53 protein-coding genes, 2 tRNA genes and 1 riboswitch (2 of these 56 running past the window's edge) are annotated in these 57,671 nt (G+C 37.0%); of the genes, 18 read left to right on the top strand and 37 right to left on the bottom strand.

Translation table 11 applies throughout. The features are described 5' to 3' along the window. Positions 1-818, bottom strand: partial view of an adenylosuccinate lyase gene (purB, locus tag M997_RS07110; protein ID WP_064719410.1) — the 5' portion only. It extends 550 nt beyond the left edge of the window; 818 of the gene's 1,368 nt are visible here — the first part of the coding sequence; it begins with the start codon at positions 816-818; the stop codon falls past the left edge of the window. A 401-nt stretch (positions 819-1,219) separates the two neighbouring features. On the opposite strand from purB, the gene metC reads away from it, so the two are divergent. From metC to sseA, 4 genes are all read left to right on the top strand, one after another. Next, on the top strand, positions 1,220-2,395 hold the full coding sequence (gene metC, locus M997_RS07105; protein ID WP_064719409.1) for a cystathionine beta-lyase: 1,176 nt from the start codon (positions 1,220-1,222) through the stop codon (positions 2,393-2,395). Positions 2,396-2,428: 33 nt separating this feature from the next. Next, positions 2,429-3,796 carry a C4-dicarboxylate transporter DcuC gene (gene dcuC / locus M997_RS07100; RefSeq protein ID WP_064719408.1) on the top strand — a complete coding sequence of 456 codons (1,368 nt, stop codon included), beginning with the start codon at positions 2,429-2,431 and terminating at the stop codon, positions 3,794-3,796. Between the two features lie 315 nt (positions 3,797-4,111). Next, a complete protein-coding gene (locus M997_RS07095) occupies positions 4,112-4,300 on the top strand; it encodes a hypothetical protein (protein ID WP_192876377.1) in 189 nt (62 codons plus the stop codon). A 13-nt stretch (positions 4,301-4,313) separates the two neighbouring features. Beyond that, positions 4,314-5,156: a 3-mercaptopyruvate sulfurtransferase gene (gene sseA, locus M997_RS07090; RefSeq protein ID WP_064719406.1), complete on the top strand. Its 843-nt coding sequence runs from the start codon at positions 4,314-4,316 to the stop codon at positions 5,154-5,156. 86 nt (positions 5,157-5,242) lie between these two features. On the opposite strand, the gene M997_RS07085 is transcribed toward sseA, so the two are convergent. The 3 genes from M997_RS07085 to rhlE all read right to left on the bottom strand — a co-directional run bounded on the left by M997_RS07085 (position 5,243) and on the right by rhlE (position 8,066). After that, positions 5,243-5,491, bottom strand: coding sequence for a GlsB/YeaQ/YmgE family stress response membrane protein (locus tag M997_RS07085; RefSeq protein ID WP_064719405.1), 249 nt, complete (start codon positions 5,489-5,491; stop codon positions 5,243-5,245). Between the two features lie 208 nt (positions 5,492-5,699). Continuing rightward, the gene (dusC, locus tag M997_RS07080) at positions 5,700-6,632 is read right to left on the bottom strand and encodes a tRNA dihydrouridine(16) synthase DusC (RefSeq protein ID WP_064719404.1); all 933 of its coding nucleotides are present in this window, start codon (positions 6,630-6,632) and stop codon (positions 5,700-5,702) included. A 9-nt stretch (positions 6,633-6,641) separates the two neighbouring features. Then, positions 6,642-8,066 (bottom strand): ATP-dependent RNA helicase RhlE, encoded by a 1,425-nt coding sequence (rhlE, locus tag M997_RS07075; RefSeq protein ID WP_064719403.1) that lies wholly within the window; start codon positions 8,064-8,066, stop codon positions 6,642-6,644. A 315-nt stretch (positions 8,067-8,381) separates the two neighbouring features. Here rhlE and M997_RS07070 point away from each other — a divergent pair, with 315 nt between their 5' ends. The 6 genes from M997_RS07070 to M997_RS07045 are packed head-to-tail and all read left to right on the top strand — an operon-like array spanning position 8,382 to position 14,600. Then, the gene (locus M997_RS07070) at positions 8,382-9,071 is read left to right on the top strand and encodes a CerR family C-terminal domain-containing protein (protein ID WP_064719402.1); all 690 of its coding nucleotides are present in this window, start codon (positions 8,382-8,384) and stop codon (positions 9,069-9,071) included. A 21-nt stretch (positions 9,072-9,092) separates the two neighbouring features. Beyond that, positions 9,093-10,079 carry a secretion protein HlyD gene (gene hlyD / locus M997_RS07065; protein ID WP_064719401.1) on the top strand — a complete coding sequence of 329 codons (987 nt, stop codon included), beginning with the start codon at positions 9,093-9,095 and terminating at the stop codon, positions 10,077-10,079. Between the two features lie 14 nt (positions 10,080-10,093). After that, complete coding sequence (locus tag M997_RS07060) at positions 10,094-11,863, top strand: ATP-binding cassette domain-containing protein (RefSeq protein ID WP_064719400.1); 1,770 nt, start codon at positions 10,094-10,096, stop codon at positions 11,861-11,863. Beyond that, on the top strand, positions 11,856-13,007 hold the full coding sequence (locus M997_RS07055) for an ABC transporter permease (protein ID WP_064719399.1): 1,152 nt from the start codon (positions 11,856-11,858) through the stop codon (positions 13,005-13,007). Before M997_RS07060 ends, M997_RS07055 begins: the two co-directional genes overlap by 8 nt. 12 nt (positions 13,008-13,019) lie before the next feature. Further along, positions 13,020-14,129, top strand: a complete 1,110-nt coding sequence (locus M997_RS07050) for an ABC transporter permease (RefSeq protein ID WP_064719398.1) — start codon at positions 13,020-13,022, stop codon at positions 14,127-14,129. 30 nt (positions 14,130-14,159) lie between these two features. After that, entirely contained in the window at positions 14,160-14,600 is a 441-nt protein-coding gene (locus M997_RS07045) for a VOC family protein (RefSeq protein WP_064719397.1), read from the top strand. Positions 14,601-14,764: 164 nt separating this feature from the next. Here M997_RS07045 and M997_RS07040 read toward each other — a convergent pair whose 3' ends face one another. Genes M997_RS07040 through M997_RS07030 form a run of 3 tightly spaced genes read right to left on the bottom strand, consistent with a single transcriptional unit; the run spans position 14,765 to position 17,413 of the window. Next, positions 14,765-15,742, bottom strand: a complete 978-nt coding sequence (locus M997_RS07040; protein ID WP_239994705.1) for a sugar phosphate isomerase/epimerase family protein — start codon at positions 15,740-15,742, stop codon at positions 14,765-14,767. A 44-nt stretch (positions 15,743-15,786) separates the two neighbouring features. Then, a complete protein-coding gene (locus M997_RS07035; RefSeq protein ID WP_064719395.1) occupies positions 15,787-17,025 on the bottom strand; it encodes an MFS transporter in 1,239 nt (412 codons plus the stop codon). Between the two features lie 13 nt (positions 17,026-17,038). Next, complete coding sequence (locus M997_RS07030; protein WP_064719394.1) at positions 17,039-17,413, bottom strand: RidA family protein; 375 nt, start codon at positions 17,411-17,413, stop codon at positions 17,039-17,041. 192 nt (positions 17,414-17,605) lie between these two features. On the opposite strand from M997_RS07030, the gene M997_RS07025 reads away from it, so the two are divergent. Beyond that, positions 17,606-18,259, top strand: coding sequence for a helix-turn-helix transcriptional regulator (locus M997_RS07025; protein ID WP_064719393.1), 654 nt, complete (start codon positions 17,606-17,608; stop codon positions 18,257-18,259). Between the two features lie 96 nt (positions 18,260-18,355). Here M997_RS07025 and M997_RS07020 read toward each other — a convergent pair whose 3' ends face one another. The 5 genes from M997_RS07020 to moaA all read right to left on the bottom strand — a co-directional run bounded on the left by M997_RS07020 (position 18,356) and on the right by moaA (position 21,463). Then, positions 18,356-19,066, bottom strand: a complete 711-nt coding sequence (locus M997_RS07020; RefSeq protein ID WP_064719392.1) for a Bax inhibitor-1/YccA family protein — start codon at positions 19,064-19,066, stop codon at positions 18,356-18,358. 190 nt (positions 19,067-19,256) lie between these two features. Continuing rightward, positions 19,257-19,718 carry a molybdopterin synthase catalytic subunit MoaE gene (gene moaE, locus M997_RS07015; RefSeq protein ID WP_064719391.1) on the bottom strand — a complete coding sequence of 154 codons (462 nt, stop codon included), beginning with the start codon at positions 19,716-19,718 and terminating at the stop codon, positions 19,257-19,259. A 1-nt stretch (position 19,719) separates the two neighbouring features. Then, positions 19,720-19,965 carry a molybdopterin synthase sulfur carrier subunit gene (moaD, locus tag M997_RS07010; protein ID WP_064719390.1) on the bottom strand — a complete coding sequence of 82 codons (246 nt, stop codon included), beginning with the start codon at positions 19,963-19,965 and terminating at the stop codon, positions 19,720-19,722. Beyond that, positions 19,962-20,441 (bottom strand): cyclic pyranopterin monophosphate synthase MoaC, encoded by a 480-nt coding sequence (gene moaC, locus M997_RS07005; RefSeq protein ID WP_064719389.1) that lies wholly within the window; start codon positions 20,439-20,441, stop codon positions 19,962-19,964. Before moaC ends, moaD begins: the two co-directional genes overlap by 4 nt. Before the next feature lie 41 nt (positions 20,442-20,482). Then, a complete protein-coding gene (gene moaA, locus M997_RS07000; RefSeq protein WP_064719388.1) occupies positions 20,483-21,463 on the bottom strand; it encodes a GTP 3',8-cyclase MoaA in 981 nt (326 codons plus the stop codon). Next, positions 21,453-21,597: riboswitch (molybdenum cofactor riboswitch) on the bottom strand. Its footprint overlaps the gene before it by 11 nt. Before the next feature lie 279 nt (positions 21,598-21,876). Between moaA and M997_RS06995 the strand changes: the two genes are divergently transcribed. Beyond that, positions 21,877-22,815, top strand: coding sequence for a gluconeogenesis factor YvcK family protein (locus M997_RS06995; protein WP_064719387.1), 939 nt, complete (start codon positions 21,877-21,879; stop codon positions 22,813-22,815). A gap of 252 nt (positions 22,816-23,067) precedes the next feature. Here the strand turns inward: M997_RS06995 and M997_RS06990 are convergent, their stop codons facing one another. The 6 genes from M997_RS06990 to bioB form a co-directional block, all read right to left on the bottom strand. After that, positions 23,068-24,018, bottom strand: a complete 951-nt coding sequence (locus M997_RS06990) for a DUF1266 domain-containing protein (protein WP_064719386.1) — start codon at positions 24,016-24,018, stop codon at positions 23,068-23,070. Positions 24,019-24,270: 252 nt separating this feature from the next. Further along, entirely contained in the window at positions 24,271-26,280 is a 2,010-nt protein-coding gene (uvrB, locus tag M997_RS06985; protein ID WP_064719385.1) for an excinuclease ABC subunit UvrB, read from the bottom strand. A 472-nt stretch (positions 26,281-26,752) separates the two neighbouring features. Then, on the bottom strand, positions 26,753-27,436 hold the full coding sequence (bioD, locus tag M997_RS06980; protein ID WP_064719384.1) for a dethiobiotin synthase: 684 nt from the start codon (positions 27,434-27,436) through the stop codon (positions 26,753-26,755). Continuing rightward, complete coding sequence (gene bioC / locus M997_RS06975) at positions 27,429-28,193, bottom strand: malonyl-ACP O-methyltransferase BioC (RefSeq protein ID WP_064719383.1); 765 nt, start codon at positions 28,191-28,193, stop codon at positions 27,429-27,431. The genes bioD and bioC overlap by 8 nt, the downstream gene beginning before the upstream one ends. Further along, on the bottom strand, positions 28,168-29,331 hold the full coding sequence (gene bioF / locus M997_RS06970; protein ID WP_064719382.1) for an 8-amino-7-oxononanoate synthase: 1,164 nt from the start codon (positions 29,329-29,331) through the stop codon (positions 28,168-28,170). The genes bioC and bioF overlap by 26 nt, the downstream gene beginning before the upstream one ends. Next, entirely contained in the window at positions 29,331-30,368 is a 1,038-nt protein-coding gene (bioB, locus tag M997_RS06965; RefSeq protein ID WP_064719381.1) for a biotin synthase BioB, read from the bottom strand. The genes bioF and bioB overlap by 1 nt, the downstream gene beginning before the upstream one ends. Positions 30,369-30,471: 103 nt before the next feature. On the opposite strand from bioB, the gene bioA reads away from it, so the two are divergent. After that, complete coding sequence (gene bioA / locus M997_RS06960; protein ID WP_064719380.1) at positions 30,472-31,743, top strand: adenosylmethionine--8-amino-7-oxononanoate transaminase; 1,272 nt, start codon at positions 30,472-30,474, stop codon at positions 31,741-31,743. 51 nt (positions 31,744-31,794) lie between these two features. On the opposite strand, the gene pgl is transcribed toward bioA, so the two are convergent. After that, positions 31,795-32,784 carry a 6-phosphogluconolactonase gene (gene pgl / locus M997_RS06955; RefSeq protein ID WP_064719379.1) on the bottom strand — a complete coding sequence of 330 codons (990 nt, stop codon included), beginning with the start codon at positions 32,782-32,784 and terminating at the stop codon, positions 31,795-31,797. Positions 32,785-32,932: 148 nt separating this feature from the next. Here pgl and M997_RS06950 point away from each other — a divergent pair, with 148 nt between their 5' ends. Then, the gene (locus tag M997_RS06950) at positions 32,933-33,754 is read left to right on the top strand and encodes a pyridoxal phosphatase (protein WP_064719378.1); all 822 of its coding nucleotides are present in this window, start codon (positions 32,933-32,935) and stop codon (positions 33,752-33,754) included. Positions 33,755-33,836: 82 nt separating this feature from the next. On the opposite strand, the gene modC is transcribed toward M997_RS06950, so the two are convergent. The 4 genes from modC to M997_RS17180 form a co-directional block, all read right to left on the bottom strand. Then, positions 33,837-34,901, bottom strand: coding sequence for a molybdenum ABC transporter ATP-binding protein ModC (gene modC / locus M997_RS06945; RefSeq protein ID WP_064719377.1), 1,065 nt, complete (start codon positions 34,899-34,901; stop codon positions 33,837-33,839). Then, a complete protein-coding gene (gene modB, locus M997_RS06940) occupies positions 34,895-35,587 on the bottom strand; it encodes a molybdate ABC transporter permease subunit (protein ID WP_064719376.1) in 693 nt (230 codons plus the stop codon). Before modB ends, modC begins: the two co-directional genes overlap by 7 nt. 17 nt (positions 35,588-35,604) lie before the next feature. Continuing rightward, positions 35,605-36,375 (bottom strand): molybdate ABC transporter substrate-binding protein, encoded by a 771-nt coding sequence (modA, locus tag M997_RS06935; protein WP_064719375.1) that lies wholly within the window; start codon positions 36,373-36,375, stop codon positions 35,605-35,607. 175 nt (positions 36,376-36,550) lie between these two features. Then, positions 36,551-36,694: an AcrZ family multidrug efflux pump-associated protein gene (locus tag M997_RS17180; RefSeq protein WP_074379341.1), complete on the bottom strand. Its 144-nt coding sequence runs from the start codon at positions 36,692-36,694 to the stop codon at positions 36,551-36,553. A 158-nt stretch (positions 36,695-36,852) separates the two neighbouring features. On the opposite strand from M997_RS17180, the gene modE reads away from it, so the two are divergent. After that, positions 36,853-37,644: a molybdenum-dependent transcriptional regulator gene (gene modE / locus M997_RS06930; RefSeq protein WP_064719374.1), complete on the top strand. Its 792-nt coding sequence runs from the start codon at positions 36,853-36,855 to the stop codon at positions 37,642-37,644. A 181-nt stretch (positions 37,645-37,825) separates the two neighbouring features. Here the strand turns inward: modE and M997_RS17175 are convergent, their stop codons facing one another. The 5 genes from M997_RS17175 to M997_RS06910 all read right to left on the bottom strand — a co-directional run bounded on the left by M997_RS17175 (position 37,826) and on the right by M997_RS06910 (position 46,433). Next, positions 37,826-37,996 carry a contact-dependent growth inhibition system immunity protein gene (locus tag M997_RS17175; protein ID WP_074379340.1) on the bottom strand — a complete coding sequence of 57 codons (171 nt, stop codon included), beginning with the start codon at positions 37,994-37,996 and terminating at the stop codon, positions 37,826-37,828. Beyond that, the gene (gene cdiI / locus M997_RS06925; protein ID WP_064719373.1) at positions 37,993-38,364 is read right to left on the bottom strand and encodes a ribonuclease toxin immunity protein CdiI; all 372 of its coding nucleotides are present in this window, start codon (positions 38,362-38,364) and stop codon (positions 37,993-37,995) included. The genes M997_RS17175 and cdiI overlap by 4 nt, the downstream gene beginning before the upstream one ends. A gap of 10 nt (positions 38,365-38,374) precedes the next feature. Beyond that, positions 38,375-40,072 (bottom strand): DUF637 domain-containing protein, encoded by a 1,698-nt coding sequence (locus M997_RS17705; protein ID WP_064719372.1) that lies wholly within the window; start codon positions 40,070-40,072, stop codon positions 38,375-38,377. Positions 40,073-40,692: 620 nt separating this feature from the next. Next, positions 40,693-41,004 (bottom strand): hypothetical protein, encoded by a 312-nt coding sequence (locus tag M997_RS06915; protein ID WP_064719371.1) that lies wholly within the window; start codon positions 41,002-41,004, stop codon positions 40,693-40,695. Further along, positions 41,004-46,433: a DUF637 domain-containing protein gene (locus tag M997_RS06910; RefSeq protein WP_064719370.1), complete on the bottom strand. Its 5,430-nt coding sequence runs from the start codon at positions 46,431-46,433 to the stop codon at positions 41,004-41,006. Before M997_RS06910 ends, M997_RS06915 begins: the two co-directional genes overlap by 1 nt. A 273-nt stretch (positions 46,434-46,706) precedes the next feature. Between M997_RS06910 and modF the strand changes: the two genes are divergently transcribed. Further along, on the top strand, positions 46,707-48,173 hold the full coding sequence (gene modF / locus M997_RS06905; protein ID WP_064719369.1) for a molybdate ABC transporter ATP-binding protein ModF: 1,467 nt from the start codon (positions 46,707-46,709) through the stop codon (positions 48,171-48,173). Between the two features lie 401 nt (positions 48,174-48,574). Next, complete coding sequence (gpmA, locus tag M997_RS06900) at positions 48,575-49,327, top strand: 2,3-diphosphoglycerate-dependent phosphoglycerate mutase (RefSeq protein WP_064719368.1); 753 nt, start codon at positions 48,575-48,577, stop codon at positions 49,325-49,327. A gap of 383 nt (positions 49,328-49,710) precedes the next feature. Here the strand turns inward: gpmA and aroG are convergent, their stop codons facing one another. Both aroG and pnuC read right to left on the bottom strand, forming a co-directional pair. Next, positions 49,711-50,763: a 3-deoxy-7-phosphoheptulonate synthase AroG gene (gene aroG, locus M997_RS06895; protein WP_064719367.1), complete on the bottom strand. Its 1,053-nt coding sequence runs from the start codon at positions 50,761-50,763 to the stop codon at positions 49,711-49,713. 245 nt (positions 50,764-51,008) lie between these two features. Further along, positions 51,009-51,734 carry a nicotinamide riboside transporter PnuC gene (pnuC, locus tag M997_RS06890; protein WP_082918399.1) on the bottom strand — a complete coding sequence of 242 codons (726 nt, stop codon included), beginning with the start codon at positions 51,732-51,734 and terminating at the stop codon, positions 51,009-51,011. Between the two features lie 253 nt (positions 51,735-51,987). Between pnuC and M997_RS06885 the strand changes: the two genes are divergently transcribed. Further along, on the top strand, positions 51,988-52,884 hold the full coding sequence (locus M997_RS06885) for an aminoglycoside 6-adenylyltransferase (RefSeq protein WP_064719366.1): 897 nt from the start codon (positions 51,988-51,990) through the stop codon (positions 52,882-52,884). A gap of 188 nt (positions 52,885-53,072) precedes the next feature. Here the strand turns inward: M997_RS06885 and M997_RS06880 are convergent. The 7 genes from M997_RS06880 to tolR form a co-directional block, all read right to left on the bottom strand. Then, positions 53,073-53,148, bottom strand: a tRNA-Lys gene (locus M997_RS06880). A 30-nt stretch (positions 53,149-53,178) separates the two neighbouring features. Next, positions 53,179-53,254 (bottom strand) — tRNA-Lys (locus M997_RS06875). 152 nt (positions 53,255-53,406) lie between these two features. Then, positions 53,407-54,183: a cell division protein CpoB gene (gene cpoB, locus M997_RS06870; RefSeq protein WP_064719365.1), complete on the bottom strand. Its 777-nt coding sequence runs from the start codon at positions 54,181-54,183 to the stop codon at positions 53,407-53,409. A 9-nt stretch (positions 54,184-54,192) separates the two neighbouring features. After that, positions 54,193-54,687, bottom strand: a complete 495-nt coding sequence (pal, locus tag M997_RS06865; protein WP_064719364.1) for a peptidoglycan-associated lipoprotein Pal — start codon at positions 54,685-54,687, stop codon at positions 54,193-54,195. Between the two features lie 54 nt (positions 54,688-54,741). After that, positions 54,742-56,037: a Tol-Pal system beta propeller repeat protein TolB gene (gene tolB / locus M997_RS06860; protein ID WP_064719363.1), complete on the bottom strand. Its 1,296-nt coding sequence runs from the start codon at positions 56,035-56,037 to the stop codon at positions 54,742-54,744. A 142-nt stretch (positions 56,038-56,179) separates the two neighbouring features. Next, the gene (tolA, locus tag M997_RS06855) at positions 56,180-57,241 is read right to left on the bottom strand and encodes a cell envelope integrity protein TolA (protein WP_064719362.1); all 1,062 of its coding nucleotides are present in this window, start codon (positions 57,239-57,241) and stop codon (positions 56,180-56,182) included. Positions 57,242-57,269: 28 nt separating this feature from the next. Continuing rightward, a protein-coding gene (tolR, locus tag M997_RS06850) for a colicin uptake protein TolR (protein ID WP_064719361.1) crosses the window boundary here: on the bottom strand, positions 57,270-57,671 show its 3' portion. 24 nt of this gene lie beyond the right edge of the window; 402 of the gene's 426 nt are visible here — the last part of the coding sequence; the start codon falls outside the window, past its right edge — the gene reads right to left on this strand; it ends in the stop codon at positions 57,270-57,272.

Genomic DNA, 57,671 nt, shown 5'->3' with positions numbered 1-57,671 from the left:
TTGCTAAAGGGTTCAGAAAGCTCATCAATTTCATTATGTGCTAATAGTAATATTTCATTAGCAATTTTACCTAGAGTGCCGCTAATTAAGCCCAATAACATGCCATATTCACTAAATCTATCACGCGCTGGCTGCCATGAAATTTCAGGCACACCTAAGCCTAAACGTTTTAAAACTCGCGCTTCTAATTCATCTGCCTTATCACTTAAAGAGGCTTTTGTTCCCACTGCACCAACAACACTTCCCACAAATAAACGAGGCTCAACTTCTTTAAGGCGTTGATAATGGCGAGTAAGTTCGGTTAACCAAATTGCTGTTTTATGCCCAAAAGTTATCGGCAGTGCCTGTAACGCTAAAGTGCGCCCTACCATGGGTGTATTGCGATGTTTTTCGCTTAGTGATAATAGTGAACGACCTAATATCTTGATATCACGTAAAAAAGTTTGATGTGCATCTTTAAGTTGCAGCACTAGCCCGGTATCAATGACATCTTGTGTCGTTGGCCCAAAGTGAACATATTCCCCATAATGTTCAGGACAAGCGTGTTCTAATCCGCGAATGGTTGGCACTAATGGATGGCGAGTAAGACGAACCTGTTCTAGTACATAATCCATATCGAGCTTTTCAAGTTTTGCTGTATCAGCAATAACTTCTGCGGCATCTTTCGGGATCAACCCCAAATTTGCTTGCTCTATCGCTAACGCCGCTTCGTAATCGAGCCAATTTTGCATTCTTGTTTTATCAGAGAAAATAGATCGCATTTCTTCTGTAGACCATAAATTCTTTAATAAAACCGAATCAAATACGCTAGTACCCATAATATTTTCCCCTGTGAAAATAATAATTAAAAAATCACTTTTTAAATAAAATGACTTATTGGTTTGTTATTTTATTTATGCAATATAATTTAATAAAAAACACTTTGATAATTTTAATCTAATTTTAAATATTTCTAATCAATTAAAAAATAACATTAATTCAATAACTTACAAATAATCATTTATTTATTAATTATAACTTTTAAATCTTAAGCATTATTTAAGATTTAATTAGAATAATTAATGCTAAAAAGTTAGAGCAAGATCATCATTTTTAGAAAATAGATATTTTAAAAATAAATAAGTTTGTTATAAATAATAGAAACACGAAACGCAGATAGTAATTAATTCTTTTATTTAATTACCAGGGACCTCTATTTCTATATTCGGAGATATTAATAATGAAACAGAATAAACAAACAACGCTTATACACAGTGGACGCCAAGAAATTAAAACATCAGGCCCAATTAATCCTCCTGTAATGCGGGCAAGTACTATCGTTTTTGATTCAATTAAAAGCTGGCGTGATGTTCGTGATCGCAGAGCAACAGAACGCGTTTTGAGTTATGGCGCTCGTGGTACAGAAACCGCCTTTGCACTTGAAGCATTAGTCACAGAGCTAGAAGGTGGCCATCGCGCTCAGCTATTCCCTACTGGGCTTGCCGCTATCGCCGTCACTATTATGGGATATGCACGTAATGGCGGTCATGTTTTATTTGCCGACTCCGTTTATGAGCCTGTGCGTAAAATCGCCTCAGCATTTTTAGAACCAAATAATATTGCTTACAGTTTTTTTAAAACTGATGGTTCAGATTTTGAGCAAAAAATACAAGAAAATACTCAGCTAATTTTTGTCGAATCACCGGGTTCATTACTTTATGAAATGCTGGATTTACCTGAAATTTGCCGTATTGCTCATGAGAGAGATATCCCTGTTGGTGTTGATAATACTTGGGGATCCGCTTGGCTTTATAACCCATTAGAACTAGGTGCAGATGTCTCTGTTATTGCAGCGACGAAATATTTATGCGGCCACTCAGATGTCATGATGGGCATTATGGTTGCTAATGAAAAAGCATGGCAAAAAATTGGCGCGTTGCCAGAAGCTTTAGGTCAGGCCAGTAGCCCAGATGACGCAGCATTAGTATTACGCGGAATGCGAACTTTGGGTCAACGAATTGCGGCTCATGGTAAATCGGCTTTTACTATCGCCCAATGGCTCGAAACGCGCCCTGAAGTTGAAAAAGTTTGGTTCCCAGAATTACCTAGTCACCCTCGCCATGACTTATGGAAACGCGACTGTAAAGGGAGCAATGGACTATTAACCATTGAATTTAAAAAACAATTTACCACTAAACAATCTGAACAGTTTATTGATGCACTCAATTTGTTTGGTATTGGCGCTTCATGGGGCGGATTTGAAAGTCTTGCATTACCAGCAAACGTTATAGGTGCAAGAACCGCATCTGACTGGCGTGAAGGCCACGGTCCTTTTGTACGTTTACATATTGGACTTGAAGCAACCGATGACCTTATTGCAGATATTACACAAGCATTTTCAACATTAAACCAATAACAAGAATACTGCATCACTACCGGGGAATTTACTATGACAGGTTTAATTATTGCCGCGCTGGTAACAGCGCTGGTGGTTTATTTATTGGCGCGAGGTTATAAACCTCAACCCGTGTTATTACTGGGGGGCTTGCTGCTATTGCTCCTCACCGCATCTCTTGATCTTAATCCGTTATTACCAGAAAACAAATCAACTCAATTTAAGTATTTTGATATTTTTCAAATATTTACGGATATCATGAGTTCTAGATTAGCGGGATTAGGTTTAACGTTAATGGCAATTGCGGGTTTCTCTCGTTATATGGAACATGTAGGTGCTAGCCGTGCTTTATTCGCTATTTTTGAAAAACCATTAAAAGCAATTAAATCGCCTTATTTGTTATTAGTTATTTCATTTTTAGTTACCCAAATTTTGGTTATTTTTATCCCTAGCCATGCTGGTTTAGGTATGCTGTTAATGGTCACGATGTACCCTATTTTAATTCGTTCTGGCATTAGCCCTCTTTCAGCATTAGCAGTTATTGGGTGCTGCCAATTTATCGACCACGGACCAGGTTCTGGTAACGTTATTATGGCAGCAAAGACAGCCGATATTGAACCTGCGGTTTATTTTGTTCAACATCAATTACCTATTACAATTCCTATTATTATTGCTGTTGCTATTACCCATTTCTTTATTCAACGCTGGTGGGATAAACGTGAAGGTTTTGTTTTTGACCCAACAACTATTGATGCTGTAAAAGAAGAAGGTAATAAAATTCCACTGTCTTACGCTCTATTACCTGTTATTCCATTAATTTTAATTATCGGCTTTAGCCCACTATTACATCCTTATATTAAATTAGAAGTTACCACTGCTATGATTATTAGTACGGTGATTGCACTTTTATTTGAATATGCTCGCTTACGTGACGCTAAAGCAGTCATGAATAGTTTTATGCTATTTTTTGAAGGAATGGGTAAGCAGTTTGTTTTAGTGGTATCGCTAATTGTATCCGGTGAATTCTTTGCAAATGGATTATTAAAAAGTGGTGCAGTAGATACGCTAATTTCATCTGCACAAGATGCTGGTTTTGGTATTGCAGCTATGATAATTGTTATGAGCGCTATCCTTGCATTAGCCGCCTTTTTAATGGGCTCGGGTAATGCTGCGTTCTTCTCATTTGCCGCATTAACACCCAAAATTGCCGCATTCTTAAAAGTTGATGTCATTACTTTAATTCTACCAATGCAAATTATGACCAGCTTTGGTCGTACAGTTTCACCCATTACCGCAGCAATTGTTGCTATTGCTGGTATTGCTAATGTGTCACCTTTCCAAATTGTTAAACGTACAGCAATTCCTATGGCTGTAGCCGCTATTGTGAACTTAGTAATGACATTTTGGTTCCTTTATTCATAAAGGTACTTACTATGCTTTAAATGATATTTTAAGTTGCGTTACCCCTTGCCCTTAAACTCTATTACTTCAGAGTTTAAGGGGTTTTTTCTTATCATTGACTGTAATCTTTGATCAACATTATTAACTACAACTTATCAGTACCATTAAGGCTGTTTATGCAAATAAACAGCCTATTTATTATTTATCACACTTATAATTTATAACTACTTTTTGTCTAAAGCTTAAGCAATTTTATTTGCTATTTATGCCGACTTAGTGCTTGTTTCAATCACATATCTCGATATACTTTTGCGCAACATTCATCTGCAAATGAACATTATGAAAAAAATAATTATCGTCGTTATCGCACTACTTGCATTTGGCTCAATAGGTGGCGTTTTTCTTGCGGGTTTAAATATCTATACTCGCTCTACTACACCAATAGAATCTAAACAAACGCAGCCTGAAACATCACCAACACAACAATTCCCGGCAATACCCGACAGCTCACCTTCTGCAAAATAAATGAGGTTGAATCATGGAATATGATTATTTTGTTACTCCCCAATGGTTATTTGAACATCAAAATGATAATGACCTTGTGATCCTTGATGTTAGTGCGCCAATGCCAACACAAGTGATTAATTATCAGCAACATTATCTTGAACGTCATATTCCTCGCGCTCATTTTTTTAATCTTGACGAAATAGCAGATAAAACCACTGCATTACCGCATATGTTGCCTTCTGATGAGTTATTTTCAGAAACCTTGACTTTATTAGGTATCTCTAACTCCACTACAGTGATTCTTTATGATCAAGGTAATTTATTTTCAGCACCTCGTGGCTGGTGGACATTCACCACATTGGGTTGTAAAAACGTGCGCATTTTAGCGGGGGGCTTACAAGCGTGGGTTGATGCTGGATTTCCTCTCGAAAAAGGTGATGTGATTAGCATACCAGCACCAACTCCTTTTGTCGTTGAACGCGATGCTCAACGTAAAGCGGATCAGCAACAAGTATTAGAAAATGTAACTAATCAGCAAAAACAAGTCATTGATGCTCGTTCTGCTGATCGATTTTATGGTCGTGCGCCAGAACCTCGTCCAGGTTTGCGCAGTGGACATATTCCAGAAAGTAAAAATGTACCTTGGGATTTGCTAGTTGAACAAGGACAATTAAAAAGCCGGAGCGAGTTAAAAAAACACTTTGAACAAGCGGGTGTCGATTTATCACAACCTATTATTGTGAGCTGCGGTTCAGGTATGACAGCGTCTATTTTATTTTTAGCATTAACTGTTTTAGGTTGCCAATCTGTCGCACTTTATGATGGTTCCTGGGCACAATGGGGTGCCGATAACGCATTACCTTGCGAGTGTTAAAAGTTAACAATCAACATTTAAATTAAAAAAGTAAACCCGCCAATGCGGGTTTACTTTTTTAATTTACTGCTATTTAATCAGCGAAATTAGCTGGCAAAAATCTTAGCCAAATATAAAACAACTATCGCACCAATAACTGCAACGATAAAACTACCGAAGTTAAAACCATCAACTTTGCCTTTACCAAAGAAGCTACTAATTGCACCACCAACAACCGCACCGACAATCCCCAGAATACAAGTCCATATTAGACCAATATCATAAGAGCCTGGCATCAGAAATTTGGCAAGAATACCCGCAATTAAACCAAAGATAATCCACGCTAATACACCCATAATTCCCCCTAAAAATATATGATATAAAGACATATCAGAAATTCGTCACTTAATTAGTGTAAGTCGATATAATGATTTTTTCCAATAATTGACAATAATCAATAAAATATTTTTGGTTAAAATGAGAATAAAAAAATAGCGCAATACATTTTGCGCTATTTCTGGGCATCAGATTATTTCTAGACTTTATCTTTTACAGCAGCTTAAACTACAGCGCTTCTATCACTACCGCGATTTCAGGTGATGTTTTTAATGTACGTACTTGAGTAAATAGCGTATCAGCTTCTTGATATTCTTTACGCAAATAACCTAACCACTGTTTAATTCGTGCCGCATGGTAAATCGTTGTATCGCCGCGCTTTTCTAAACGAATATATCGCTTTAATAACTGCTCAACATCTTTCCAAGGCATTCGTTGCTCAGTGCCTTTTATAACACGGCTTAAATTAGGGGTATTCATTGCACCACGCCCAATCATTACCGCATCACAATCTGTTGTAGATAAACAATTTAACGCACTTTCACGATCCCAAATTTCACCATTAGCAATAACAGGGATAGACAGCCGTTGGCGAATATGACCAATAGCCTGCCAATCTATTTTATCAGCACGATAACCATCTTCTTTGGTTCTACCGTGAATGGTAATTTCTGTTGCGCCGCCTTGCACAACCGCATCAGCAATTTCATAGCTAGATTCTACTGAATCCCAGCCTAGCCTAACTTTTACTGAAACAGGTAATTGCGTAGGCACAGCACCTCGGATAGCTTTGGTTGCCTGATAAATTAGCTCTGGCTGCTTTAATAATGAAGCACCGCCACCACTACCATTTACTGTTTTTGATGGACAACCACAATTAAGATCGACCCCCCAAGAACCTAAAGAAGTGGCTCTAAATGCATTTTCAGCAAGCCATTGTGGGTGTTGTCCTAATAGTTGAACACGCACTAAAGTGCCACTACTAGTGCGACTTTGATTATGTAATTCAGGACATAAGCGATAAAACGCTTTTGTTGGCAGTAATGAATTCACGACCCGAATAAATTCAGTAATACAAAGGTCGTAGTCATTAATAGAGGTAAGTAAATCTCTAACAAGGGGGTCTAAAACCCCCTCCATTGGCGCTAATAATACTCGCACTTTTTAGCCTCAGAACTCTTTTCTAGCTTTTGACCAAGGACTTTGATTATCGCTATCTGATTCACTTTTACCCGTACGACGAGGCCCTAGTTTACCTGTACGAGAGCCATCTTTATTGCGATAACTTTCTTTACTTTTATTACGCCCAGCCTCTTTGCCTTCGCTATCGCCCTCTTTACGAGAATTATTGCGATTGTCTTTGCCTCGAATATCAGCACGGCCATGACCACCACCACTTCTACGTGGTGCATTATTTTTTGGTTTTTTATGCAAAGGTGCAGCTTTGATTGACGGATCAGGATCATAACCTTCTAGCGCTAAACGTGGAATTTCACGTTTTAGTAAACGCTCGATATCAGCTAATAATCCATGTTCATCAACACAAACTAAAGAAATTGCTTTACCTGTTGCAGCAGCACGACCTGTTCTACCAATACGGTGAACATAATCCTCAGCTACTTGTGGTAACTCAAAATTCACGACATACGGTAGCTGATCGATATCTAATCCACGCGCTGCAATATCTGTTGCAACTAATGCTTTTAACTTACCCGTTTTAAAATCAGCCAATGCACGTGTTCTCGCACCTTGGCTTTTATTTCCGTGGATAGCCGCAGATTTAATACCATCTAAATTCAGTTGTTCTGCAAGTTTATTCGCACCATGTTTAGTACGAGTAAAAATCAGTACTTGTGACCAATCTTCTTTACCAATAAGGTAAGATAACAGTTCAGCTTTACGTTTTTTATCAACTAAATGAACATGTTGCTCAACTGATTCTGCCGCTGAGTTTCTTGGCGCCACAGAAATACTAATTGGATTATTTAATAATGTATTGGCAAGGCCAGTGATCTCTTTAGAAAATGTCGCTGAAAACAGTAAATTTTGACGCTTTTTAGGTAATTTATTGATAATTCGGCGAATGTCGTGGATAAAGCCCATATCTAACATACGGTCAGCTTCATCTAATACCAGCATTTCAACACGAGAAAGATCAACGGCATTTTGATGTTCAAGATCGAGTAAACGTCCTGGTGTTGCAATTAGCACATCAACACCACCGCGTAGCTTCATCATTTGCGGGTTAATGCTAACGCCACCAAAAACAACTAAAGAACGAATAGGCAAATAGCGGCTATACGCTTTCACATTCTCTGCAATTTGTGCAGCCAGTTCACGTGTTGGCGTTAAAATCAAGGCTTTAACAGGTTGGCGGCCTTTGGTTTTATCTGCTGATTTAAACAGCTTTTCTAAAATTGGGAGAGTAAAAGCTGCCGTTTTACCTGTACCAGTCTGCGCACTTGCTAATACGTCCTTACCCGCCAAAATCGGCTCTATCGCCTGTTGTTGAATAGGGGTTGGGGTTTTATACCCTTGTTCATCAATAGCGCGGAGCAGCGCCTCACTTAAACCAAGCGATGTAAAATCGGTCAAAACAGTAGTCTCCTACAACCAGAACGTATAACACGGTGATTGAAATTAAAAATGACGGGCTTTCACAATAAGTGAAAGAGAATGAACCTTGTCAGGTTAACCTAATAACTCCTATTCTAACAGTTTTTGATATGTTCCGAATATAAAAATAATTTTTAAGAATAAATCGTTATTTTTTTATTACATGTCATTTTTATTTAAGTATTTATAACAATTTTTTCCTTTTACTCAATATCATCGAATATAATGCAATTATTATCGCTATTTTAATATCATGAGTTTGTTACATTTTACTTAAGTAAGGTACCTTCTATTATGTCAGACACTCATCAGAAGACGACTCGGGGTGAACTCGCAAAGCAACAATTACTGGAAGCTGCATGCGAAATCTTTGGTAAAAATGGGTCCGATGGCGCAACCACACGGCAAATTGCACAATCAGCACAACAAAATATTGCCGCAATTGCTTATTATTTTGGTTCAAAAGAAGGCTTATATCTTGCTGTTGCACAACATATTGCCGATTTAATTCGTATCGATTTTGAACCTACTGTTATTGTGCTTGATGAGTTTCTCGCTCGTCCTGATCCTACCGCACATCTTCCTTTGTTACAAAATCTGATTATCGATAGTTTCTTACAATACGCACAACTTGTACTTGATAAAGAAAACATTCACCTAAGCCGTATTATGGCAAGAGAGCAATTAGTCCCCACAGAAGCATACTCACTCATCCACCAGCAAGCGTTATCTCCACTTCTTACTCGCGTAAATAAATTATTAGCGCTATATATAGGTTTAGATGCTACGCTTCCAGCGACAATGTTACACACTCACGCTATTTTAGGAGAAGTGTTATCATTTCGTTTAGTAAGAGAAACTATCTTACGACAAACAGGATGGGATAGAATTGGTAAAAACGAATATCAGGTTATTTCCAACACCTTAAAAACACATATCACTATACTGTTAAATGGATTAAGAGAGATTTACACCAACAAATAATTACATACAAATAGAGTTATTATGAACATAAAAAAAGTCAGTTTCTTTATTATCTTAATGATTATTATCGGTATTTTCGCAGGTATCTATTATTATGAAGAAAACAAAGATCCTGAGTTGGTACTCTATGGAAATGTCGATATCCGTACTGTTAACCTCAGTTTCCGTGTTGCTGGCAAACTTGAGGCTTTATATGTTGATGAAGGGGCTCATGTTGAAAAAGGGCAACTATTAGGCCAATTAGATGATGCGCCTTATATCAACGCACTCAATAAAGCTTATGGCGAACGCGACAGTGCTGTTGCCTCTTTAGCATTAATGCAGGCAGGTTACCGCACAGAAGAAATTGCTCAAGCACAATCTGATGTATCATTAAAACAAGCTGCTTGGCAATATGCCGATAATTTTTATAAACGCCAACAAGATTTAGCTAATCGCAAAGTCATTTCAGCCAACGATTTAGACAGTGCGAGAAATAATCGTAATCAAGCGGCAGCAGCATTAAAAGCGGCACAAGATAAGCTAAATCAATATCAAAATGGTTATCGCAAAGAAGATATTGCCTCAGCCCAAGGTTTAGTTATGCAAGCTAAAGCCGCTGTGGCACAAGCCGAGCTAAATTTACAAGATACTAAATTACTTTCACCGTCTGCAGGTACTGTGCTCACACGCGCTGTAGAACCTGGTACTATTTTACCTTCGGGTAGCCCTGTATTTACCGTTTCATTAACTAACCCTGTTTGGGTAAGAGCCTATATTAGTGAAGCGCATTTAGGTGAAGCCATTCCAAATAGAGAAATTTATCTTTATACCGATAGCCGTAAAGATAAACCTTATCATGGCACCATTGGTTTTGTGTCTCCAACCGCTGAATTCACCCCTAAAAGTGTTGAAACACCAGAGCTTAGAACCGATCTTGTCTATCGGATCAGGGTTGTTGTTACTGATGCTGATGATGCTCTACGCCAAGGAATGCCTGTTACCTTAAAATTTGCACCCACTCATTAATTGTGGAGAGCAAAATGGAACACGCTGATTACACTATCGAACTACAAGGTGTTGAGAAGCATTTTGCTGGATTAGAAAATCCAGCCGTCTCCTCATTAAAAGCCACTATCACTGGTGGCTCCGTCACGGGTTTAGTTGGCCCTGATGGTGCAGGTAAAACCACATTAATTCGTATGCTTGCAGGATTATTAAAACCTGACGCTGGTGATATTCGTATTTTAGGAATGGATCCGCAAAAACAGAGCAACGATGTCAGAGCTATTCTTGGTTATATGCCACAAAAGTTTGGTTTATATGAAGATTTAACGGTATTAGAAAATTTAAATCTTTATGCTGATTTAAAAAATGTGATTGGTGAAGAACGTAAAAAAGTTTATCAACAACTATTAAGCTTTACTGATTTAACCCGTTTTACTTCTCGCCTGGCGGGCAATCTTTCTGGTGGTATGAAACAAAAACTAGGGCTTGCTTGTGCTTTATTAGGCAACCCTAAAGTTTTGCTGCTTGATGAACCAGGGGTCGGTGTTGACCCTATTGCGCGCCGAGAACTCTGGCAAATGGTTCATGCTTTAGCAAGTGATGGCATGTTGATACTCTGGAGTACTTCTTACCTTGATGAAGCAGAACAATGCAAAAATATTCTCTTACTCAATAAAGGAAAGTTGCTTTATAGCGGTATTCCTCAAGAGTTAACGGCCAAAATGGCAGGCCGCTCTTTTTTACTTAGTGTTGAAGGTCATCAACGTAGAAAAGTTCTGCAACAAGCAATTATTCAGCCACAAGTTACAGATGGTGTTATTCAAGGGCAGTCTGCTCGCTTAATTATAAAAAAAGAGTGTGACCAACAAGCATTATTAAATGCCATAAAGATGCCCAACGCTAAACTCATACCAGCAGCCCCTCGCTTTGAAGATGCTTTTATCGATTTATTAGGGGGTGGCCCTTCTCATAAGTCTGAGTTAGCAGAAATCATGCCACAAATTCCACCAAACCCTGATGAAACGGTTATTGAAGCACAACAACTCACCAAAATGTTTGGCCAGTTTGCTGCAACGGATCATGTTGATTTTCAAGTAAAGCGTGGTGAAATTTTCGGCTTATTAGGCCCTAATGGTGCCGGTAAATCGACTACCTTTAAAATGATGTGTGGTTTGTTAGTACCTACCAGCGGTAAGGCGTTGGTTTTAGGTATGGATTTAAAAGTAAGTTCAGGCAAAGCCCGTCAGCATTTAGGCTATATGGCACAAAAATTTTCGCTTTATAGTAATTTAAAAGTAGGCCAGAACTTAAAATTCTTTTCTGGTGTTTATGGTCTACATGGTAAGCCGCAGCGCGATAAAATCCATGACATGATAACCGCATTTAGTCTACAGCCAATGGTAAATCAAATTACTGAAGAGCTGCCTTTAGGTTATAAACAGCGCCTCGCCCTTGCCTGTTCACTCATGCATGAACCTGATATTTTATTTCTTGATGAACCTACCTCTGGCGTTGATCCATTAACGCGTCGTGAATTTTGGCTACACATTAACGGTATGGTAGATAAAGGCGTTACGGTGATGGTCACTACTCACTTTATGGATGAGGCTGAATATTGTGATCGTATCGGTTTAGTTTATCGCGGGAAAATCATCGCAGCTGGCGAACCTGACGCTTTAAAACAAATGGTTGCGACCAAAGAAAACCCAACGCCTTCAATGGAAGATGCCTTTATCGGGTTAGTCCTTAATTATGATAAACAACTTGAAAACCAACATGATAAAGGGAGCGAAAAACATGCATAATTCGTCTCAATCTTCATCGGTGCGCTTTTCTTGGCGTCGTTTATATGCACTTTGCTTAAAAGAGACTAAACAAATAACTCGTGATCCTAGTAGTGCCTTAATTGCTATCGTTATTCCGCTGACATTGCTCTTTATTTTTGGTTACGGTATTAATTTAGATTCAAGCAAATTAAACCTTGGCATTTTAACTAATCAGCAAAGCCAACCCGCGCAAGAACTGGTTTATACCTTTACTAATTCCCCGTATATAAATGCGACTATTAGTGATAATCGTCAGTTATTAATTGATAAAATGCAAGCAGGGCAAATTCGAGGCATTGTGGTTATTCCTGTTAATTTTGCTGAACTACTGGCCAGACAAGATACCGAAGCACCAATTCAAGTTATTACTGATGGCAGTGAACCAAATACCGCTAATTTTGTGCAGGCTTATACTAAAGGCGTATGGCAAGTTTGGCTACAACAGCAAGCGTTAAGTAAAGGTATTGATACAACTTTATTAATTGAAGTTGAACCTCGTTATTGGTTTAACCCTGCGGCTATTAGTCAGCACTATATTATTCCTGGTGCTGTAACCATTATTATTACTGTGGTAGGTGCAATTTTAACTTCATTAGTCATTGCGCGTGAATGGGAACGTGGCACGATGGAAGCATTGCTTTCAACACAAATTACCCGTACCGAACTATTGCTCTCTAAGCTTATTCCTTACCAAGTACTTGGTAGCTTTGTTATGGTGCTTTGTATGGTCGTAACTGTTTTTGTGCTTGGTGTGCCTTATCGCGGATCATTGTGGATATTAGCTGGTATTACTTCACTTTTCTTAGCTACCGCATTAGGGATGGGGTTACTTATTTCAACCTTAACCCGTAATCAATTTAATGCTGCAATGATTTCACTTAATGCTGCGTTTTTACCCGCCATAATGTTATCAGGCTTTGTTTTTGAAATTGATAGCATGCCATTTTTTATACAAGTAGTGACTTATTTTATTCCAGCTCGTTATTTTGTTAGCAGCTTACAAACACTATTTCTTGCTGGTGATATTCCACTGATTTTAATGTTAGATATGTGGTTACTGATTATTTCAGCAATCTTTTTTATTGGCTTAACGGCGTGGGCAACACGACGTCGTTTAGATTAAAGGAGCATACTTATGTTTTATCGGCTGCTCACTTTAATAATGAAAGAGCTGCAATCATTACTACAAGAGCCTCAAACTCGCGCGATTTTAATCATGCCAGTTATCTTTCAGATGGTATTATTTCCTTTTGCCGCAACGCTTGATGTGACTAATGCATCAGTGGCTATTTTCAATGAAGATAACGGAAAACAATCCATTGAGTTAACGCAAAGAATAGCTAAAGCTAGTGCATTTTCTCAAACATTGTTGCTTAAAAATGAATATGAAATTAAAGAAACCATAGATAATCGTAAAGCGCTTTTGTTAGTGCGTTTTCCACAAAACTTTAGTGCTGACTTAACCAGTGGTGTTCCGACTAAATTGCAATTAATCCTAGATGGCCGTAATTCAAATAGCGCGCAAATTGCTGCTAATTACATTCAGCAAATTGTGCAAAATTACCAAGTCGAACTTTCAGGTAACAGTCCTTCATTACTGAATAAAAGCGAATTAGTTGTACGTAATTGGTATAACCCAAACCTTAATTACAAATGGTTTATTGTGCCTTCATTAGTCGCCTTGATCATTACTATTGGTGTAATGATTGTCACTTCGCTTTCTGTGGCGCGTGAACGCGAACAAGGTACGTTAGATCAGTTGTTAGTCTCGCCTTTATCGACCTGGCAAATATTTATTGGTAAAGCCGTACCTGCAATGGTAGTTGCCGCTGTTCAAGGTACCATTGTGCTTATTATTGGTATTTTTGGTTATCAAATTCCTTTTTCAGGCTCGCTATTATTATTCTACTTTACCATGTTGATTTATGGTTTATCGTTGGTGGGTTTTGGATTATTAATATCAGCAATCAGTTCTACGCAACAGCAGGCATTTATTGGTGTATTCGTATTTATGATGCCAGCAGTATTATTATCGGGCTATATTTCACCAGTAGAAAATATGCCGGTATGGCTACAGAAAGCCACGTGGATAAATCCTATTCGACACTTCACTGATATCACAAAACAGATCTATCTTAAAAATGCCGACATTACTGTTATATGGCACAGTTTATGGCCGTTAATGGTAATAGCGATAATCACTGGCGCTATTGCGTATTATCTTTTCCGAAGAAAGATCGCTTAAACCATTACAATTAATTTAAAGGAATATTTAATGACTCTTCTTATCTCTGATATTGATGTGTTATTTATTGCAGGATTTGGTCCTATCACCCGTGATAATGCACAAAGCCAAGAATTTTATAAAGAAACGCTTAAACTTCCTTTAAAACCCATAGAAGAAAACAGCGATTATTTATTAACACCTGAAGGTGAATTAAAGGGTGTTAAGCATTTTGCATTATGGCCATTAGCACAAGCTGCTATTTCTTGTTTCAATCATAGTAATTGGCCTGAAACACTTCCCATTCCACAAAGTTGGATTGAGTTCGAAGTTAATAATATTGAAACTGCCACTGAAACCTTAAAACAAAAAGGTTATCAATTATTAGTCGACAATCGTATAGAGCCTTGGGGCCAAACAGTAACGCGTTTATTAAGCCCGGAAGGAATGCTAGTAGGATTAACCATTACACCTTGGCTAAGAAATAATTAGGTAAATTATTTAACTAAAAAATAACCCACATATAATAACGTGGGTTATTTAATACCAGTTAAGTCATTTTGAAAATATAAATAGTGATTAGATATATAATAAATTCCCTATTATTTAATATCTTTTTATTTATTATTTTCTATTAAAATCTTTCTCTTTAATGTTTATCTATTTAATACTAACTTTGCTTCTTCTTTTAATTCTTGTATTAAATTTCTTATAAAATCGATTTGATTCATTGCATCATTAATTTCTTTTTCTAAACGAGCATCTAAACCTTCTACAGGCATTGGCGTTTCACTTGCACCTCGATAAGGGATCCACGGATTATCACCTTCATCATCAAAACGAAAAGCGGGTGCATAGTAATCAACCTCCTCCTCTAAACCAAAAGATTCAATTTGAGGTTTATCATCACCTAAACAGATTAATTGTTTTAATAATGTCTTAATTGGTACTTCACCTTTTCCAGAAAGACTCGCTCTATGGCCAAATCCTTTACCCTCTGGAACTTTCACCGCATCTTTCATATGTACTTGAGTAATATTATTTTTCATATTATCAAATGCTTCAAGTGGTAATTCATTTGCATTGAACATATTACCGAAATCAAATAATAATGAAAAATTAGCAAAATTAGCCTCTTCAACAAGGCGATTTAATTCATAACTTTTTAAATCTTCATGTTGTTCAATAACAAACTTCAGCCCTGTATTCTCATACTGCTTTTTAATATATTGAATATCAGCACTAACTTTCGCTAAAACATCCTGCAAATGTCCTTCGTATCTAGGATAAAAACGAATTGAACTTGCTTTTGTTTTTAGTGCAATATCGACCGCTTTATCTATTGCTTTTGCTTCTGAAGAACTGGTTTCAATTTTAAGATCTAATCCATATTCTTTAACTTTTTCACCAAAAGCTATTAATTCACTATCATTCATCATACACAGAGATTGAGTTTCACCATCTTCCACATGTATTTTGGCACCTGTAAGTGATTTTTGCTTTGCAAGCTCTAATAAATCATTAGGTAACACGCGTTCTTTTCTCATATTTAAATGAAAAGCATATGCGTGTAAATATAAAGGTATAGAGTCCGCTCTTTCAATTATTTTTTTTGCTTCAATCGGTGTCATAATATTTACCTTAAATACTTTTAATTGAATTAATTCATTATTTTTTATTATGCGTTTGTTTCATTTCTTTGTTTAATACGCTTAGATAATATTTTTGCGGTTGTGTAGGCTAATAAACTAAATATAATCATCATACTAAAAACAAAATTATAGCCTTTAATTCCTGGGTAATTATCTAAGAAAGAACCATAAACTGCATAAGCAAACATCGCTGGCATATAACCTAAAATACATGCAAATGCCATTGCAGAACCTGCATATTCACGTTTAGTACCAATCTCTTCCATTGGTGCAAAGAAAATAGCTCTTTGTGAGAAAATAATTGCACCGAATCCTAATGTTGCCGCCATACCTAAATAAACATTCATAGTTTCATGAGGTAAAAACATAAAGATTGCCATTGCAATTGCAGCTAATAATGAAGTGAACTGCAAAAACTTGGTTGGCGATCTAAATACTTTATCTGATAAAAAGCCACCAATTGGCCCGCCGACCATTTTTAATGCGTACTGGTTAATAATTCCGTATGCGCCAACTAAAGCAATTGGAAGTGCATAAATATCTTTAAGGAATGGAATAAAATAAGTTAAGCCACAATATGCTGAATAAATAAAGAATATTGTCATAGAGGCTAACCATAAGTTAGGGCATTTAATTACACTTTTAATTCCTTCAAATACTTTTTTATTTGCATCAACTGTATTATCTGCGACTGTTTTATCATCATCGACAATAAAATAAGTAATAACACCTATCACAATGGTTGTTATGGTATAGAATATAAGTCCAGCCTGCATCCCTTCCTTGCCTTCGCCAAATAAGACGAAAACATAGAGAGCGCCAGAAGCAATAATAACATCAACAATGCCACGCCCTGCTTCTAAAAAGCCAAATAAACGCCCCTGTTCTTCTTTATTTCCTAATAATCTAACGGCTTTTAATAGTACTGGCCAATATATGACATCAGCAAACAGAGCCATAACAGCAAAACTAATTAAATAACCAGTAAAAGAAGGAAGCGTGGATAAATATGCCCCACATAATCCAACGCCTATCAGGCCTACAGGTAGTAGGATCTTTTTAGAAAATCTATCTGCAATATAAAGTGATGAAAAAAGGCCAATAGTTTGGACTATAGTGTAAACGGTAAACCCTAAACCAATTTGAGCATTCGTCAATCCCCAATCTTGTTGCATCGGAACATAAAAAACGTCTTTCATACTAGACAGTTTAAATATAGTTCCGCCACCTAAAATTAGAAAACTGAGTTTTATCCACTTATTCATAAAGTTACCTTATTTATCTTGCAACAACGGCTTCAACTTCGATTAATACATCTTTTGGCAATCGAGAAACTTCTACACATGAACGAGCTGGATAAATACCTGCATTGAAGTAAGACTTATACGTTTCATTAAAAGGTACAAAATTAGCCATATCACTTATAAAACATGTCGTTTTCACAATATCATCCATTGAATAACCAGCAGCGATAACAATAGCTTGTAAGTTTTTCATCACTTGATGAGCTTGTTCAATAATGTTTTCACCAATAATTGAACCATCTTGATGATGAAATGGGCAACAGCCAGAAACATAGAGTGTTGAACCCACTTTTCTTGCTTGTGAATAAGGGCCTATCGCTTTTGGTGCATTTTCTGTTGAGATGATCATTTTTAACTTACCTTTGTTGATGCGTTTATTTGAGCGTATTTAACCACAGACAAAACTTACCAACCGTGATTGGCGTCAATTTTTTGATTAAGTAAACAAATATTTTACTCAGTAATTTTTTTAGGTTGTTAGTGTTGAATAATTTGACCACTTTGACTAAAATTAACGAAAAGTTTGAGCGGGTAACTTAATATGGATATAAATATAAATCATACATTTACAGAAGATGATCGTAAGCTTCTTCGTTCTTATATTCCGATGATTGATTGTCTGGGCGAGTTTTTTGGGCCTTATTGTGAAGTTGTCTTACACAGCTTCGAAGATTTACACAGCTCTGTAATCCATATTGCAAATGGACATATCACAGGCAGAACTATTGGTGCACCTGTTACAAACATCGCTCTTGAGAAGCTGGCTGGCTTTAGAAAGAAACATTCGTCTTGGGAAGTTTATTTTAATATGAAAAATATTCGCCCATTTCGTTCATCTTCAACGCTAATTATGAATTTAGATGATCAGCCAATAGGTATGGTTTGTATGAATTTGGCATTAGATATGCCTTTAAATGCGATGGTTGAATTAATTAATGCAAATAATAATTCAAAAAATGAAAATTTCTCACAGGATGTGAACAAATTAATACTAGATCATTTAGAACCAATTAAGAATACTGTTTACTCAAATAAAAACATACCGAGTAAAAATAAAAATTTCGAAATAATCAAAGAGTTGCATGATTGTGGTATGTTTGAATTTTCAGCAGCACATAAAATTGTATCCACAGAATTAGGTATAAGTTCAGCAACAATCTATAAACATATTCGAAAAATAAATTCACAAGAATAATTAATAGCAATAATAAAAAATCCCACAACCTATTTAGCTGTGGGATTTTTTGTATCGATAAAAGCTAAATCGCTTTTTTAGTGGATATCATCGAAATTAACGACGATCTCCTAAAATACGCAGTAACATTAAGAATAGGTTGATGAAATCTAAATAAAGCGTTAATGCACCCATAATTGAGTAACGACGCATATTTTCTTTATCTTCTTGGTTAATTTCACTACCCATATCTTTCAGCTTTTGAGTATCGTAAGCCGTTAAGCCTGCGAAAATCAACACACCAGCATAAGAGATGATCATATGCATCATCGGGCTTTTCAGCCAGAAGTTAACCAGTGATGCAAGCAGGATACCAATAAGCCCCATAAACAGGAAGCTACCCATACCGGTTAAGCTACGCTTAGTGGTATAACCATAAACACTTAGTGCACCAAACATTGCTGCACAAATAAAGAAAGTGCTCGCAACAGAAGACGCAGTGTAAACAATTAATACGCTAGAAATAGTGATACCCGTTAACGCAGAATAGAGCATAAATAGTGTTGTTGCTACAGCGCCACTCATTTTATGAACCATTCCCGATAATACAAACACTAATCCTAACTGAGCAATAATCAGACCAAAAAAGACGATATTGCTAGAAAAAATCATTGAAAGTAATGTTTCGCTTGATGCTACATAAAGAGCAACAAACGCTGTCAGTAACAGCCCTACCGTCATCCAACCATAAACCTGAGCCATAAAGGTTTGTAAGCCAGAACCGGTGCGCTGCACTATTGAATCATTTGAACGTGAAAATCGATCCATGATGATTACCCTTTAATCATAGTGATACGTTAGGTTTAGTAATAACGTTTTCAGTAAAGAGCTAATGGTTAGCTCATTAGGATTTAATTTTATCACACTGATTTTACATTTCCACGAAATAAACTGTATGAAATGTCACCAGAAAATAAATTTAGGTAAATTAATGTAGTGTTTAATTAACTACATCAATTTATTCCCAGCGCTCGGCAGAGTCGTGATCACTTTGACGAGCATCTACCCAACGTTCATTATCTTCAGATAAACCTTCTTTTTTCCAAAATGGTGCACGCGTTTTTAAAAAATCCATAATAAATTCAGCGGATTCAAAAGCACTATTGCGATGAGAGCTGGTTACTCCTACAAACACAATTTCTTCACCAATATTTAATCGACCAACTCGATGAATAACACTAATACGCTGTAAAGGCCAACGAGAACGAGCTTCGGTGACAATATCGTGCAGCGCTTTTTCTGTCATGCCAGGGTAGTGCTCTAAAGTTAGTGCACTTACGGCATCGCCTAAATTATGGTTGCGTACTTTACCGGTAAAAGTGACAACAGCACCGTCACTTTCACATTCAGATAACCATTGATATTGCTCACCAACACTAAAATTTTCAGTTTGAACAGAAATATGCGTTACGGCGCTCATTTTATCCTCCTGTTACCGGTGGAAAAAAGGCAATTTCATCACCATCACAAAGAACATGTTCACCTTGTACAAAAGATTGATTAACGGCTGAAAGTAATTTGCCATCTTCCAGTGCTAATGACCACCGTTTACCTTTAGCAATCAATGCATTACGCAAATCATTTACTGTTTTGTATTCACAGGGTAGTTCTAATGAATCAACACCCACTAGTTCACGAACTTGAGCAAAAAAGAGAACTTTAATCATGCTTCCACCTTAAAGTGACCTGATTTGCCACCTGTCTTTTCTAATAAACGAACAGGCCCTATCACCATATCTTTTTGTACCGCTTTGCACATATCGTAAATCGTTAATGCGGCAACAGAAGCCGCGGTTAATGCTTCCATTTCAACACCTGTTTTGCCAGTTAAACGGCAAACCGATTCAATGCGCACACAGTTAGATTCAGTGAGTGCTTCTAAACGGACTTCTACTTTGGTTAATAACAGCGGATGGCATAATGGAATTAATTCCCATGTTCTTTTTGCTGCTTGAATGCCTGCAATACGTGCCGTTGCGAAAACATCACCTTTATGGTGCTTACCTTGCGTTATCATGGCTAATGTTTCTGCCGACATTTCTACAAAGGCTTCAGCACGTGCTTCGCGTACAGTTTCAGCCTTAGCGCTAACATCCACCATATGGGCTTCACCGGCGGCATTAATATGAGTTAGTTGAGACATGCACAACTCCTGAAATTAACGGAATAACAGAGCGAGAAAAATTATCCACCAATAACGGACAAGTTCGGTGTAATACCGCTATCGCCCTGATGTAGAAAATGCGTTTCTCGTTTATGAAGAAGACCACCCTGAATGCGTTGCTGTAAGGCTTCTTGCTGATAATCGTCAGCCAGTAAATCACGCAGCGGAATGCCATTTTCGCCAAATAAGCATAGATGGAGATTACCAATAGCAGAAACGCGTAAGCGATTACAAGTCAGGCAAAAGTCTTTTTCATAAGGCATGATAAGACCAATTTCACCTTGATAATCAGGATGAGTAAATACTTGAGCAGGCCCGTCACTACGAGCGCGAGGAATTTGTATCCAACCTTCATTTAATAAGCGTTGTCGGATAACTTCACCAGATAGATGAAAGCGGTTAAAAATATCGCTGCCATCTCCAGTTTCCATTAATTCAATAAAACGCAACTGAATGGGTCGGTCTTTTATCCAATGAAGGAAATCTGGCAGATTTTTATCATTTACGTTACGCATTAACACAACGTTTACTTTTACTTTTTCGAAACCAGCACTAAATGCGGCATCAATGCCCTCCATAACTAAAGAGAATTTATCTTGCCCTGTAATAGCATGGAATTGGCGGGGATCTAAACTGTCAACACTAACATTAATCGCACTTAAACCAGCATCGCGCCATTGAGCAACATCACGTGCTAAGCGGTAGCCATTAGTCGTAACAGCGATTTTTTTGATGGAAGGTTCTTCGTTAATAGTCGCGATAATATCGGTAAAATCGCGACGCATTGTTGGTTCGCCACCAGTTAAACGAATTTTTTCTGTACCAAGGGCAGCGAAGGATTGTGTCAGTCTGCGAATTTCATCTAACGAAAGGAATGACTTATGACCATTAGGCTTATAACCATTGGGTAAGCAATAAGTACAACGGAAATTACATACGTCGGTGATAGAGAGACGTAGATAAAAAAACTTACGGGAAAACGCATCAACGAGTTGTTGCATAATAACACCTTTCCAAATTCGGGAGATGCTGGCATTTCTACCTTGCACCCTGGTGGCTTGAGCCACGGCCAGAACATCATATCGTTCACAACAGTTTTCGACTTAGATGTTAAGGCTAGGAGTTAATCTTTACCTGTTTTTGACAGGTTTCTTATACCTATATAATTAGTGTGGATTCTACCTTCTAATTTGGTAAAAAGCGAACTTTGTTTTCGCTATATAATTTACAATACAACGACTTACGACACTTCAGTCTCTTTAATAACATAAGTAAAACCACTTTCTTTGGTTAAATAATAGGCTACTAATAGTAAATTAAAACTAAGAATGTGATGAAATCACGCCGTGATCATAGGCTTAAAAAATAATTGTGATAAATTAGCCGCAAATTTTTAAAATTAAACAGGACAAATATGCGAAATCGCACACTAAGTGATTTAGATCGTGTTGTTGCCCTTGGTGGTGGTCATGGCCTTGGACGCGTGCTTTCTGCACTTTCCTATTTAGGCTCTCGCCTTACAGGTATTGTAACCACAACAGATAATGGTGGCTCTACAGGCCGTATTCGCCAAGAAGAAGGCGGTATTGCTTGGGGAGATATGCGTAATTGCATTAATCAATTAATTACAGAGCCTTCTGTGGCTTCTGCAATGTTTGAATATCGTTTTTCAGGTACCGGTGAGCTAGCAGGTCATAATTTAGGCAATCTCATGCTTAAAGCACTAGATAACTTAAGTGTTAGACCGCTTGAAGCAATCAATCTTATTCGTGGTTTATTAAGAGTTAATGCCCATTTAATTCCGATGTCTGAACAAGCTGTCGATTTAATGGCTATTGATGATGAAGATCGCGAAATTTACGGTGAAGTTAATGTCGATAATTTACCTACAATCCCTAAAAAATTAGACCTTTATCCTAAAGTACCCACAACACGAGAAGCGATAGAAGCGATAGAACAAGCTGATTTAATTTTAATTGGTCCTGGTAGCTTTTTTACCAGTTTAATGCCGTTATTATTGTTGCCAGAACTTGCTCAAGCATTACGACGTAGTAGTGCAACGACTATATATATTGCTAACTTAGGTAAGGAACTTAGCCCTGCGGCGGCAAGTATGACGATGTCAGATAAAATCGCCATGATGGAAACCTATATTGGTTCTCAAACCATAGATGCCGTGATCCTTAGTCCTGAAACACAATACGAATCAATGAAAGGCCGATTAATTGTGCAAGCACAATTAGAAGCAAAAGATGTCCCATATCGTCATGATCGTCATCTTTTAAGTAAAGCGATAGAGTTAACATTGCAACAATTAGGACAACGTAACGCATTAAGTCACACCACAAAATAATGTGATAAAAAATAGTTTACTAAAAATAATCTTGTAAAAACAAAATGATAAAAAATCATTATGCTAATTTTTGATATAGCAACGCAAGTAAATTATTTTTATATTATCTTTCGTGACGAGTTAAATATAAATGAGTTAAATAAAAACCGCACCAGAGAATATTATCTTAAAGGTGCGGTTTTTTGCGTTTAATAGCCTCACATAATCATTAATTACATCTACAAATAAACGATTAAATACAATGTAATTTACCTAACTATTAAGCTTTTTCAGTGTGATACGCTGGCTAATTACTTCCTCTATTTCATCAAGCGTCATCGGTTTATCTTCTTTCATAAGCCCTAACCCGGCAACAGTACGAGTAAAAGACATAAGATCAAGCGGAGGTAAATCCATTAACCAATTTTCTTCTGTTGCCAAGGTACCTTCTGCATTAATGATATTTTGAATAGTATCTGAAAATGTTTGATGAGAAGAAACCCAATCTTGATCGCCACTTGCCCATAACCAACGTGTAGCAATAAAGTTTTTCCACATATCTTCCCAACCATCATAAACACGACGTAACATAGACGCGCTCATTAATGACCATGTTTGTGCTTCTTGTTGAGTAATATAGCCTTGTTTACAACCTTCTAAACAGAGCTTACTAAAACGGCAAAAATCCCAAATTAAATATTTGCCATTAAGAATATTCATTCTGTTGGTGCTCATCATATCAATTTGCCAAAGGCGTTCATTCTTATCATTTTCAGTTAACTCAGATAATAAAATATCATTTTTCATTGACTGAATATCGCCATCTTTAGCATCGACAATTTGATCACGGAGTTGATAAAAATCGTAGGTGTGGCCTTGAGTTAATAACCAATAAAGTTGATAAATTAAATCCCAGCGGTCGTTAATTCCCCAACCGGAAGATAATCCACCATCACTTTCACTTTTTTGATAATCATTATATGCCCATTCATTCATTACGGCATAAGGCATCCCAACATATAATCCCCATTCATTAGGCAATAGAACTGGGGGCTGATTATTTTCTTCTACAACAAGATTAGATCCCTGCACTTTTGGTGGCTTCGACGAATCGCTACCTTTTATAGCAAACTTACGTAACCACTTAAAAAGCAGAACGAGGAAAAAAACACCAATAATTACACCCACAGAGCTTGGAAACCCTGCCACAACATAACCACTCATTCACTATCCTTAATGTCTTTTTTATCTTTTTGAATAATTGAGACTCTCTGTTTAAGGTATTTAAACAGCACAAGCTTATTAAGGGAATAACAATTGGATAAATTGTCGAAGATAAAAGAGAAAAGGCATAATGACAGACAGATATATTAATAATACTTGTCGTATTATGCCTTTAAGCTTATGCCCTTAAGCCTATGTTTTTAAATCTATACCAATAGATTTACAGCTTAACTTATATCTTAAAATATAATGTTAAGAATTAGCGATAAATTGCGCTCTTAATGCTTGAAGCTTATCACGAAGCCCTGCGGCTTTTTCAAACTCAAGATCTTTAGCATGTTGATACATTAGTGCTTCTAAACGTTGGATCTCTTTTTCTAACTCTTGCGTTGAAAGCAGTGGGTAACTATCTTCTGCATTAGCCGATTTATGGCCTTTTTTATTACGTCCTTGCGATGGCTGACCAATTTTTAGAATATCACCAACTTTCTTATTTAACCCTTTTGGTACAATGCCATTTTCTAAGTTAAACTGCTGTTGCTTCTCACGACGGCGTTCTGTTTCGTCTATCGCTTTTGCCATTGAATCGGTGATCCTATCACCATATAAAATAGCCCGACCTTCAAGGTTACGAGCAGCACGACCGATGGTTTGAATAAGAGAGCGTTCTGAGCGTAAGAAACCTTCTTTATCAGCATCTAAAATTGCAACCAAAGAGACTTCTGGCATATCCAGCCCTTCCCTTAATAAGTTGATACCCACCAGCACATCAAACTCACCAAGACGTAAATCACGAATAATTTCAACACGTTCAACTGTATCGATATCAGAGTGTAAATAGCGAACACGTTCACCGTGCTCTTCAAGATATTCGGTTAAGTCTTCAGCCATTCTTTTAGTCAGCGTTGTAACTAATACACGCTCATTTTTGGCAGCACGAATGCGTATTTCAGAAAGTAGATCATCAACCTGAGTTGCAACTGGTCGCACTTCAACAATGGGATCAAGTAAGCCTGTCGGTCGAACAACTTGCTCAACAATATCTGTACCTGATTTTTCTAGCTCATATTTACCCGGAGTTGCAGACACATAAATAGTTTGAGGTGCTAATGCTTCAAACTCTTCAAAACGTAATGGACGATTATCAAGAGCAGAAGGCAACCTAAAACCATATTCGACTAATGTTTCTTTACGCGAGCGATCACCTTTATACATTCCACCTATTTGTGGGATGGTAACGTGTGATTCATCAATGACTAATAATCCATTAGCAGGTAAGTAATCAAATAGCGTTGGAGGTGGTTCACCAGGACCTCGGCCAGAAAGGTAACGTGAGTAGTTTTCGATACCAGAGCAATATCCCAATTCATTCATCATTTCTAAATCAAATTGAGTCCGCTGAGAAACACGTTGTTCTTCGACCAATTTATCGTTTTCTAATAATACTTTTCGTCGTTCAGCCAGCTCAACTTTGATTTTTTCCATCGCATCAAGAATGCGTTCACGAGGTGTTACATAGTGAGTTTTAGGATAAACCGTAAAACGAGGAACGTTATAGTGAATTTGACCTGTTAGTGGATCAAACAGTGATAACCGTTCAACTTCTTCATCAAATAACTCAACGCGTAATGCATAGTCATCAGACTCAGCAGGAAAGATATCGATAACTTCACCTCGGACACGGAAGGTGCCTCGCTGAAAAGCTTGATCGTTACGGGTATATTGCAAGTCAGCTAAGCGACGCAAAATAGCACGTTGGTCGATAATCATGCCGTTAGTAAGATGTAGCATCATTTTCAAATAGCTATCAGGATCACCCAAACCATAAATAGCTGAAACCGATGACACAACAATAACGTCTTTACGCTCTAATAGTGCTTTCGTTGCCGATAAACGCATTTGTTCGATATGTTCGTTAACAGAAGCGTCTTTTTCGATAAAGGTATCGGAACTCGGTACATAGGCTTCTGGCTGGTAATAGTCATAGTAAGAGACAAAATATTCTACCGCATTATCAGGAAAGAACTCTTTCATTTCACTATAAAGTTGAGCTGCCAATGTTTTATTGGGTGCCAGTACCATCGTTGGGCGATTAAGGTTTGCAATCACATTGGCAATAGTGAATGTTTTACCCGACCCTGTTACCCCTAAAAGAGTTTGGTGTGCCAGACCATCTTCTAGCCCTTCACATAATGAAGCGATAGCCGCGGGTTGGTCGCCTGCGGGCTTAAATTCTGAATGCAGTTTGAACGCTTTGCTCATATTCTCATCTCCTAACAACCTCCCTCTTATAATACTGGATAAAAATCCAGCTTCAATCTCTATCTATTAAAATTTGTCTGAATAATTAAGCTTAGGTTATCCCCAGTTTTAAAACTGGTTTTTTTAAAAAAATCAAGCCCCAATGTTTGAATTATTCTTAGCAAACAAATCAGGTGAACCACTCTATTGCTTTTATTTAACTAACTGATAAAAAACAATAAAAAATAAAAGTTGAGAATAACATCAATCTTTGTCAATGCCTTGTCTTCTCTCGATTCAGCGTATTTTTATAATGGTAATACACAAGGTTATCCACAGGAATAGTGGATAACTACACAAAGTTGTTATTCCTCGGTAAGTTACGTCTTTTTTTCACTGATTAAAAATCGATAAAAATCAGCGAAATTTATTTTTTTTATTTTTATATTACAATTAAATATCTTCGCTAACTTTATCTGTTTGTTAAACAAAATTAGTCTATTTTTAACGCGGAAAAGTTTAAATACGGTGTAAAATCATGCTTTTTAACACTATTTAGGTAGGGTATTTTGCCTAGCAACGGTGCATGTAAATGTTGTTGTAAGGTATCAAGATATTCGGTTTGATATTCACCCGCAGGTTCAACTTCATTTGCTACCCAGCCTGCTAATGTTAAACCAGACTGAATAATTGCTTGTTGAGTTAATAACGCATGGTTAATACATCCTAATTTAATACCTACGGTTAAAATAACAGGCAGTTTTTCTGCTATCACCCAGTCAGAAAAAAATGTTTTACCCGATAATGGCGTAAACCAACCACCAGCCCCTTCAACTAATATCCAATCGGCTTGATGTTTTAAGCGAGATAAACCTTCACTTATTACTTGGAAATCAATAGGCTGTTTCATTTTTTGGCTAACAATATGCGGTGATGTTGCCGCTTCAAAACAGTAGGGATTAACCTGTTGATAAGCCAACTCAATAGTGCTGTGTTGTTGTAATGTTAGCGCATCAGAATTGCGTAATTCACCAGAATGCCATTCACTCCCTGAAGCAACAGGTTTATATCCTGCTGTTTTATAACCTTGTTTTGCTGCACATTGCAATAAAGCGCTACTCACCACGGTTTTACCTACTTCTGTATCTGTTCCTGTTAAAAACCATGTTTTAGCCATGAGATAATTTTCCTATAACCAATTGATATGTTAATAAATATTTACCTGACTCTGTTTTCCACCTTTTTTCTAACTCACGATATTTTTGCCGAGTCATTAAGCCTTTTTGTCGTCCACCCTGTAGATAATTCGCCCCCACACCTTTTAGTGAGGCAAACAATTCATTTAATGAATCATATTGTTCAGTAACATTTTCCGTAAATAGCTGTATTTTAAAGCCAGTACATGCTTTTTCTATTTCATTAAAAGATAAGAAAGGGTTGATATGAGAGTGCTCATCAATAGATTGCCAAGCGTCTCTGACTTCTTGCAACGTTGATGTTCCAAGGGTCGAAAAATAAAGTGAGCCGGAAGAATGTAAAGTCCGCATTAACCTTTTGATGGCTGAAGGTAAATTATCGCACCACTGCATCGCCAAATTACTAAATACGATATCAATGCTTTTATCTTGAATAGCACAATGTTCAATATCACTCAGTAGATAACTATTTGCACGTTGCTGACTTTGTGCAACTTGTAACATTTGATGAGATAAATCGAGCGCGATAACGTATTTTCCTCGCTGTCTCCATTGCTGGCTAAAATAGCCAGTACCACATCCCGCATCCAACACAATACAACCAAGCTCATTATTAGCGAGTGCCATTAATTGCTCACCGCTATAACGTTGGATCAACGCATAATCATCATAATATTGAGCTGCTTTACCAAAAGTTTGCGCAAGGCGCTGTTTATCTGTTTTCACTGAAGAAGCCATGAAGAGTCTCGATTAACATCGTAATATCTGAAATAGAATGGCTAGCGGTTAAGGTAATACGTAAACGAGCACTTTGTGGAGGGACGGTAGGTGGAAAAATAGCTTTAACCCAAAGCCCTTTACTTTGCAGATAATCCGACAGCTTTTGACATAATTGTTCATCACCCACTATTAATGGTTGAATAGCTGTTTGGGAAGGAAGTAATTTTACGGGTAATGTCGTAACACCCTGACGAAATTGCTGTATTAATTGATTAAGATGATTGCGTTGAATATCCGCTCGTTTAATAACCTGCAACGCTGCACTTAATGCAACAGCTTGTGCAGGTGGCATTGAAGTGCTGTAAATAAGATGTCGTGAATATTGTTCAAAAAACTCAGCAGTATGTTTATCACAAAGTACCGCAGCACCACTTATTCCAAAGGTTTTACCAAAAGTCACAATTAATAATTGAGGTTTAATCCCTGCCTCATCACAACTTCCTTTTCCTTGATGACCCAAAATACCAACACCATGCGCATCATCAACCATCAGCCATGTGTTATTTTGCTGACTTAATTTTGCAATTTCTCTTAATGGTGCTTTATCACCATCCATACTAAAAACGCCTTCTGTAACCACCAATGTTTTTGTTGCCGTTATTTTATTTAAGCGTTGAGACAGTGAATCAGCTGAGTTATGCAAAAAGCGCCAAAGTGTTGCTGGGGATAATACTGCTGCCTCCATTAATGAAGCGTGACACAGTTTATCTGCAATTATCGCATCATCCTTTTCTAATAATGCAGCGATAACACCTTGATTAGCACTGTAACCGGATGAGAATAGCAATGCATTATCGTAGCCTAACCACTGAGCTAATTCTGTTTCTAATTGCGCATGAGCTTGTGTAAACCCTGTAATATGGCCAGAACCACCACTACCAACACCATATTTATTCGCACCTTGTTGCCATGCTTTAATAACCTCGGGATGCTGGCTAATACCTAAATAATCATTTCCCGAAAAATTGAGATATTTTTCTTCTGATATCGTCGTTAAAAAACGCCCATTTGAATGTTTAATCACTTGGCGTTTGCGCCATAATGGCGTATTTCTACGCTCATCAAGACGATTATCTAAATAGGTTTGCCAGCTCATTACAGTGCCGCGTTATAAAACTGTTCAGTATCTTTATTAACAACTGCTTGCATCAAGGCTTCTTCTTGTTGGTTATCCCCCATAGAAACGGATAAACGCTCAGGATTTAATCCTAATTTACGGAACAGCTGATGGTCTTTATCTTCGGTTGGATTGGTTGTTGTTAATAGTTTGCAGCCATAAAAAATTGAGTTAGCGCCAGCCATAAAGCAAAAAGCTTGTGTTTGTTCGCTCATTTGTTCGCGACCCGCAGACAGTCTTACATAAGAACGAGGCATCATGATCCGCGCAACAGCAATAGTACGAATAAAATCAAAAGGATCGACATCTTCGTTATCCGCCATCGGCGTTCCTTTTATTTTAGCTAACATATTAATAGGCACACTTTCTGGTGGTTGCGGTAAATTAGCTAATTGAACCAGCATTGCAGCTCGGTCTTTTACTTCCTCACCTAGTCCTAAAATTCCTCCTGAGCACACTTTAATACCCGCATTACGCACTTTATCCAATGTGTCTAATCGGTCTTGATAAGTTCGAGTGGTGACAATACTGCCGTAAAATTCAGGAGAGGTATCAAGGTTATGGTTATAAAAATCTAGCCCAGCATCGGCAAGTCGAGTGGCTTGTGTATCGTCTAATTTACCTAGTGTCATACAGGTTTCCATACCCAGAGATTTCACTTCTTTTACCATTTGCTCAAGATAAGGCATATCACGCTCATGTGGGTTTTTCCATGCAGCTCCCATACAAAAACGAGTTGAACCCGCAGCTTTTGCTTTTTTAGCAGATTCAATAACTTGCTGCACTTCCATCAAACGTTCTTTTTCTAAACCGGTTTTATAGCGTGCACTTTGCGCACAGTATTTGCAATCTTCTGGGCAAGCGCCTGTTTTAATTGAAAGCAGTGTACTTACTTGAATTTGTGAAGGGTCAAAATATTGACGATGAATTTGTTGTGCCTGAAAAACCAAATCTAAAAATGGCATTTCAAACAATGCTCTTGCTTCTTTCAGTGTCCAACGCTTTAGTGTGCTCACAATACATTCTCCTGTTTAAAAGTGATTGTCAGTTTAAATAATAGGGTTATCATGTCAACTAAAATTGATCACCATTGGTTTACATGATTAAGCGGATAATGAAATGACACCTGATGATATCGCTTTCGATTTACGCCATATTTGGCATCCCTATACTTCGATGAGTAACCCACTTCCGGCTTACCCTGTTGTGAGCGCAAAAGGCGTTGAACTTACATTGGCTGATGACAGAAAACTTATTGATGGTATGTCTTCATGGTGGGCTGCAATTCACGGATATAATCATCCTGAATTAAATAGTGCACTAACAACACAAGTCGAAAATATGTCGCATGTGATGTTTGGCGGTATTACACATCCCCCTGCGGTTGCACTTTGTCGACAATTATTGGCGATAACACCAATATCGCTTGAATGTATTTTTTTAGCTGACTCCGGTTCTGTTGCTGTTGAAGTTGCATTAAAAATGGCATTGCAATATTGGCAAGCTAAAGGGGAAAAACGCCAGCGCATTGTGGCATTAAAACAGGGGTATCACGGAGATACGTTTGGTGCTATGTCGGTATGTGATCCTGATAACTCAATGCATAGCCTCTACAAAGGTTATCTTCCTAATCATCTTTTCGTTAATGCGCCTAAAACAGGTTTTTATGAACAGTGGGATCCTAATGATATCGATTCATTGCACTCAATTTTAGAGCAGCATCATCAAGAAATTGCGGCCGTTATGCTAGAACCTATCGTTCAGGGTGCCGGCGGAATGCGTATTTATCACCCTGAATATTTAAAACAAACCAGAGCCCTGTGTGATAAATTTGGTGTGTTATTAATTGCTGATGAAATCGCCACAGGTTTTGGCAGAACAGGTAAAATGTTTGCCTGTGAACACGCTGGTATATCACCAGATATTATGTGTGTTGGAAAGGCATTAACTGGTGGTTATATGACGTTATCTGCAACATTAACCACCCGCCATATTGCCGAAACTATCAGTCAAGGTGATGCGGGCTGCTTTATGCATGGCCCAACTTATATGGGAAATCCATTAGCTTGCGCTGTTGCCAGTGCAAGTTTATCGCTATTAGCTAGTGGTGAATGGATGGTTCAAGTTGCTCAAATAGAAGCACAATTAAAACAAGAATTACTGCCACTAAAACAAGCGACAAAAGTGAAAGATGTGCGTGTATTAGGTGCAATTGGCGTAGTGGAAATGAATGAACCCGTCAATATGGCAAAATTGCAAAAAACCTTTGTCGATAAAGGGGTTTGGATACGACCTTTTGGTAAACTAATTTATATTATGCCGCCTTATATCATGACTACCAAACAGCTATCGATATTGATAAATGCGATTAAACAAGTGGTTTCGGATTAACAACAAATCATCTCCTCTAGAAATATAGGGGAGATGATTTATTACATAGGATTATAGCGTAACTATTGTTACCCACATTGCGCCCTTTCCTACTGGATAACGCGCAAGTTCCGTCAATGCCCCGGTTTGTTTATCTAAACGAGAAACAGACACTGAATCTGATTTTTGACCACTAGAAACAAGGTAATTTCCCGTATTATCAATATTAAAACCACGAGGTTGTGTTTCTGTTGGATAATAACCTACAGGTTGTAGGTAATCACCCGATAGTGAAATTGCCATTGCACAAATAAAACTTTCAGAGCGCTCACTAGCATAAAGGAAACGACCATTTGGCGTGATATGAATATCAGCAGCCCAACGGGTGCTATTAAATGTTTCAGGCACAATATCAAGCGTTTGCATTAAACGATATAAATCACCCATACGGCGATAAACGTTAATTGTCGCATCTAATTCATTGAGGCAATAAAACACATCTCCATTAGGGTGAAATGCCATATGTCGAGGGCCTGCATTTTGTGCTGTAGTTAATTCTTTAGTACCCGCTTCGGTTAAATAACCTTCCTGTGATAAATCAAATAAACGAATATGATCTTCTCCTAAACAAGGCACAATAAGCTGTTTATTATTCCAATCAATATTAGAAGAATGAGGTTTATTTAACCCTTCAATGATTTGAATAGGTGATTGGGCGATACCATTTTCATTAATAGGCAAAACGGCTAAATTACCTTGATGATAAGAAGGTACAAATAAGAAGCGCCCTGTTTTATCTAAACATAAATGAACCGGCGTACTTGGAATTGACGTAACCGCTTTTTGCTCTAATTGACCATCAACAGCGATTTTAAATGTCATCACGCTAAAATGAGGGCGAACACCAACATAGAGGTATTTTCCATCTGCGCTTGCAATCATCGGTTGTACTTGTCCTGCAACCTCAACAACCTGTAATAAATGCATTTCACCCACTGAGTTTAATGCATAAACATGGATTTGATGGCTCTCTGGACTTGCTACGTAGACTACCTGATTCATCCCATCTCCTTAAAAGCGATTAACTATTGATTTATAAAGAATAATAACCTAACCACCTTTTACTTATCACGATTAAGCTAGTTTATCTTTTATTGGTTAACGTGTAACATCAAAGCATTGCATCTTACTACTATCAAGGGGCTTATTTATGTCATATCGCGTTATTGCATTGGATCTTGATGGCACACTGCTTGATGACCAAAAACGTATCCTGCCAGAATCTTTAGAAGCTCTCAATCTTGCAAGAAAAGCGGGTGTTAAAGTATTAATAGTAACAGGTCGTCATCATGTTGCTATTCATCCTTTCTATCAAGCGCTAAACCTTGATACGCCAGCGATCTGCTGTAATGGAACTTATCTTTATGATTATATTGGTAAAAAAGTACTTGAGTCAGACCCATTAACAACCAAAGAAACCAGCGCTGTTTTAGATTTAGTTAAACAAACTGATGTACATCACTTAGTTTATGCTGATGACGCTATGCTTTATGATCAATTATCAGCACCTGTACAACGTACATTAAACTGGTCAGAAACCTTACCTCTCGCACAACGCCCTAATTTAGTTAAAGTCGATGATTTTTATAAAGCGATGCATGATGTTAATGCAATTTGGAAAATTGCAACTACAACACCAAACCATGATGAATTACACGCTTTAGTCGAAAAAATCGAACAACAAGTCGGTTTAGAGTGCGAATGGTCTTGGGTTGATCAAGTGGATATCGCGAAAAAGGGTAACAGTAAAGGTCGTCGTTTACAGCGTTGGGTTGAAGCAAATGGCATGAATATGAGTGATGTTATTGCTTTTGGTGATAATTTTAATGACTTAAGTATGCTTGAGCATGTGGGCTTAGGTGTTGCGATGGGTAATGCTTCAGATGAAGTAAAATCACGCGCAAAATTAGTGACCAAAGTGAATTCACAACCGGGCATCGCAGAAACGATCCATAAATATATTCTGTCTTAATATCTCACCTTGATCGATTATCCTAAAAAATAAAAACCTCACTAATGATGAGGTTTTTTTGTATCTTCATTTATCAGATAAATCAAAGATGACGGCTTAAAGAAACACTCTTAATTTGCGCATAGAGCCACTGACCTTCTTGAATATTCAGTTCATCTTTTGCCCATGGCGTGATCCGAGCCCATAAATAGTTGCCATCGTTGACTAATTTAACATCGATCTGACCATCATTTTTTATCGTCTCTACCACTTTCATATGAAGGATATTACGAATACTACTATTTGATGGGCGAATTGTTGTTAACGACACATCGGAAGCATCAATACGAACACGAACATCACGACCAATTTTTGTTTCTATTTGTGGCAACCAAAGCACTTGATTACCAAATGCAGTCGCTGTCATGTCGTAATGGTTATGATGCTCAACTACCATGACATTCGCAATACTGCTTAATGTTTCTTTTTGCAACCAAGGACGTAAAGCACTACTCGCCCAAACATCTTCTAGTTTACCCGTTGCCTTTATTTTACCGGCATCCATAACTATCACGTTATCTGCTAGCCGAATGATTTCATCAAGACTATGACTGACATACAAAATGGGAATTTGTACATCTTGCGATAATTTTTCGAGATAAGGCAATAATTCACGTTTACGAGGTAAATCAAGCGAAGCTAAAGGTTCATCCATCAACATAATATCAGGCGCCGTTAATAGAGCACGGCCGATAGCAACACGCTGCTTTTCACCACCTGATAAAGTAATAGGAAAACGAGATAATAAATGTTCTATACCAAGTAAGTGAATTATTTTATCAAACTGCACCTTCATGGTTGGTGACATGCCATAAAGTAAATTTCCTCTTACTCGATAGTGAGGAAACAGACGCGCATCTTGGAATACATAACCTACTTTACGTTTTTCAGGCGGTAGATAAATTTTCTTTTCCGTATCAACCAATGTGTGATTATTTAATACAATGCGCCCTGAATCAGGCTTGGTTAAACCGCCAATAACATTAATTAGTGATGTTTTACCCGCACCTGATAAGCCAAATACTGCGGTAATACTTTCTGTTGGTAGTTCTGTGTTCACTTCCAAACGCAAAGAACCTAGCGTCTGTTTAAAATTCATCTCTAACATACGCCCCCCAATCTTTTACGACCCCAACGAGTTAACCACTCAGAAGCCATTAAAGAGACGAGCGCTAAAATAATTGCAATAACACATAAACGAGCAGCATCCATTTCCGCACCTGGAGTTTCAATTAAGGTATACATTGCCAGCGGAATTGTTCTTGTTTCCCCTGGAATATTGGAGACGAAAGTGATTGTCGCGCCAAATTCACCTAATGAGCGTGCAAATGCCAATACAATCCCTGCGATAATACCCGGCATCGACAGCGGTAACGTTATCGTGAAAAAGACGCGTAGTGGCGAAGCCCCTAGTGTTCTTGCTGCTTGTTCCATACGTTGATCGACAGCTTCTAATGCCAGTCGAATAGCTCTTACCATAAGTGGAAATGCAACTACAGCTGATGCAAGCGCGGCTCCTCGCCAACTAAAGGTAAAGCTAAAACCAAACCAGTTATAGAGCCATTCACCAATAAATCCCCTTCTTCCCATACTAATAAGCAAAAGATATCCCACAACAACGGGGGGAAGGACTAACGGTAAATGGATAATACTATCGAGCAACGATTTACCCGGAAATCGAACTCTAACTAACAGCCAAGCCATCAAAATACCAAAAGGAAGACTGATAATAACTGCAACAGTCGAAACCTGAAGGCTTAAAACGATAGCTTGCCATTCGTATTCACTTAACATCTCCAAAAGTATAATTCCTACAGTGGGCTAAAGCCGTATTTCTTAAAGATTTCTGCGGCTTGAGGTGTTTTCAGATAGTCATAAAAATCACGAACTGCTTTATTGTCCTGATCTTTTACAACTGCCATTGGATACTCAACAGGTTTGTGGCTATCAGCAGGGAATACGCCAACAACTTTTACTTTTTCGCTCGCAACCGCATCAGAACCGTAAACGATGCCTAATGGTGCCTCATCACGTTCAACTAATGCCATACCACTACGAACGTTATTAGTACGAGCCATATCAGGGCTTACAGTATCCCATGCACCTAAATATTCTAATGATTCTTTCGCATAGATACCAACAGGCACATGGTCAGGATCACCAACAGCTAATTTTCCGCCATTAAGTAAGGATTTCCATTTCGTTTCCTTATTAATAACAACGTCATTTAATTTACTATCTTTAGGGGCAATAAGAACTAAATCATTACCTAATAGCGTGTGACGAGTATCTGCAACCATTAAATTCTTATCGATTACGTAATCCATCCACTGCTGATCTGCTGAGATAAACAGGTTTGCAGGTGCACCTTGTTCAATTTGGCGAGCCAACGTAGAAGACGATGCATAAGAAGCAACTATCTCACCTTGTTTTTCTTGCTTATATTGTGCCGAAATTTCATTAAGAGCATTGGTAAGAGAAGCGGCAGCAAATACCGTTACTTTTTCCGATGCAAAACTTTGGCTAACTAAAGCAAAAGAAATAACTGCTCCAGCAAGCAATTTACCTGATAATTTTTTCATGTTTGAATTCCACTTAAATTAAATGATGACACGCTGTATATAGCAAAATACAGCGTAACATGAAAGGATTAGATAATGGAAACTAGTTATATATCAACAAATATAGCGATAATGATAATGATGAAAAAACAGCCCTTTATTTCTAAAGGGCTGTTCTAAATGAGGAGGGGAAAAATTATGACTTTTTATCGGCTTTTGGCTGACTTGGTGAAATAAGATTAAATAATTCACCTAATAAGTAAATAAGCCCCATGATGAAGACCATAACAACAGGTACCATCAAGAGAGCAAACCCCAAACTTTTCAATAATTCAAGCATGATAACCTCTTTATCATGGTATATTCGGAAATCCAGAGTTGGCAATTTTCCATGAATGACTAATAATAACGCTATAGTTCACCATATTCTAGAGAATTATCGCGTTGTGTCGCCACAAAAAATGCGATAACCACATAAAAAAGAAGAAGCCTATCATTATGCAAGCAGAAATATTACTGACACTCAAACTTCAGGATAAGCTCTTTGCAGATCCACGTCGCGTTGCTTTGTTAAAACAGATAAAAGCGACGGGGTCAATTAGTCAAGGGGCTAAAATGGCTGGTATCAGCTATAAAAGCGCATGGGATGCCATCAATGAAATGAATCAACTCGCCGATGAGCTACTGGTTGATAGAGCAACCGGAGGCAAAGGCGGCGGCGGTGCAACACTGACTCACTATTGTGAGCGTTTATTACAACTTTATGACTTATTAGGTCAAATCCAACAAAAAGCGTTTGATGTACTTAAAGATGATTCACTTCCACTTGATAGTTTATTAGCTGCTATTTCTCGCTTTTCATTACAAACCAGTGCTAGAAACCAGTTTTTTGGCACTATTATTGAACGTGATCATTTGCAAGTTCAGCAACACGTTAATGTGCAACTAGCTGATAAAAAAACCGTTATTCGCGCAGCATTAACAGAAAAAAGTGCTGACCGTTTGGGTCTTAAAAAAGGCAAAGAAGTGCTGATTTTAATTAAAGCGCCTTGGGTAACTATTGAGAAAGGTACATCATTAACGGCTCAATATGAAAATACACTTTGTGGCACCTTAACGCAAATAGAGAGCGGCAGTGAAAACAGCGAATTAGTGGTGACATTAGCAGGAGGACAAGAAGTGTGTGCCACCTGTTCTAATCAGCATGTTAAAGACAGAAATTTAATACTAAACGATACTGTAACAGCTTTATTTAATGCCGATCAGGTGATTGTCGCCACATTGTGTTAATTATTCGCATTGATTACTTTTAAATAGAAATAAAGCCATCACTTAGTTAGTGTTTTAATAATAATATTAAGTGATGGTTTTTAATTGGAAATAATAATTAGCTTATTATTTTTCATAGATAAATTTATATAATAATAAATCATGTTAAACCTAATTAGCATTAGGTAATTTTAGTATTCAATTAAACTTTACGACTAATACAACGCGTAAAAGCTTCTTTTATTGATGCACCTAAAATCTCATCACTACAATTAGTTTTTAATGTAATAATTGCACTATCGGGTATTCCCTCACCTACCCAATGATCCATACGTAAATGGTTTTGAGATTTTAAAATATAATTTAAATTTATTTATTATTTAATCTATTCTTTGATAGCAATATATTAATTTTTATTTTGTCTTTAGGATGCATTAATAAGTATTTTTTGCACGATAGTCTAATATATTTATAACAAATATCTTCACTTACAGTAATAATATCTTTATCTGTTAGAGGATATCCTATTCCAAATTTAACACCTGAAAAATGTTCAGATACATCAGAACTATTCATATCTGGAAAAAAGCAATATATACCATCAAGTACAAAAGACTCTTTTTGAATAAGATTCGAAACAGCTTCTAAAAAACAGCCTTCATTATATATAAGATCAAAATAACTTTTTATAGTCCAACTAGGCTCACTTTTTTCATAGGGCAATTCAAATAAAAATTTCATCAATACACTCCTACTTAGGATGGAAGTTAGTAACCATCTTTGTTTCTTTATCTAAATATACTCTAAAAGTAATGCCTTCTGATATTGCATCATAAGATTGCAAATTTTTATCTAACGCATTCTTATATCCATTTGCAGCTGCTTTTTGACCTAATTCAAGTATTTTTTGGTCAGAAAAAATCTTGGGATCATAAATTGTTTTTTTAAAAGGTTGAGCGCCATTACCTTTATAATGAGTTATTTCTCCAGTTTGTGGATGCTTAGCAGGTATTTTATATTCAATATACGTTATCCCTCGCACATTTTTTGGGCTCTCTTTTATAATTTTTAAATTCTTATCCTTTACGACATTATAAAATATATTAGCATTATGACCACCTGAAATTCCCATTTTTTGAGTAAACTTATCTACCGTAGCTAAATGTTTTGGTAATTCAATCTCGAAACTGATTCCATTAGGGAATGAAACTCTAGTTCTTTTTTTTATTATTTTAGCTGATGTCTTAGCTATAAGCTGAGAACTTCCTTTCGCAACTCCAGCACCACCAGCAAATAAACCTACGAGATCAAAAATTAGTTTTCCACTTTCAACACCAGCATTAAATGAACCAGATACACCGGCTTTTTGATATTCTGCCTCCAGCTTTTCAATGCGATCTATATACGATTGCTTAACCGCTTGGGTTAACGTATCGAAAGCATTATCACTTTGGATAACCGCTTTGATTGCTTGATATGTTTCTAACGGATTTATAGCAAGAGAAGCGAGCCCTTCTATCGTTTCATACAATCCTGTTGGTATACCTGCTACAAGACCCGCATTAAACCCTGTATTTTGTCCTATATCTGCTGATAGCCATTTAAGATAAATGGCTGTCTTCTTAAAATAATTAGTTTCAGTAGATAATTCTTTCTCCATTAATTTTTGCTGATGGTGAGAGAGATAATTGTAACGGAAACTATTTTCAGCCCCTCTTGCACCACTATATACACCACCTGGCTCACCAGTAAAAATACCGCCTGCTATGCCACCGAATAATCTAATAAATTGGGCTTGTGATTCTGATTTTTTCTGCCATTCCTCAGCCTTAATAGTATTATCGCCCAGCGAAATAGCTGCAATTTCAGCAGCTAAGCTACCTATAATTGCACCATTAACATTTCCGCCACTAATTTGGGCAGATAAACCAGATAATGTTGCATGACTTAAAACCTTTCCTGCATGTCCTAATACCGCACCGTTATCACCAATTAAGTTGGCACCTTCTGCGTGAAATTGACTGCCGATATTGCTTAATAGTGCGGTTTTAAAATTATCAATAAAACTGCCGCCTTGAATGGCAGTACCCAGTGTTGAACTGACGACTGAGTGTGAGGCAACACGCTGTGCAACTTGATTCCATGTTGCGTTATCGGTCGCAAGTAGCTTGCCAGTTGAGGGTAATGTTCCCCCCTGAATTGCCTGATCCCAACCCATAAATTGGTCAAGACCTTGCAATGTCCCTGCAACCACCATACTTGTAACAATAGATTTAACGGTGTCACTACGACCGAGCGATCCAAGGGTTTTAGAAATATTGCCTTTGTTTTCGGCTAAAGAGACAGCCGCTTGCGAAACTAAAGAGGCAAAACCCGCTTGTGCCGCAACCGATGCCGTTGAAGCCACACTGGCTGATGCACCTGCCGCAATGGTGGCTTTGCTTGCCATTCCACCAATGGTCGCCGCAGTTGCAGTACCGTAAGTTGCAACCCCTACCGCGATGGCAATAACCGCACCGACAACTGGGTTTAATTGCTGAGTTTTATCATCCCAATTGGAATAAGTGTCTTTAACTAAATTCCAATTAATATTTTCTTGGTGCTGAAGATCGTTAAGCCAAGCATATTCGGGTGTGTTACTTAAAACGGTTAATGCTTGTTCTAGTGATTGTTCTTTTTGGATTTTAATATCAGCAGCTATGCCTTTTGGCGCATCAATTGTCAGTTTTCCGCCAATATAAAGTTCAGGTAATTACCGCTATTCTTTATTAATTATTAACATGATTAGTTTTATTAAAAAATAAAACCAACTAAGATAATTCTATTTTTAATTTGATTACTTACAATTATTAAAAATATTTTTATATAGATATATATAATAAAAAATCACCCTACACATAATTAGCATAAGGTGATTTTATTTAGTATCCATTAAATTTTACGACTAATACAACGCGTAAAATATTAATTTATTGAGGCACTTAATACTTTGTCAATACAATGGATTTTTAACGTTATAATTGAATTATTATATATAATTTATTAATCTAACATTCCATCTATAAACTATCATTTAATTATCTCACTATTTGATAAAGCAATAATCTCTTTCATATAACGATGATATTGCTTCCCCTTTTTCATAATAGCATAATCTTTAATTGATAAAATATCCGTATGATTAATAGAATTATTTAACCTCGAAACTTCAATAAAAAAAACATCCTTGCTATTAACTAAGTAAGTATAAACATCCTCTAATTGTTCTATCATATGATATAAACAATATGCTGATTTCAATGATGGAAATATTTTTTTGAGGTACGGAATAATAATTTTATTTTCTGAATCCTTAAATTTTAAAAAAGCTTCATTTGTCATCACTTTATTTCCCCAGGGGTAGTAGTTATTAAATTTCCATTTTTATCTGTGAGCATAGTAATTATGTTAGTTGGCTGTTTACTAAATTTATCAATTCCTATATTTTTATCAAGCCGAATCACTCTTTCATACAAAATATCAATACCATTGGTGTTTTTATTATATGATTCTCTCTTTTTATTAATAGGAATCTTAATGACAGCAGGACTTAATAATATATCTTTAATTTCCTGTTCAGTAAGCGTAAATTGGCTAGCATTTTGCGCTCCTGAAAAATGACGTTTTTGTACATGCAACCAACCTGATTCAAAATCTCCCATTTTAATATTAATCCTAGATTGAACAATAGGATACTCTAATTCATTTTTAGAAACTAATGTTTTGGCTCCATTAGATACTTTATATCCATTCGTAGTTACTCCTGAATATATTACAAGCTCCCCGTTGTTGATTATTTCAATAGCTTTTTTATTGGTAGTTATTAATAATTTTTCTTGCTCTACTATTGGTTTTATAGCAGTAATATTTAATTTACCCGACGTCATTAAAGACTTTGAGCTATTAGCTAACATGCTAGAGAAAGCTTTAGCACTTTCTTCTGAACTTGCTAATACCTTATAACCGCTGCCAAAAGTGACGCCTGCTATTGCTGCTTCTGGAGCCGATATTCCCGCGATATTAATACCTAGCTGATTAGTACAATAAATCCAGTCAGCTTTACATGTATTAAATGCAACTTGAGCAATAGCGATAAGTTCTGGTATTGCTGCAATAACAGTATAACCAGCAATAAAACTTGCACTTCCTCCTAAGCCAAGCGCGATTGCAACCATTCCTGCATTTTGTCGATTTACAACTCTTTCTGCTGCTGCAATATCTCCCTTCGAAGCAGCGATCATATCTTTATTATTTTCTAAAGCTAAGTTAGAAAGCATATGCTCACTGTAATTATGCCGATAAACTAATTCCGCAGAATTAGCCGCAGAAAATACGCCTTCAGGCTTACGAGTCACAATAGCGCCTGTCAGTGCACCGATTAATTTAGTGAGCTGTGTTTTTCCTTCATTGCCATGGATTGCCTCTTGAATTAATGCAACTTGTCTGTCAGTTTCATTTAAATATCTAGGCTCAAATAATTTACTTTGTAACGATATCGCCGCTATTTCTGCCGCCAAGGCACCTGCGACAGCTCCTGTAACACTGCCTCCTGCAATTTCTGCACTAATACCTGCAACAACGGAATGACTTAAAACCTTTCCTGCATGTCCTAATACCGCACCGTTATCACCAATTAGGTTGGCACCTTCTGCGTGAAATTGACTGCCGATATTGCTTAATAGTGCGGTTTTAAAATTATCAATAAAACTGCCGCCTTGAATGGCAGTACCCAGTGTTGAACTGACGACTGAGTGTGAGGCAACACGCTGTGCAACTTGATTCCATGTTGCGTTATCAGTAAGCAATAACTTGCCTGTTGAGGGTAATGTTCCCCCCTGAATTGCCTGATCCCAACCCATAAATTGGTCAAGGCCTTGCAATGCCCCTGCAACCACCATACTCGTAACAATAGATTTAACGGTGTCACTACGACCGAGCGATCCGAGGGTTTTAGAAATATTGCCTTTGTTTTCGGCTAAAGAGACAGCCGCTTGCGAAACTAAAGAGGCAAAACCCGCTTGTGCCGCAACCGATGCCGTTGAAGCCACACTGGCTGATGCACCTGCCGCAATGGTGGCTTTGCTTGCCATTCCACCAACGGTCGCCGCAGTTGCAGTACCGTAAGTTGCAACCCCTACCGCGATGGCAATAACCGCACCAACAACAGGATTTAATTGCTGAGTTTTATCATCCCAATGAGCGTAAGCGTCTTTAACTAAATTCCAATTAATATTTTCTTGGTGCTGAAGATCGTTAAGCCAAGCATATTCGGGTGTGTTACTTAAAACGGTTAATGCTTGTTCTAGTGATTGTTCTTTTTGGATTTTAATATCAGCAGATATGCCTTTTGGCGCATCAATTGTGAGCTTTCCGTCAATATAAAGTTCAGGTAATATCCATGTTCCTTTGGTATATCCCTGATCACGCTGAGTGATATAAATATCTTTTGAATTAGTAATAACTTGTTTAAAGGCTGTATTTTTAACTGCTTTAAAATTAATTTTTCCTGCTTTACTGATTAGCTTGGCATTTTTTGTTGTATTAATTTTAGTTGCTTCTAACGTGATATCATTTTTAGCAAATAAATTAATATCGCCATTAGCAATAAACTCACTTACTTTATTATTGGTGTTATATGATTTTTTCGTATATTTCTTTTTAGTAATACACAAAGTCCATCTATTGCATTTTTTCTTCTTCTCTTCGTAATAACTGGTTTCCTCCATTGCTTGCGCGTAGAGATATCCTCCTTTAGCAGCAATATCGATGGTATTATTTGCGGTGAGTTTTGATGCTTGAAATAAAATACTGCCTTCAGATGATAGTGTTAGATTTTTACCACTAGAGATATCTGTACCGATATGTTTATATATTTCTTCTAGATTGGAGCCTGATTTTTTACGAAAATGTGTTCTTACTGATCCTAATTGAATATTGCCACCACTCGATATAGTGACGTCATCCTCTGATTTAAGTGAACTTCCTTCTGTGATTAATGAGCCTGATGACGCAATAGAAATACCGTTATTTCCCGTAATGGCAGATGTGGCATACTGAATATCTTGAGCATCTTCGTGGAAATTTTTGATAACGGAATAAGCATTTGCACCTAACTTTATATTTCTACCCGACAATACAATTGCTTTATCTTTTGAACTTAATACTGTTGAAGTTAAATCAATATCACGAGCGGCATTTAAAATAAGGTTATTGTCTGAAAATAATTTAGATTGTAATTGAGGATAATGAATATCCTTAAAAAAAGGATCTGCATCTTTTATTGATTTTGAGGCAAGAAAAATATCCTGCCCTGCATTGAAAGTTATGGTTTTATCACTATGATATTTTATTCCTTGACTAATAATATCTTTACCGGAAGTGAATGTAATATCACCTCGCGTTTTCCAGCTTTCCGTTTTTGATAATGCAGGTTCTTGAGTATATAAATGGAAATACGGTAATATCTTAAAAAGCTCTGATTCATTTCTCTGAATTTTTATGTCACCAGATGAAATTAAATTTAAAGAGTTAGCATTATTAACCTCAATATTATCAAAAGTAACATTGCCTCCAGATTGAAATAAGATAGAATTAGAAACATTAATAATAGGAGGAGTTAAAAGATTATTTTCATTAAATGCAGAAATAGGGTTTAATGTATAATCAATATTTCCATTTTTGGCAAGAATAACACTATCTTTAGCCGTTAAATCTACTTGGTTAAGCGCTATATTTTTATTTGAAATTAAACTTAACGATTTTTCAGATGAGAGATGTAAATCTTTTGCTATAAGATCTCCACTAGAGATGATAGATAGATCATTATCTGATTTTATATTTGAAGATAAATTAATAGAATCAGAATTGATTAATATATTCTTAGCTAAAATATTGTATCCTGATTGTGATTTATTTGTTATTTTTTTTATTTTAGAATATTGAAATGGTACTTTAGTTTCTATATTTATGGAATTTTTAAAATCTAAAACCAAATTACCTTTCGCTATAATATATTCATTATTTTTTTCAAATTTAAAATTATAACTATGAATATCAGTGGAAACATATGGTATATATATATATTCTTTTCTATAATTTGATTTCTCAACCTGATTATTAGGAATCTCAAATAGTGGATTTACTTCTGGAAGAATATCACTATTTTTATATATTACCCATTTATCTAACTGGCCTATTGAATAATCTATAAAATAAGCATCCTTACCAGTTAAAATAGAATTATTATTTGCCAAAATATATGATTGATAATTTGAGATACTATTGGATTGAATATATAAATTATTACCGGAGATAATTTTAGAACCAATATAACTTGAAATTAAATCTACTTTTTTCCTCTCATCATTTATACCATAATCATCGTTTAAATTTGCTACCCCAAACCATTTTTTTCTTCTCTCATCTATTAACTCAGGTATGTAAGCAATAATATATGCTTCATAATTACCCTGGGAAAAACTGCTACTAGGATAAGGTGGAATAAATTGATTTCTAACACTATAAATTTTTTTAGAATCAGGCTCTTGTTTTATCTCCTTAAATAAAGGTGTAATAGATTCATTAACCAGCTTCTTTGTTCGAATAATCAAATCACCCTTTTCTGTTTTTATGGTAGCTGATTGATTTTCAATTAAAGTACTAGGATCACCCTGTGCATTTTTTTGTATCCATAAATTATCTTTCGCTTGAATAAGTGCCTTTTCACCTTTATTACTGAGCTTATCAGTAAATAAACGCATATCTTTTTCTGCAATTATTTCACTTTGATTTGTTAATGTATTTGTTGCTAACGTAATATCCCTTTTCGCTTTTAACTTTGCATTATTATTAATTTGTAGCTCTTTACTGCTAGCATTAATATCTTGAGCTGACTGAATATTGCCATTAAAGGTAATTTTTCCATCAACAGTTAAATTCACGCTATTTTGGGTTGTTTGAATATCACTTAAATTAACACCAACACCTTTTTCGCTACTGACTAAGCGTATTTGATTGGCATACATGCTACCAAAAGGTTTGATATCAATAGATAGGGCGGGTTTAGCACTAATCGCGGTAGTTGTACTAACAGTTCCTAACTGAAAATTAATGCGATTAGTTCCTTGCATTAAAGAAAAGTTTTGCGCTTTAATTTTTCCATTTAATTCAATACTACGACTAAGAATATCTGTATAAATTTGCGCTTCTGCATCCATTCCTTGTGCGCCAATAATGACATGGCCTTTATTAACTGAAATAGCAGAGAGTGCACCTTGATTATCAAGAATTACTTTACCTGTTGTCAGCGTCATTACTGGTGTGTTAATAAAACTACAACCATCGCAAGTAATACCATTAGGATTTGCCATTAAAACGCTGGCTGGCTTACCTACTACTTCTAATTTACCTAATAACTGAGAATGTTCATTACTCACTACTTCATTAATAATAAAATTAGCTGCATTACCATTTAACTGGGTATTAGCACTAATTTGGCTCGCTAACGATGAATTAACTGTGGTTGTAGCATTATTAAAAATAATTCCTTGTTGGCCCACATTAAAAGAGTGAAAACGATTATGAGAAATACCGATATCATTAGGTGTTGCTATATTAATAATAGGAATAGTATTTTTATTATTTATTTTTATTGTGTTATCAGATGGAGTAATCACTGAACTCCAAGCAGGATGTAATGGAGAAATAGCGGTTAAATAAATAAGACTATAGACGATTAAACACTTTTTTTTAGAAATATCCTTTTCATACATAAAAGCCTCCTATGCTTTTATTAAAAACATAATAAACCAGCAATTAACAAAGCCAAGTAAACATAATAAAAAATATCATTTAAATATTTAAAATAATAAACAGTTTAAAGTTTGATATTTATTATTACATTATTTCCCAACTAAATAAGACCTTATTAATTAACAATAAATAATATTTTTTATCATTAATTATGGCTCTTCCATATTGACAAGCTTTTCTTAACACTATATTGGTAGATAATTAACTGGCGCTAAAGACCAAGGAAAATAATAATGAAGCACTTGCAACTTAAACAAACACAATTTCGCTTAAGTGACACACGTTGCTTACAAATTGAAAGCTTAACCATCAACGAAGGTGAAAGTTGGGCATTTATCGGTAGTAATGGCAGTGGAAAAACGGTTCTTGCTAATACTTTATGCCAAGAAGGTATTTTATTATCGGGTAAATTAATTAACACCTTTACTCGCCCTATCAGTCTTTCGTTTGAAAAATTGCAAAAAATAATCGAAGACGAATGGCGACGTAACAATACAGATTTACTCAGTGAGGATGAAGATGATACGGGATTAACCGTTACACAGGTTGTTCAAATGCATATTAAAGATGATGAATGCTGTTTATTATTAGCAAAACAATTTGGTATCGAGCATTTATTGTCTAGACGTTTTAAATATCTTTCTACTGGTGAATCACGCAAAGTATTGCTTATTCAACTTTTGATGGATAAACCTGATTTATTAATTTTAGATGAACCTTTTGATGGTTTAGATGTAGATTCTCGCTATGCTTTAAACGAGTTATTAACCTTATTACATCAAAAAAATCTAACTATAGTGCTTATTTTAAATCGTTTTAATGATATCCCTGATTTTATTCAATATGCAGGTCTATTAATTGATTGTAAATTAATCACTCAGGGAGAAAAACAGCAGATCCTTTCAAATTCGATTATTAGGCAATTATCTCACAGTGAGACGCTTAAAAATCTCACGCTACCAGAACAAGATCCTTCTGATGCTATTCCTATATTATCCCCGACTCTTTCTCCTATTATTCTTAATGACGGGGTAGTAAGTTATAATGATAAACCCGTTCTTCATCACTTAAACTGGGAAGTTAAACCGCAACAACATTGGCAAATTTTAGGCCCTAATGGTGCAGGTAAATCTACGTTATTAAGCTTGATAACAGGCGATCATCCCCAAGGTTATAGTAATGATTTGACTTTATTTGGTCGTAAACGAGGAAGCGGTGAAACCATTTGGGAAATAAAACGGCACATAGGTTATGTCAGTAATGCTCTGCATCAAAGCTATCGTGTTTCTTCTAATGTAAAAAATGTCATTATTTCAGGCTTTCATGACTCGATAGGTGTTTATCAAGCCGTGACGGATAAACAGCTTAAACTTGCTGATGAATGGCTTGCATTGATTGGTTTAACAGCACAAGCAAATAATCCATTTCATTCTCTTTCATGGGGCCAGCAACGCTTAGTATTGATTGTACGGGCTTTAGTAAAGCATCCAACATTGCTTATTCTTGATGAGCCTTTACAAGGATTAGATACGACTAATCGCCTATTGGTACAACGTTTTATCGATATCATGATTAGTCACAGTAATACTCAGCTTTTATTTGTTAGTCATCACCAAGAAGATGCACCACAGTGTATTACTCATCGACTTAGTTTTATTAAAGATGGTGAAATTTATCGTTATCAGCAAGAAATTTGTTAAATACTGATTTTTACTGTCATAATTGGGGCAATGATTTAAGTATTTACGTGTAAACTTAGATTCTAATTTAGCTTTAGCTTTTTATTAAAAATTCGGTAATTTTTTGCTTATTATTTAATCTACACAAGCAGCGAATTTATAATTTTTACTGGCGTCATTTTTGCCTGTTTTTTATACAAGATGGATATTTTGTTTTTTTACGCCGAACCAGCTAGATTAATAGCTTGATCGATTAAGCAAAAGGTGTGACAACTGTGCAATAATTCATCGAACGAACGCTATTTTTGACTTAATACCCCTTGTTTTGTTAGTTATGTTTGGCGTTCTTGTCGATGATCCATATAATGATTGTAAGCTGATTTTAAACTTATATTAAGAAAGTAATTATAGGAGTCTAAACTATGGCAGTAACTAAGCTTGTGCTAGTTCGACACGGTGAAAGTGTATGGAACAAAGAAAACCGTTTTACAGGCTGGACTGACGTTGAGTTGTCCGAAAAAGGCCGTAATGAAGCGCAAGAAGCAGGTAAACTGCTGAAAGCCGAAGGTTTTGTTTTTGACTACGCATATACTTCTGTGCTGAAACGCGCAATTCACACTCTGTGGAATATTCTTGATCAACTTGATCAACAATGGCTGCCAGTTGAAAAATGCTGGAAACTGAACGAACGTCATTACGGTGCGTTACAAGGTTTAAACAAAGCTGAAACCGCTGAAAAATATGGTGATGAGCAAGTTAAACAATGGCGTCGTGGTTTTGCAATCACTCCACCAGAATTAACTAAAGATGACGAACGTTTCCCAGGTAAAGATCCACGTTATGCATCTTTAACTGCGGCTGAATTACCAGTAACAGAAAGCCTAGCACTGACTATCGACCGTGTTACTCCATACTGGGAAGAAGTTATTAAACCACGTGTGGCATCTGGCGAAAAAGTTATTATTGCTGCTCACGGTAACTCACTGCGTGCTCTAGTTAAATATCTAGATAACATGGGTGAAGATGAAATTCTTGAGCTGAATATCCCAACAGCTGTACCTTTAGTTTACGAATTTGATGAAAACATGAAACCAATCAAACGTTACTACTTAGGTAATGCTGACGAAATCGCAGCAAAAGCAGCCGCTGTTGCTAACCAAGGCAAAGCAAAATAATTTTGCCTTAAATCTATTTATTTAGGTTTATATGATAAATACCGCTAAAAATAATAGCGGTATTTTTTTATTAATTTTTTATATTTCACTTTATTATTCTTTAATTATAATAACTTTAAATATACAACTATAAAATAAACAATCCAATATTACCATTTCAACAAAACCATTATTATTTTCAATTCTCTCTAGGTAATATTTATTTTTCCGAAAACAAGAAAATAAAATGATATTAATAAAACGATAAGATTAAGCTGGACATTATACTGTTTAAATTTAATTTATTAAAAATATACGATTAATATTTTACTTATAATATATAAAAAAATACCGTTGAATTAATTATCAACGGTATTAGATTTTAATTTTAAAGCTAATATAAGTTAGCCACGACGCGCTACAACCGCATCTGCTAATTGACGTAACAGCGTTTCAGTATCATCCCAACCAATACAAGCATCAGTAACGCTTTTGCCATACACTAAAGGCTCACCACTTTCTAAAGACTGACTACCTTCAACTAAATGGCTCTCAATCATCACACCAATCAGTGATTTTTCGCCACCACTAATTTGTTGGCAAATATCTGCGCCCACTTCCATTTGTTTTTTAAATTGCTTACAGCTATTAGCGTGACTGAAATCCACCATAACATTTTGTGGTAAGCCCGCTTTTTTCAGCCCTTCTTTTACAGCTGCAACGTGTTCTGCACTATAATTAGGCTCTTTGCCACCACGTAAAATAATATGGCAATCCCCATTACCTGCAGTGCGAACTATTGCAGAATGCCCCCATTTAGTCACAGAAAGAAAACAATGTGGTGAGCCTGCGGCATTAATTGCATCTATTGCAACTTTAATGGTGCCATCAGTTCCGTTTTTAAAACCAACAGGGCAAGATAATCCGGAAGATAACTCACGGTGAACTTGAGACTCTGTAGTTCGTGCGCCTATCGCGCCCCAACTCATTAGATCGGCAACGTATTGTGGCGTTATCATATCCAAAAACTCACCCGCAGTAGGTAAGCCACTATCATTAATGGTCAGCAAAAGATCACGTGCGATACGTAAACCTTCATTGATATCAAAAGTGCTGTCCATATGAGGATCATTAATTAACCCTTTCCAGCCAACCGTTGTACGTGGTTTTTCAAAGTAAACACGCATTACTATTTCAAGTTTATCTTTTAGCTCTTCTCTGATTAGACTTAAGCGCTGAGCGTACTCTAAGGCAGCTTTAGGATCATGAATAGAACAAGGTCCAATCACCACTAACAGACGATCATCTTTTCCAGCTAAAATCTGATGAATAGCTTCACGGGCATGACGAACTGTAAAAGCGGCATTATCTGTTGCTGGAAATTTTTCCAATAGTGCAACTGGCGGCAAAAGTTCGTTGATTTGTGTTATTTTAAGGTCATCATTTTGATAATTCATTCCCGTGTATCCACTCTATGTTGTTTAATTGATGTTATTATGCTTTCTCAATCTAACCATTCGTTTTCTATCTGTAAACACTCTTTCTAGCTAAAGCCGCAATAATCTATTCATCAAAAAGATAAGCCAAGCGGCAATAGCGCATTTAAGCAAAATAATGATTTGAAATTTCATAAAAAATAAGAATAAAAGCAATGAAGGGTAAGGCTGGATAGAAATATAACTCTACCAGCCTTTTTTTATTTTTAGAGGTAATTATTTCTGTTAGTACGTTTTGCGGCTTTGACCCACAAACGAGAACCGTTAATCGCAATTGCCAGCAAAATAATGTATTCAACCGACATAGCGTAGACACCCTGTTTATAGAATATCACTATGCTAATCACATTAATCACTGACCAAATTAGCCAATTTTCAACCAACTTACGAGTCATTAAGATCATCGCCATAATAGAAAGTACTGTCATGGTCGAATCCCAGAACGGATAAGCATCAGGCTCTAGCACCGGCGCTGGTAAGCCGGCACCAAAGGTATTGAGAATGTTAACAGCGATAACCGCAAGATAACCAAATACCGTATCAATATGCAGCGTTAATGCAGCTATTGCAGCTATTGAAACAATAATTAAAAAAATACGATGGCTTGATTTAAGCCAACGAATTTTTAGTTCTGCTTGCTGAAAATCATTAACGCGGCTCCATGCATACCATCCATAAATATTGGCAGCAAAGAAGAAAATTTGAAGTAATAAACTGGCATATAATTGGATTTGAAAGAAAATAATGGCAAATAAAGTGACATTAATTAATCCAAAAAGGTAATTAATGATTTTTTCCTGACTGGCAAGCCAAATACATAATAATCCAGCAATTGTTCCCACGGCTTCGATCCAAGAGAGAGCATATCCCTCTTTACCTAATGGGATATTGACTAAAATATTGTTGATACTAAACCAACCTATAACATCCATTTTACAACCCCGTCTAAATAATAGAATAAACAAATAAAATATGGGTTATTGCGATATCGTTGCAAAGCAGTGAAGATATATTATAAATTCATATTTATAATAGTGATGCGTTTCCAATACTGAACATATTCTTATAAATTTACAATAAAAACAAATAAATGTTTTACATACTAAACAAATTATTCTGACCCAATATTGAACGACAATACAATAATAAATAACTTTAATTCAGTCTTAATTACTAGAGAGAAATATGGAGCCAACAACACGCTTAATAGACAACATACTGTCTTTTGCTTTGCTCGACCCAAGAATTGAAGCGGTAGTATTAACCGGTTCATTGGGGCGTAACAAAAAAATCGATAGCTATTCTGACATTGATATAGAACTTATTGGCCACGGCGCCACTGAACTTGCGACAAATCAGCATTGGCTCAACCAATTTGGCGAAGCACTTGTTAATCTCCCACTGGAATGTGAAGATCCTAAAGGCAAATCATGGCCGATATACTTACACGTTTTAGCTCAAGGCCGAAAAATGGATATTATGATGGCTGAACCTCAGCGTATATCTGATATGAAAATAGAAGGTCTTAGCCCAGTTTACCAGCGAGGCTATCAAGTTTTACTAGATAAAACGGGTTTATGTGATGAGCTTCCCGAAATTAGCACCATAACGCCACCTACGCTTACAAAAGAACAAGCCAATGCTAATGCTCAAGAATTTTGGTTTGAAGCGACACAGGTCGCTGTAGCTATTTTGCGTCATGAACTTTGGCCCGCTGAAAATCGCATGGGAGACATGCGAGCTTGGCTAATCAGTTTACTTGAACAAATTGCCCTGCAATCTTCAACTCAAGATGTATGGTATCAAGGAAAAAATCTAAGAGAATGGCTACCTAAATTTTACTCATTACGTGCATTAGAAAATACTTTAGCTATGAGCACCCCTTATGAAGCTGCTGCTGCCTTATCGATTATCATGGCATTTTTTGCTGACGCTTCGCAGAGATTTAACTTATCTATTGATACCGCCGTAAAAACCCAAGAACTTATTAGTAATTGGTTTATCGATAATGAGTTTTTGACTGAAAACGAATATAAGCAAATTACATCTGCCATTATTTGCCATCAAAAATTGCCGCTATAAGTTACAACAATCAATTTAAATCAAATTGAAATAGCTTTTTCTATTTTGGGAAAGCTATTTTTTAATACTGAAATTGTGATGGTAAGCGTAGAGAAATAGATAGAGGAGTAATTTAGTAGCTATTACGATTTTGTTTAATTGGGAGATTGTTTCTGAGAGATTAGATTTAGAAAAATAATAATTTGAAATGGTGGGTCGTGGGCGATTCGAACGCCCGACCAATTGATTAAAAGTCAACTGCTCTACCGACTGAGCTAACGACCCATTTCAATACAACTGAAAGGGACTCGAAAATGGTGGGTCGTGGGAGATTCGAACTCCCGACCAATTGATTAAAAGTCAACTGCTCTACCGACTGAGCTAACGACCCTTTTTCGAGCGCGCCACATTCTGTGGCAACGGCGGCTAATAATACTGATTTAATGTTTTTGTGCAATGTTTTTTTTAAAAAAAACATTCAACCGCTGAAAAAACAATCAGTTAACCCCGAAAATGCACTTTAATGCATTACGGGGTCAATAATTAAAGTGTTCCTAGCTGCTTCTGAGCTAATTTAGCTCCAGCGCTATTTGGATATTGCTTCACTACTTGTTGATAAATAGCTTTAGCATTATCCTTCTGCCCTTTCTCTTGCATAATCAGGCCAATTTTATAAAAGGCCTCACTTGCTTTTTGAGATTTTGGATAATTTTTAACAACGATAGCAAAAGTGCTTGCTGCCTGATCCTTATTACCTTTCAGGTAATACATCTGCCCCAACCAAAAATGTGCATTTGATTGATAACTAGACTTCGGATAATTATTGATAAAGTTGTTTAATTCAACAATTGCTTTATCGTAATCTTTTGAATTCAATACGATATCTATTGCTGCATTATAATCTGCTTTTTCATCCCCTGTTGAACCACTAGTTGCAGTTGCAGGTGTTGAAGAAGCGCTATTATCAGGTTGAGTTGTCTCTGTTGGCGCAGTTGCACCAGAAGCACCACCACCAAGGCTATCTAATTGTTGATAGATATTGCGTTGGCGTTCTACAACTTGATTTAGTTGATATTGGTTTTCCTGAATTTGTCCCCTCAACATATCAATATCACGCTGAGAATCGGCGAGTTGTTGCTGTAATTGGGTCAAAAGCTGGCTGTGAGCATTAGAAAAACGCTCAAGTTGGGTGAGTCGTTCATCGGTCGAACCAGAACCGATATTACTGATTGGCGCTTGGGCAATAGCGGCTACAGGAGCCGCTACGCCAACCAGTAACAACAGACTCATCAAGAAAGGTCTGAAGTTACTGTTGTTCATGCCGTTCTCTTAGTAATCCAGTACTGCACGACGGTTTTTCGCGTAAGCGGCTTCGTCATGACCCAGTACTGCTGGTTTTTCTTTACCGTAAGAAACGATTTTCAGTTGATCAGCAGAAACGCCTTTACCTTGCAGATACATTTTCACTGCGTTTGCACGACGTTCGCCCAGAGCGATGTTGTATTCTGGAGTACCACGTTCGTCAGCATGACCTTCTACAGTGATAATTACTGATGGATTTGAACGCAGGAATGCTGCGTGCGCATCTAACAGGTTAGCGTAATCTGAGCTAATGTCATATTTGTCAAAACCAAAGTAAACGATGTTTTGTTGTTTCAGTTGTTCTAATTGCTGACGCGCTAATTCTTCAGCAGTAGGACCTTGTTCAACAACTGGTACATTGTTAGTATCTGTTTGATCTTCGTTTTTGTTTGAGCTACATGCTGCAACAGCAACGAGTGGTAATGCTAACATCAACCCTTTAAATACTTTGTTTAATTGCATCTCTATTTGTTCCTTTATTTGTTTGCCATACATAATTCACATAATTCTTATGCATCACATAAACGGAGACCAGGCAGGTGATTTTACCTGTCCATCAGTCGCCGGAAGACGCGCTTTGAAACGTCCATCAGTCGATACTAACTGCAAAATAGTGCCTAACCCTTGAGTAGAGCTATAAATCACCATGGTGCCGTTAGGCGCGATGCTTGGCGTTTCATCCAGAAACGTATCCGTCAGATATTCTACTGCGTTCGTTTCCAGATCCTGCTTCGCGATATGTTGCCTACCACTTGCAGAACTCACCATAACTAAGAAACTACCATCTGGGCTTACAGCAGGATTTTGATTCTGTTTTCCTTCCCAAGTAAGACGTTCAGGTGTTCCACCGTTAATATTCACTTTATAAATCTGAGGATTACCACCTTGGTCTGAAGTATAGACTAAGGTTTGTCCATCTGGCATCCAAGCGGGTTCAGTATTGTTACTTCTGCCATTAGTTACTTGGGTCATACTGCCGCTGGCTAAATCCATAATATATAAATTTAAACTTCCGCTTTTTGACAGTGCAAAAGCTAATTTAGAGCCATCTGGTGAAAATGCAGGTGCCCCATTATGTCTTGGGAAAGACGCAATTTGGCGGATTTCACCGGTTGCTAATGTTTGTACCACTAATGCAGATTGGCCGCTTTCGAAGGTTACATAAGCCAGTTTAGCACCATCAGGTGACCATGCGGGTGACATTAATGGCTGAGATGAACGATAAACGCGATCTTGATTAAATCCATCATAATCAGAAACACGCAGTTCATAAGGGTATGCCCCACCATTTGTCACAACAACATAAGCAATACGTGTGCGGAATGCGCCACGAATACCTGTTAATTTTTCAAAAACTTCATCACTAGCTGTATGAGCTGAGTAACGTAGCCATTTTGCAGGGATTTTATATTCACCTTGTGATAACACCGCACCTGGTGAACCTGCAACGTCAACTAACTGATAGCTCACTAAATACTGACCATCAGCAGAAGGTTGAACACGGCCAACAACAACTGAGTCAATACCTAAATTTGTCCAAAGCGCAGGTTGAACTTCTGATGCGGTAACCGGTTGCTGAGGCATACGTGAGACATCAATAGGGTTAAATTTTCCACTATTGCGTAAATCAGCTGCAATAATACCAGCAATATTTTCTGGCATTTGACCCGTGCCTTCCCATTTAAAAGGGACAACACCGATAGGGCGAGCAGTATTCACCCCTTGTGTAATTTCAATTCGGACTTCAGCGTTAGCGAATGCTGTAACGCATAAGATAAAAAGTCCAAAAATAACATTTAATGCCTGCTTCATCATGTCTCCCTTTTATTATTGCGGTTATTACGCAATAACGCACAGAATAGTAACAAACGCTTCTCAACAACACCATACAACGCATCAATAACATTCTAAAATAGCTATAAATTCGTGTATGTTTTCCTACTATCAGAGTGTTTTATGGCTTAAACTCAATTACTGGTGATTTAACCTCTTCGTAAATATCTTTTGGTGGTTTAGGTAGTTTAGCTGTATTGGCTGCTCGCAATGCCACTTGACATAAAGCAGGATCACCACCAACCGCTTTTGCACTTATCAATAAACCATCAGGTGCAATACTCACTTTTAGTTCACACGTTTTACCTTTATATAACTCAGGATCAATAAACTTCTGTTGAATAGCACTTTGTACCTGCCCTTTATAACGGTCGATACCTTCACCGTTTGCGCCAGTACGATTGCTGCCACCTTGCCCCATTGCTGAAGCACCAGATTGTTTATTATTTCCGTCAGAGACTAAACCATCAAGTAAACTATCGACTGTTTTACTTTGCTGAGCTGCGGCGGCTTTTGCCTTTGCATCTGCAGCCGCTTTCGCTTTGGCTTCTGCGGCAGCTTTTGCTTTAGCATCGGCTTCTGCTTTCGCTTTGGCATCGGCTTCTGCTTTCGCTTCTGCTTGCGCTTTTGCTTTAGCTTCATCTGCTTTTTGCTTAGCTAATTCAGCTTGTTTCTTTGCTTCAGCTTCTGCTTTCGCTTTGGCGTCTGCTTGCTCTTTTAAGATACGATCTCGCTCTGTTTTTGCCTGCGCTGCGGCTTCTTCTGCAACTTTTTGTTCTTCTTTCGCTTTTGCCGCGGCGGCTGCGGATTCACGACGTTGAGCCTCTGCTGCTTCTTTAGCTTGTAGACGTTCAACTTCTAATGTTTTTAAGCGCTCTTGCTCTTTTTGCTGCTGTTGACGCAACTCATCTTCTTGTTGCTCTGCACGCTCTTTACGTTCTTGCTCTGCTTTTTGGACGCTGGCTTGTTGTGTTTTTTGCTGGTTATACTGTTGTACCACCGCATTAGGATCGACCATAATAGCATCAACAACCTGCCCGCCTTCTCCACCACCGCCACCTAAATCCCATTTCTGAGTCAGTGAACCCCAGATAAGTAATGCGACAGCAAGCAAATGCAAGACGGTAGACAAGATAACTGAACCGCTCAGTTTACTTCGGATTGGTTTCGTCTTCTTTCCCACGCTATTATCCAAACTTATTTCAACCTATTTATATAGGTTGAGTCATTAAACCAACAGATTTAACACCTGCTTGACGTAACATATTGAGCACTTTAATTATCTCATCATAAGGAACATCTTTAGCGCCGCCAATAAGAAAGACTACTTTCGGATTTTTTTCCAATTGTAGCTTTGCTTCAGCCATAATCTGTTCTTGCGGTAACAATTCCAAAATTTCTTGGTTTACACGGATATTGTACTTATCTATCCCTGCAACTTCGACAATCACAGGCGGATTATCCGCTGTGGAAACTGTTTGTGTATCAGTTGCTTCAGGAAGATCAACTTCTACACTCTGCGAGATAATTGGTGCTGTTGCCATAAAAATCAACAAAAGCACAAGTAACACATCAAGCAAAGGAACAATGTTTATTTCTGATTTTATGCCTCG

The organism is Proteus hauseri ATCC 700826 (genome assembly GCF_001654965.1).
GTDB lineage: Bacteria > Pseudomonadota > Gammaproteobacteria > Enterobacterales > Enterobacteriaceae > Proteus > Proteus hauseri.
Note: the sequence above shows the minus strand (reverse complement) of the source record. Positions and strands in the feature narration are given on the sequence as shown.

Bases quoted from the DNA above. Each gene is read 5' to 3' on its own strand.
- metC (WP_064719409.1), top strand. From the start codon at position 1,220: ATGAAACAGAATAAACAAACAACGCTTATACACAGTGGACGCCAAGAA.
- dcuC (WP_064719408.1), top strand. From the start codon at position 2,429: ATGACAGGTTTAATTATTGCCGCGCTGGTAACAGCGCTGGTGGTTTAT.
- sseA (WP_064719406.1), top strand. From the start codon at position 4,314: ATGGAATATGATTATTTTGTTACTCCCCAATGGTTATTTGAACATCAA.
- M997_RS07085 (WP_064719405.1), bottom strand. From the start codon at position 5,491: ATGGGTGTATTAGCGTGGATTATCTTTGGTTTAATTGCGGGTATTCTT.
- M997_RS07070 (WP_064719402.1), top strand. From the start codon at position 8,382: ATGTCAGACACTCATCAGAAGACGACTCGGGGTGAACTCGCAAAGCAA.
- hlyD (WP_064719401.1), top strand. From the start codon at position 9,093: ATGAACATAAAAAAAGTCAGTTTCTTTATTATCTTAATGATTATTATC.
- M997_RS07060 (WP_064719400.1), top strand. From the start codon at position 10,094: ATGGAACACGCTGATTACACTATCGAACTACAAGGTGTTGAGAAGCAT.
- M997_RS07055 (WP_064719399.1), top strand. From the start codon at position 11,856: ATGCATAATTCGTCTCAATCTTCATCGGTGCGCTTTTCTTGGCGTCGT.
- M997_RS07050 (WP_064719398.1), top strand. From the start codon at position 13,020: ATGTTTTATCGGCTGCTCACTTTAATAATGAAAGAGCTGCAATCATTA.
- M997_RS07045 (WP_064719397.1), top strand. From the start codon at position 14,160: ATGACTCTTCTTATCTCTGATATTGATGTGTTATTTATTGCAGGATTT.
- M997_RS07035 (WP_064719395.1), bottom strand. From the start codon at position 17,025: ATGAATAAGTGGATAAAACTCAGTTTTCTAATTTTAGGTGGCGGAACT.
- M997_RS07030 (WP_064719394.1), bottom strand. From the start codon at position 17,413: ATGATCATCTCAACAGAAAATGCACCAAAAGCGATAGGCCCTTATTCA.
- M997_RS07025 (WP_064719393.1), top strand. From the start codon at position 17,606: ATGGATATAAATATAAATCATACATTTACAGAAGATGATCGTAAGCTT.
- M997_RS07020 (WP_064719392.1), bottom strand. From the start codon at position 19,066: ATGGATCGATTTTCACGTTCAAATGATTCAATAGTGCAGCGCACCGGT.
- moaE (WP_064719391.1), bottom strand. From the start codon at position 19,718: ATGAGCGCCGTAACGCATATTTCTGTTCAAACTGAAAATTTTAGTGTT.
- moaD (WP_064719390.1), bottom strand. From the start codon at position 19,965: ATGATTAAAGTTCTCTTTTTTGCTCAAGTTCGTGAACTAGTGGGTGTT.
- moaC (WP_064719389.1), bottom strand. From the start codon at position 20,441: ATGTCTCAACTAACTCATATTAATGCCGCCGGTGAAGCCCATATGGTG.
- moaA (WP_064719388.1), bottom strand. From the start codon at position 21,463: ATGCAACAACTCGTTGATGCGTTTTCCCGTAAGTTTTTTTATCTACGT.
- M997_RS06995 (WP_064719387.1), top strand. From the start codon at position 21,877: ATGCGAAATCGCACACTAAGTGATTTAGATCGTGTTGTTGCCCTTGGT.
- M997_RS06990 (WP_064719386.1), bottom strand. From the start codon at position 24,018: ATGAGTGGTTATGTTGTGGCAGGGTTTCCAAGCTCTGTGGGTGTAATT.
- uvrB (WP_064719385.1), bottom strand. From the start codon at position 26,280: ATGAGCAAAGCGTTCAAACTGCATTCAGAATTTAAGCCCGCAGGCGAC.
- bioD (WP_064719384.1), bottom strand. From the start codon at position 27,436: ATGGCTAAAACATGGTTTTTAACAGGAACAGATACAGAAGTAGGTAAA.
- bioC (WP_064719383.1), bottom strand. From the start codon at position 28,193: ATGGCTTCTTCAGTGAAAACAGATAAACAGCGCCTTGCGCAAACTTTT.
- bioF (WP_064719382.1), bottom strand. From the start codon at position 29,331: ATGAGCTGGCAAACCTATTTAGATAATCGTCTTGATGAGCGTAGAAAT.
- bioA (WP_064719380.1), top strand. From the start codon at position 30,472: ATGACACCTGATGATATCGCTTTCGATTTACGCCATATTTGGCATCCC.
- pgl (WP_064719379.1), bottom strand. From the start codon at position 32,784: ATGAATCAGGTAGTCTACGTAGCAAGTCCAGAGAGCCATCAAATCCAT.
- M997_RS06950 (WP_064719378.1), top strand. From the start codon at position 32,933: ATGTCATATCGCGTTATTGCATTGGATCTTGATGGCACACTGCTTGAT.
- modC (WP_064719377.1), bottom strand. From the start codon at position 34,901: ATGTTAGAGATGAATTTTAAACAGACGCTAGGTTCTTTGCGTTTGGAA.
- modB (WP_064719376.1), bottom strand. From the start codon at position 35,587: ATGTTAAGTGAATACGAATGGCAAGCTATCGTTTTAAGCCTTCAGGTT.
- modA (WP_064719375.1), bottom strand. From the start codon at position 36,375: ATGAAAAAATTATCAGGTAAATTGCTTGCTGGAGCAGTTATTTCTTTT.
- M997_RS17180 (WP_074379341.1), bottom strand. From the start codon at position 36,694: ATGCTTGAATTATTGAAAAGTTTGGGGTTTGCTCTCTTGATGGTACCT.
- modE (WP_064719374.1), top strand. From the start codon at position 36,853: ATGCAAGCAGAAATATTACTGACACTCAAACTTCAGGATAAGCTCTTT.
- cdiI (WP_064719373.1), bottom strand. From the start codon at position 38,364: ATGAAATTTTTATTTGAATTGCCCTATGAAAAAAGTGAGCCTAGTTGG.
- M997_RS17705 (WP_064719372.1), bottom strand. From the start codon at position 40,072: ATGGCAAGCAAAGCCACCATTGCGGCAGGTGCATCAGCCAGTGTGGCT.
- M997_RS06915 (WP_064719371.1), bottom strand. From the start codon at position 41,004: ATGACAAATGAAGCTTTTTTAAAATTTAAGGATTCAGAAAATAAAATT.
- M997_RS06910 (WP_064719370.1), bottom strand. From the start codon at position 46,433: ATGTATGAAAAGGATATTTCTAAAAAAAAGTGTTTAATCGTCTATAGT.
- modF (WP_064719369.1), top strand. From the start codon at position 46,707: ATGAAGCACTTGCAACTTAAACAAACACAATTTCGCTTAAGTGACACA.
- gpmA (WP_064719368.1), top strand. From the start codon at position 48,575: ATGGCAGTAACTAAGCTTGTGCTAGTTCGACACGGTGAAAGTGTATGG.
- aroG (WP_064719367.1), bottom strand. From the start codon at position 50,763: ATGAATTATCAAAATGATGACCTTAAAATAACACAAATCAACGAACTT.
- pnuC (WP_082918399.1), bottom strand. From the start codon at position 51,734: ATGGATGTTATAGGTTGGTTTAGTATCAACAATATTTTAGTCAATATC.
- M997_RS06885 (WP_064719366.1), top strand. From the start codon at position 51,988: ATGGAGCCAACAACACGCTTAATAGACAACATACTGTCTTTTGCTTTG.
- cpoB (WP_064719365.1), bottom strand. From the start codon at position 54,183: ATGAACAACAGTAACTTCAGACCTTTCTTGATGAGTCTGTTGTTACTG.
- pal (WP_064719364.1), bottom strand. From the start codon at position 54,687: ATGCAATTAAACAAAGTATTTAAAGGGTTGATGTTAGCATTACCACTC.
- tolB (WP_064719363.1), bottom strand. From the start codon at position 56,037: ATGAAGCAGGCATTAAATGTTATTTTTGGACTTTTTATCTTATGCGTT.